The organism is Alkalihalophilus lindianensis (assembly GCF_032843265.1).
Taxonomy (GTDB): domain Bacteria; phylum Bacillota; class Bacilli; order Bacillales; family Bacillaceae_D; genus Alkalihalophilus; species Alkalihalophilus lindianensis.
Window position 1 is genome coordinate 461371 of sequence record NZ_JAWJBA010000002.1, and the last position, 57671, is coordinate 519041.

At 42.0% G+C, this 57671-nt stretch carries 63 protein-coding genes (2 of these 63 only partly in view); 8 read left to right on the forward strand and 55 right to left on the reverse strand.

The features are described from left to right. The 4 genes from RYX56_RS08880 to RYX56_RS08895 all read left to right on the forward strand — a co-directional run. Window positions 1–29: the end of an ABC transporter permease gene (locus tag RYX56_RS08880; RefSeq protein WP_317121710.1), read on the forward strand. The gene continues 1126 nt to the left of window position 1, outside the view; 29 of the gene's 1155 nt are visible here — the last part of the coding sequence; its start codon lies beyond the left edge, outside the window; the stop codon is at window positions 27–29. Then, entirely contained in the window at window positions 26–757 is a 732-nt protein-coding gene (locus tag RYX56_RS08885) for an ABC transporter ATP-binding protein (RefSeq protein WP_317121711.1), read from the forward strand. The genes RYX56_RS08880 and RYX56_RS08885 overlap by 4 nt, the downstream gene beginning before the upstream one ends. A gap of 251 nt (window positions 758–1008) precedes the next feature. Next, the gene (locus tag RYX56_RS08890) at window positions 1009–1944 is read left to right on the forward strand and encodes an LCP family glycopolymer transferase (protein WP_317121712.1); all 936 of its coding nucleotides are present in this window, start codon (window positions 1009–1011) and stop codon (window positions 1942–1944) included. Window positions 1945–2113: 169 nt separating this feature from the next. Then, complete coding sequence (locus RYX56_RS08895) at window positions 2114–2269, forward strand: Spo0E family sporulation regulatory protein-aspartic acid phosphatase (RefSeq protein ID WP_317121713.1); 156 nt, start codon at window positions 2114–2116, stop codon at window positions 2267–2269. 42 nt (window positions 2270–2311) lie between these two features. Here the strand turns inward: RYX56_RS08895 and srtD are convergent, their stop codons facing one another. From srtD to spoIID, 19 genes are all read right to left on the reverse strand, one after another. Then, complete coding sequence (gene srtD / locus RYX56_RS08900) at window positions 2312–2956, reverse strand: class D sortase, LPxTATN-specific (protein ID WP_317121714.1); 645 nt, start codon at window positions 2954–2956, stop codon at window positions 2312–2314. Window positions 2957–2984: 28 nt separating this feature from the next. After that, the gene (locus tag RYX56_RS08905; RefSeq protein ID WP_317121715.1) at window positions 2985–4187 is read right to left on the reverse strand and encodes a processed acidic surface protein; all 1203 of its coding nucleotides are present in this window, start codon (window positions 4185–4187) and stop codon (window positions 2985–2987) included. Window positions 4188–4377: 190 nt separating this feature from the next. Continuing rightward, the gene (locus RYX56_RS08910; protein ID WP_317121716.1) at window positions 4378–4629 is read right to left on the reverse strand and encodes a DNA primase; all 252 of its coding nucleotides are present in this window, start codon (window positions 4627–4629) and stop codon (window positions 4378–4380) included. A gap of 348 nt (window positions 4630–4977) precedes the next feature. Beyond that, window positions 4978–5412: a 3-hydroxyacyl-ACP dehydratase FabZ gene (gene fabZ / locus RYX56_RS08915; protein ID WP_047972779.1), complete on the reverse strand. Its 435-nt coding sequence runs from the start codon at window positions 5410–5412 to the stop codon at window positions 4978–4980. Between the two features lie 191 nt (window positions 5413–5603). Further along, window positions 5604–6599 (reverse strand): nuclease-related domain-containing protein, encoded by a 996-nt coding sequence (locus RYX56_RS08920; RefSeq protein WP_317121717.1) that lies wholly within the window; start codon window positions 6597–6599, stop codon window positions 5604–5606. 555 nt (window positions 6600–7154) lie between these two features. Then, window positions 7155–7478: a DNA-directed RNA polymerase subunit beta gene (locus RYX56_RS08925; protein ID WP_317121718.1), complete on the reverse strand. Its 324-nt coding sequence runs from the start codon at window positions 7476–7478 to the stop codon at window positions 7155–7157. A 21-nt stretch (window positions 7479–7499) separates the two neighbouring features. Further along, window positions 7500–8345, reverse strand: a complete 846-nt coding sequence (locus RYX56_RS08930) for a flagellar hook-basal body protein (RefSeq protein WP_317121719.1) — start codon at window positions 8343–8345, stop codon at window positions 7500–7502. 28 nt (window positions 8346–8373) lie between these two features. Then, complete coding sequence (locus RYX56_RS08935) at window positions 8374–9198, reverse strand: flagellar hook-basal body protein (RefSeq protein ID WP_317121720.1); 825 nt, start codon at window positions 9196–9198, stop codon at window positions 8374–8376. A gap of 99 nt (window positions 9199–9297) precedes the next feature. Further along, on the reverse strand, window positions 9298–10299 hold the full coding sequence (locus RYX56_RS08940) for a rod shape-determining protein (protein ID WP_317121721.1): 1002 nt from the start codon (window positions 10297–10299) through the stop codon (window positions 9298–9300). Window positions 10300–10408: 109 nt separating this feature from the next. Then, entirely contained in the window at window positions 10409–10696 is a 288-nt protein-coding gene (spoIIID, locus tag RYX56_RS08945; RefSeq protein ID WP_317121722.1) for a sporulation transcriptional regulator SpoIIID, read from the reverse strand. Window positions 10697–11104: 408 nt separating this feature from the next. Then, entirely contained in the window at window positions 11105–11767 is a 663-nt protein-coding gene (locus RYX56_RS08950; protein WP_368503096.1) for a 3'-5' exonuclease, read from the reverse strand. Between the two features lie 32 nt (window positions 11768–11799). After that, window positions 11800–13728: a DUF294 nucleotidyltransferase-like domain-containing protein gene (locus RYX56_RS08955; protein ID WP_317121724.1), complete on the reverse strand. Its 1929-nt coding sequence runs from the start codon at window positions 13726–13728 to the stop codon at window positions 11800–11802. Continuing rightward, window positions 13709–15370: a sodium:solute symporter family protein gene (locus RYX56_RS08960; RefSeq protein WP_317121725.1), complete on the reverse strand. Its 1662-nt coding sequence runs from the start codon at window positions 15368–15370 to the stop codon at window positions 13709–13711. The genes RYX56_RS08955 and RYX56_RS08960 overlap by 20 nt, the downstream gene beginning before the upstream one ends. Window positions 15371–15417: 47 nt before the next feature. Then, window positions 15418–15720 (reverse strand): DUF4212 domain-containing protein, encoded by a 303-nt coding sequence (locus RYX56_RS08965; protein ID WP_047973421.1) that lies wholly within the window; start codon window positions 15718–15720, stop codon window positions 15418–15420. 104 nt (window positions 15721–15824) lie between these two features. Then, entirely contained in the window at window positions 15825–16109 is a 285-nt protein-coding gene (locus RYX56_RS08970; protein WP_317121726.1) for a hypothetical protein, read from the reverse strand. A 9-nt stretch (window positions 16110–16118) separates the two neighbouring features. Further along, complete coding sequence (locus RYX56_RS08975) at window positions 16119–16295, reverse strand: hypothetical protein (protein ID WP_047973161.1); 177 nt, start codon at window positions 16293–16295, stop codon at window positions 16119–16121. Between the two features lie 383 nt (window positions 16296–16678). After that, window positions 16679–17584 carry a stage II sporulation protein SpoIIQ gene (spoIIQ, locus tag RYX56_RS08980; protein ID WP_317121727.1) on the reverse strand — a complete coding sequence of 302 codons (906 nt, stop codon included), beginning with the start codon at window positions 17582–17584 and terminating at the stop codon, window positions 16679–16681. Window positions 17585–17765: 181 nt separating this feature from the next. Beyond that, the gene (locus RYX56_RS08985; protein ID WP_317121728.1) at window positions 17766–18386 is read right to left on the reverse strand and encodes a hypothetical protein; all 621 of its coding nucleotides are present in this window, start codon (window positions 18384–18386) and stop codon (window positions 17766–17768) included. Window positions 18387–18535: 149 nt separating this feature from the next. After that, on the reverse strand, window positions 18536–19558 hold the full coding sequence (gene spoIID / locus RYX56_RS08990; RefSeq protein ID WP_317121729.1) for a stage II sporulation protein D: 1023 nt from the start codon (window positions 19556–19558) through the stop codon (window positions 18536–18538). A gap of 152 nt (window positions 19559–19710) precedes the next feature. Between spoIID and RYX56_RS08995 the strand changes: the two genes are divergently transcribed. Next, on the forward strand, window positions 19711–20175 hold the full coding sequence (locus tag RYX56_RS08995; protein WP_317121730.1) for a hypothetical protein: 465 nt from the start codon (window positions 19711–19713) through the stop codon (window positions 20173–20175). Window positions 20176–20612: 437 nt separating this feature from the next. Here the strand turns inward: RYX56_RS08995 and murA (RYX56_RS09000) are convergent, their stop codons facing one another. The 26 genes from murA (RYX56_RS09000) to prfA all read right to left on the reverse strand — a co-directional run bounded on the left by murA (RYX56_RS09000) (window position 20613) and on the right by prfA (window position 44370). Continuing rightward, window positions 20613–21929: a UDP-N-acetylglucosamine 1-carboxyvinyltransferase gene (gene murA / locus RYX56_RS09000; protein WP_317121731.1), complete on the reverse strand. Its 1317-nt coding sequence runs from the start codon at window positions 21927–21929 to the stop codon at window positions 20613–20615. A gap of 44 nt (window positions 21930–21973) precedes the next feature. Next, on the reverse strand, window positions 21974–22744 hold the full coding sequence (locus tag RYX56_RS09005) for a YwmB family TATA-box binding protein (protein ID WP_317121732.1): 771 nt from the start codon (window positions 22742–22744) through the stop codon (window positions 21974–21976). A 99-nt stretch (window positions 22745–22843) separates the two neighbouring features. Then, window positions 22844–23077 (reverse strand): DUF1146 family protein, encoded by a 234-nt coding sequence (locus RYX56_RS09010; protein ID WP_317121733.1) that lies wholly within the window; start codon window positions 23075–23077, stop codon window positions 22844–22846. A 403-nt stretch (window positions 23078–23480) separates the two neighbouring features. Next, window positions 23481–23882 (reverse strand): F0F1 ATP synthase subunit epsilon, encoded by a 402-nt coding sequence (locus tag RYX56_RS09015; RefSeq protein ID WP_317121734.1) that lies wholly within the window; start codon window positions 23880–23882, stop codon window positions 23481–23483. 101 nt (window positions 23883–23983) lie between these two features. Then, window positions 23984–25396 carry a F0F1 ATP synthase subunit beta gene (gene atpD, locus RYX56_RS09020; protein WP_317121735.1) on the reverse strand — a complete coding sequence of 471 codons (1413 nt, stop codon included), beginning with the start codon at window positions 25394–25396 and terminating at the stop codon, window positions 23984–23986. A 66-nt stretch (window positions 25397–25462) separates the two neighbouring features. Next, complete coding sequence (locus tag RYX56_RS09025) at window positions 25463–26332, reverse strand: F0F1 ATP synthase subunit gamma (RefSeq protein WP_317121736.1); 870 nt, start codon at window positions 26330–26332, stop codon at window positions 25463–25465. A 130-nt stretch (window positions 26333–26462) separates the two neighbouring features. Further along, on the reverse strand, window positions 26463–27971 hold the full coding sequence (gene atpA, locus RYX56_RS09030; protein ID WP_317121737.1) for a F0F1 ATP synthase subunit alpha: 1509 nt from the start codon (window positions 27969–27971) through the stop codon (window positions 26463–26465). A 21-nt stretch (window positions 27972–27992) separates the two neighbouring features. Then, entirely contained in the window at window positions 27993–28541 is a 549-nt protein-coding gene (locus tag RYX56_RS09035) for a F0F1 ATP synthase subunit delta (protein ID WP_317121738.1), read from the reverse strand. Then, complete coding sequence (gene atpF / locus RYX56_RS09040; RefSeq protein WP_047973267.1) at window positions 28538–29032, reverse strand: F0F1 ATP synthase subunit B; 495 nt, start codon at window positions 29030–29032, stop codon at window positions 28538–28540. Before atpF ends, RYX56_RS09035 begins: the two co-directional genes overlap by 4 nt. A gap of 175 nt (window positions 29033–29207) precedes the next feature. Further along, entirely contained in the window at window positions 29208–29420 is a 213-nt protein-coding gene (gene atpE, locus RYX56_RS09045) for a F0F1 ATP synthase subunit C (protein ID WP_022629366.1), read from the reverse strand. Window positions 29421–29520: 100 nt separating this feature from the next. After that, complete coding sequence (atpB, locus tag RYX56_RS09050) at window positions 29521–30237, reverse strand: F0F1 ATP synthase subunit A (protein WP_047973268.1); 717 nt, start codon at window positions 30235–30237, stop codon at window positions 29521–29523. Window positions 30238–30244: 7 nt separating this feature from the next. Continuing rightward, the gene (locus RYX56_RS09055; RefSeq protein WP_317121739.1) at window positions 30245–30646 is read right to left on the reverse strand and encodes an ATP synthase subunit I; all 402 of its coding nucleotides are present in this window, start codon (window positions 30644–30646) and stop codon (window positions 30245–30247) included. Then, window positions 30639–30863, reverse strand: coding sequence for an AtpZ/AtpI family protein (locus tag RYX56_RS09060; protein WP_317121740.1), 225 nt, complete (start codon window positions 30861–30863; stop codon window positions 30639–30641). Before RYX56_RS09060 ends, RYX56_RS09055 begins: the two co-directional genes overlap by 8 nt. A 345-nt stretch (window positions 30864–31208) precedes the next feature. Further along, a complete protein-coding gene (locus tag RYX56_RS09065) occupies window positions 31209–33473 on the reverse strand; it encodes a S8 family serine peptidase (RefSeq protein WP_317121940.1) in 2265 nt (754 codons plus the stop codon). Between the two features lie 130 nt (window positions 33474–33603). Beyond that, window positions 33604–34233 carry a uracil phosphoribosyltransferase gene (gene upp, locus RYX56_RS09070; protein WP_317121741.1) on the reverse strand — a complete coding sequence of 210 codons (630 nt, stop codon included), beginning with the start codon at window positions 34231–34233 and terminating at the stop codon, window positions 33604–33606. Between the two features lie 423 nt (window positions 34234–34656). Beyond that, a complete protein-coding gene (gene glyA, locus RYX56_RS09075; protein WP_317121742.1) occupies window positions 34657–35898 on the reverse strand; it encodes a serine hydroxymethyltransferase in 1242 nt (413 codons plus the stop codon). Between the two features lie 118 nt (window positions 35899–36016). Continuing rightward, window positions 36017–36583: a TIGR01440 family protein gene (locus RYX56_RS09080; RefSeq protein WP_317121743.1), complete on the reverse strand. Its 567-nt coding sequence runs from the start codon at window positions 36581–36583 to the stop codon at window positions 36017–36019. A 16-nt stretch (window positions 36584–36599) separates the two neighbouring features. Then, window positions 36600–37037, reverse strand: a complete 438-nt coding sequence (gene rpiB, locus RYX56_RS09085; protein WP_317121744.1) for a ribose 5-phosphate isomerase B — start codon at window positions 37035–37037, stop codon at window positions 36600–36602. 109 nt (window positions 37038–37146) lie between these two features. Further along, the gene (locus RYX56_RS09090) at window positions 37147–38442 is read right to left on the reverse strand and encodes a methyl-accepting chemotaxis protein (RefSeq protein ID WP_317121745.1); all 1296 of its coding nucleotides are present in this window, start codon (window positions 38440–38442) and stop codon (window positions 37147–37149) included. A 16-nt stretch (window positions 38443–38458) separates the two neighbouring features. After that, complete coding sequence (locus RYX56_RS09095; protein WP_317121746.1) at window positions 38459–38911, reverse strand: low molecular weight protein arginine phosphatase; 453 nt, start codon at window positions 38909–38911, stop codon at window positions 38459–38461. Between the two features lie 153 nt (window positions 38912–39064). Further along, entirely contained in the window at window positions 39065–39607 is a 543-nt protein-coding gene (locus RYX56_RS09100) for a manganese efflux pump MntP (RefSeq protein ID WP_317121747.1), read from the reverse strand. Window positions 39608–39906: 299 nt separating this feature from the next. Continuing rightward, window positions 39907–40947 (reverse strand): L-threonylcarbamoyladenylate synthase, encoded by a 1041-nt coding sequence (locus RYX56_RS09105; protein WP_317121748.1) that lies wholly within the window; start codon window positions 40945–40947, stop codon window positions 39907–39909. 234 nt (window positions 40948–41181) lie between these two features. Next, complete coding sequence (locus RYX56_RS09110; RefSeq protein WP_317121749.1) at window positions 41182–41625, reverse strand: GNAT family N-acetyltransferase; 444 nt, start codon at window positions 41623–41625, stop codon at window positions 41182–41184. Between the two features lie 97 nt (window positions 41626–41722). Continuing rightward, window positions 41723–42343, reverse strand: coding sequence for a stage II sporulation protein R (spoIIR, locus tag RYX56_RS09115; protein WP_317121750.1), 621 nt, complete (start codon window positions 42341–42343; stop codon window positions 41723–41725). Window positions 42344–42425: 82 nt separating this feature from the next. After that, the gene (gene prmC / locus RYX56_RS09120; protein WP_317121751.1) at window positions 42426–43313 is read right to left on the reverse strand and encodes a peptide chain release factor N(5)-glutamine methyltransferase; all 888 of its coding nucleotides are present in this window, start codon (window positions 43311–43313) and stop codon (window positions 42426–42428) included. Next, on the reverse strand, window positions 43300–44370 hold the full coding sequence (gene prfA, locus RYX56_RS09125) for a peptide chain release factor 1 (RefSeq protein ID WP_317121752.1): 1071 nt from the start codon (window positions 44368–44370) through the stop codon (window positions 43300–43302). Before prfA ends, prmC begins: the two co-directional genes overlap by 14 nt. A gap of 163 nt (window positions 44371–44533) precedes the next feature. On the opposite strand from prfA, the gene RYX56_RS09130 reads away from it, so the two are divergent. Both RYX56_RS09130 and RYX56_RS09135 read left to right on the forward strand, forming a co-directional pair. Continuing rightward, window positions 44534–45850, forward strand: a complete 1317-nt coding sequence (locus RYX56_RS09130) for an FAD-dependent oxidoreductase (RefSeq protein ID WP_317121753.1) — start codon at window positions 44534–44536, stop codon at window positions 45848–45850. A gap of 113 nt (window positions 45851–45963) precedes the next feature. Further along, on the forward strand, window positions 45964–47715 hold the full coding sequence (locus RYX56_RS09135) for a methyl-accepting chemotaxis protein (RefSeq protein WP_317121754.1): 1752 nt from the start codon (window positions 45964–45966) through the stop codon (window positions 47713–47715). A gap of 39 nt (window positions 47716–47754) precedes the next feature. On the opposite strand, the gene RYX56_RS09140 is transcribed toward RYX56_RS09135, so the two are convergent. The 9 genes from RYX56_RS09140 to RYX56_RS09180 form a co-directional block, all read right to left on the reverse strand. Next, window positions 47755–48219 (reverse strand): hypothetical protein, encoded by a 465-nt coding sequence (locus tag RYX56_RS09140; RefSeq protein WP_317121755.1) that lies wholly within the window; start codon window positions 48217–48219, stop codon window positions 47755–47757. Between the two features lie 68 nt (window positions 48220–48287). Further along, on the reverse strand, window positions 48288–48908 hold the full coding sequence (locus tag RYX56_RS09145; RefSeq protein ID WP_317121756.1) for a thymidine kinase: 621 nt from the start codon (window positions 48906–48908) through the stop codon (window positions 48288–48290). Window positions 48909–49186: 278 nt separating this feature from the next. Then, a complete protein-coding gene (locus tag RYX56_RS09150; protein ID WP_047972603.1) occupies window positions 49187–49432 on the reverse strand; it encodes a type B 50S ribosomal protein L31 in 246 nt (81 codons plus the stop codon). Window positions 49433–49610: 178 nt separating this feature from the next. Beyond that, a complete protein-coding gene (gene rho, locus RYX56_RS09155; RefSeq protein WP_047972604.1) occupies window positions 49611–50885 on the reverse strand; it encodes a transcription termination factor Rho in 1275 nt (424 codons plus the stop codon). A gap of 228 nt (window positions 50886–51113) precedes the next feature. Next, a complete protein-coding gene (glpX, locus tag RYX56_RS09160; protein ID WP_047972605.1) occupies window positions 51114–52079 on the reverse strand; it encodes a class II fructose-bisphosphatase in 966 nt (321 codons plus the stop codon). Between the two features lie 23 nt (window positions 52080–52102). Beyond that, complete coding sequence (gene murA / locus RYX56_RS09165) at window positions 52103–53392, reverse strand: UDP-N-acetylglucosamine 1-carboxyvinyltransferase (protein ID WP_317121757.1); 1290 nt, start codon at window positions 53390–53392, stop codon at window positions 52103–52105. A gap of 157 nt (window positions 53393–53549) precedes the next feature. Further along, window positions 53550–54188, reverse strand: a complete 639-nt coding sequence (fsa, locus tag RYX56_RS09170) for a fructose-6-phosphate aldolase (protein WP_047972607.1) — start codon at window positions 54186–54188, stop codon at window positions 53550–53552. 207 nt (window positions 54189–54395) lie between these two features. Beyond that, window positions 54396–55259 carry a class II fructose-bisphosphate aldolase gene (locus tag RYX56_RS09175; RefSeq protein ID WP_317121758.1) on the reverse strand — a complete coding sequence of 288 codons (864 nt, stop codon included), beginning with the start codon at window positions 55257–55259 and terminating at the stop codon, window positions 54396–54398. A gap of 261 nt (window positions 55260–55520) precedes the next feature. Continuing rightward, window positions 55521–55883: a response regulator gene (locus RYX56_RS09180; RefSeq protein WP_317121759.1), complete on the reverse strand. Its 363-nt coding sequence runs from the start codon at window positions 55881–55883 to the stop codon at window positions 55521–55523. A 274-nt stretch (window positions 55884–56157) separates the two neighbouring features. On the opposite strand from RYX56_RS09180, the gene RYX56_RS09185 reads away from it, so the two are divergent. Further along, complete coding sequence (locus RYX56_RS09185; RefSeq protein ID WP_317121760.1) at window positions 56158–56676, forward strand: DUF2529 domain-containing protein; 519 nt, start codon at window positions 56158–56160, stop codon at window positions 56674–56676. 63 nt (window positions 56677–56739) lie between these two features. Here RYX56_RS09185 and pyrG read toward each other — a convergent pair whose 3' ends face one another. After that, a protein-coding gene (gene pyrG, locus RYX56_RS09190; RefSeq protein ID WP_317121761.1) for a CTP synthase crosses the window boundary here: on the reverse strand, window positions 56740–57671 show its 3' portion. Its footprint extends 667 nt past the window's final position; the window shows 932 of its 1599 coding nt (coding positions 668–1599); its start codon lies beyond the right edge, outside the window; the stop codon is at window positions 56740–56742.

Genomic DNA, 57671 nt, shown 5'->3' on the forward strand with positions numbered 1-57671 from the left:
CTATTAAACGATTGGAGGGCTTGAAATGATTGAGGTGCATGAAGTATCTAAAATGTATGGCAAAAAGAAATCTCTTGATCGCCTTTCTTTATCCGTCAAAAAAGGCCAAGTATATGGTCTCCTTGGCGCAAATGGTTCTGGAAAATCAACCCTCCTTAAAGTATTAGCGACGGTAACTGACGCCTCGGGTGGCAACGTGACAATCGCTGGTTATGACATCAAAAAGCAAGCAAAACCCATCCGTGAACTCATCGGCTTTGTGCCTCAAGAGTTATCGATTTGGGAGGAGGTAACGGTATTTGAAAATGTTCGTTATTGGAGTGCTTTTTCCAGTAAAAAGCTCACGAAATCAGCTCTAATTACTCATTTAGAAAAGATCGGACTTGGTGATCGAGCAAATGACAAAGTAAAGACGTTATCTGGCGGAATGAAGCGAAAGTTGAACATCGTTATCGCCCTCCTTCATGACCCAGACATCCTTCTAATGGACGAACCGACTGTTGGCATTGACTTTCAATCGAAATTTGAGATCAATCAATTGATTAAACAGTTAGCGAACGAAGGAAAAACCATTATGTATACAACGCATGATGTCGTCGAGGTCCTTTTTTTATGTGATGAAATCGGTGTATTAAAAGATGGTCAGCTGTATTACTCTGGCACACTCGGGGAGGCACGAGGGAAGGCCGGTGCTGTAGCTAGTGATTGGTCGGATGAAGAAGTGTTGTATCGTTTAGTGAATGGTCAGTTATTTTAGACCGTTGAGGCTGCTGTCCAACGGTCTTTTTGGGATGGATTTAAGCACCTTCTATGTCTTTTTGTGATTTCCTTCTTTTATTCTTGCAAACCTAGAAATCATTCTAGCAACTCCCCAATTTATTTAAGCAAATGCAGCAAAATACTGGAAATCACCTCCGTCGTCTCTACATGCCGTCCATTTCCCGTTTCCATCTCATTCTTTTTTCCTATATAATGAGTGGCAACAACTTATAGAAAGCAGGATGCGTGATGAAACGAGTATTCATAGCGATTGCAGTGGTCGTTCTTCTCTCGATTACGGGATTTGGAATTTATTTGTGGGCCTCTGTTAATGAAACAGCTCAAAATATTTATGAGCCTATTGAGCGCGAGGAAGAGAAGTCGGAAAAACGTGAAGAAAAAGTCGATGTCGAGCAAAGTGAGCCAATGTCCTTTTTACTCGCGGGAGTCGACTCGACTGGAGATGAAATCGAAGGACGCTCGGATACGATGATCGTCCTAACCGTGAATCCTGAGAAAGAATCAATCAAAATGCTGAGCATTCCTCGTGATACCCGTACAGAAATAATCGGACGTGGGACAACGGAGAAGATCAATCATGCCTACGCGTGGGGCGGGGTAAAAATGGCGATTGATACAGTGGAACATTTTCTTGATATTCCAATCGACCATTATGTTAGCATTAATATGGAGGGCTTTATTGGAATTGTTGATGCGATTGGTGGTGTCACAGTCGATAATGACTTTGCTTTTAGCCAGAGTGGATACACCTTTCCTGAAGGAGAGCAGGTTCTAAGCGGAGAAGAAGCATTAGCTTACTCTCGTATGAGAAAGGAAGATTCCAGAGGAGACTTTGGGCGAAATGATCGTCAGCGTGAGGTGGTCGAAGCGGTTATTTTAGAGGCAGCTGACATTTCCTCTATCTCAAGAGCTGGTGAGATTCTTGATACAGTTGGAAGTTCTGTGCGCACGGACTTGACACTAACAGAGATGTGGAAAATCCAATCGAACTACCGAAGTGCACGACATAATGTCGAGCAAATGGCTGTGACAGGTGAAAACGAACGAATTGACGGGATTTATTACGTCATTGTTTCTGAGGAAGATCGCCAACAAGTCACGAACAAATTGAGAGAACATCTCGAATTACCTCTCACATCAGAAGCTCAACAAGGTGATGACTAAACAGTCATCACCTTTTGTCTTGTCTAAAAAAACAAAACAAATTTAAAATATGAAGTAAAAACAGTGGTAACCGTTTGGAAAATCCAGTAGAATAGGAAATAACTACTAATAAGTACACTTATATTCTTTTAGAAAACAGCCAAAAAATCAACCATAACGGGTGAAAACTATGAATAAAGAGAACTTGCTTTTAGTGATCGAGTCTAAGCGTGAAGAACTACATCACTCAGCCCTTCGATTCGGGATGAACTCAAAAGAAGTTTTAAAGTGCAGCGAGGAGTTAGATAAGCTTATCATTACGTATCAGACCTTAAAAACGAGCTAAAAAAGACCCTATTTCCACCTGGAAGATAGGGTCTTTTACATATTAGTTTGCATATTCAGCAGAGACAAGGTCTGCCATAATAATGTAGCGATCTGGCGCTGCTCCGATAAAGTCAAATGGATAGCACGTAGAAATCGTTAAGGTTGCTTTTGGCTTTGGCACGATCACTGTGCGGTCTTCTTTATCAACGATGCGCATTCTTCTTACTTTATAAGTGAATTCTCCCGCACTCGTGCGAACGACAAGAAGTTCACCTTTTTCTACCTCACCCAATTTTCGAAATACCGTATCGCGGTGCCCAGAGAGAACTGAATTATCGTTTTCACCGGGTAGAACACTTCCTTCAAAGTGCCCCACTCCTTTTTCTAATTCATCCTCATGAGTCCCGTGATAGATTGGCAACTCTGCCTCTAAACTCGGAATCAAAAGCTCACCAATATGTTCACCTTTTGTCGGTCTTATCGGATAGAGATCATCAGGAGCAACAGATTCTTTTGTTTCGACCTCTGGTGTCTCAGCTTCTGGCTCCTCGTCTCGCTCAATAGGCTCGGCCAATACGGTTTGCTGGGTTTCCGAGGTCTTAAAGAGTAGGTAACCCTTTATAAACTTGTACCCATTTGTGGTTGTAAACCATAGCCCGGAGACAATTAAAACCACAGAAAGCATTAAAATAATTAAACGTTTCATTAGAACTTGCCTCCAGTGCATGGTTTCTTTATTTCATAACAGCTTTTCTTCTACGGAACAAAATGACACCTGCAAGTAATGCACCTAAGCCAAATAACATATTGTTCGCGTAATCAGTTGCTGTATCTGGAAGTCTGCCACCTTTAACCGTTTTAACTGGAGCAGTAGCTACTTTCTCCACTTCTTTTTTTGGTTGAGCTTGAGGCTTCGCGATTGCCTTCTCAACTTCCTTCAGGTCTCCACCTGTGTTCTTAATAAGATCTGATCCAAACATGTCTGCCGTCAACAAAATATCAGCTAAAAATTCCCCTTGTTTATTATAAAGTTCAATAAGAAGGTCGTATCCATTTGTTGAGTCCATTGTCATTAATGTCCCAAACGAAATCGATTTCTTTTCATCACCCTTCACAAGATAATACTTCACATCTAGTTGGAAAAGATCTAACATTTCATCAAAGATTGATAGAAGCTCAGCAATCTCCTCAGCAGATAATTCTGATGCCGATTCAAAATCAGGAATGGCCATTAAACGGTCATTAAGAGCTTCTAGACGATCAAGAAAATTAGGATTTTCAAGGTCTAGAGACATAAAGTGATCAATCAATCTCTTTAGCTCGTCACTCGTTAGACCAATCTCCGAGAAAAGACCTTCTAGATCATCGTACAAATCAAAATCATCATATTCGTATAGATACCAATAAATAGTCCAGTCTAGATCTTCAATGTATTCAAAATCCTCGATTGACTCCCCGTATTCATTAAGGAAGCTCTCTAGTTCTTCTTTATTAGCAAATCCGTATTCGTTTAATAACTCTTGAAGATTTTCCTCTGTGATAGGAGTACCCCAGTCGTCATTTAAGTAAAAATCTACGTAGGACTCTAATTCTTCTTCAAAGATAATCCATTCACTAGCTAGAATATCTTCTCCTTCTTCTATATCACCATGATCTATAAATAATTGGTTCAATTCATCGCGTGTTAAATCATATTGCTGTAACACCTTCGTGACTGAATTTTCAGATAGTGGCGTACCTAACCATTCAACATCATCAAAATCTTCTAGGGACCAATCTTTACTCTCTAAGTAGTCGATATAGTCTTGCTTGTCCCATCCAATTCCTCGTAAAAACTTGTTAAAGCTAGCGTCATTTGCATCTAGTGCAAAAGTTGAAACAGGTAAAACCGTTAATAATAGTGCAACAGCCACCAACATTGATAATAGACGCTTCATTCTTTCATCCTCCACTAATTCCATATTTAATTTTCTAGATTAGTATACTCCTAGATTTTGTATTTGCCTATTAAATTTTTTCGTCAAAACGCAATTATTTTTCGACAAAATCATTTCTGGAGGGAGAGAAAAAATTGCACAGAAAAAAACCCCGCCTAAGCGAGGTTTCTGCATAGAATCAGACTAGAAATTAGTTAGTAGCTTCTTCGTCTTCTTCTTCAAGATCCAATTCTTCATCAGCTGGCTCTTCGTCTAGAGCTGGCTCTTCATCCATATCATCTTCCATAGCAGGATCTTCTGCTGGCTCATCCATTGCAGGCTCTTCAGTTGCTGGATCTTCTACTGCTGGATCCTCTTGTTGCTCATCTGCTGGCTCGCCACATGCTGCTAATACACTTAAAGATAATACAGCTGCTGCTGTTGTCATCATAAATTTTTTCATTGATAATACCCCCTGATTATTTATATGACTAACTTATTGGTTTTTGAGTGCGTGACTCACAATGCCCTGCTGTTAGTCTGTGTGTATCTTACCAAGCTTATGCACCACCGTCTATAGATTGCAGGTTTTTTTGGTAAGATCTAGGCATCTTCACAAGGTGTCACACAGTTTATCATAAACGAGGATTATGTCGAATCAACGTTAAACACTTATGCATCAGTGGTTTGAGGCTTTATTTTTATTTTTGCCGGCTTGCAGTGGATGTGAATCGTTGCAAGCCGACTTGAGGCCGAATGAAGATTGTGTAGCGCGTTATGTAAGTGGACGGACGGCCTTTACCAAAATGGGTTATGAATTCTTGATGGCAAACATAATGTCAGTTTCGACTGCAACTTCGCCGTCTACTGTTGCAATAGCATGCCCTTTGCCGATCGGTCCTTTAAGGCGAGTTATTTCAACTTCGAGCTTAAGCTGGTCACCTGGTACGACTTGACGTTTGAAACGACAGTTATCAATTCCAGCGAAGAAGGCAAGCTTGCCACGGTTTTCTTCTTTTTTAAGCATTGCAACGGCTCCAACTTGAGCGAGGGCTTCAATAATTAGTACGCCTGGCATAACAGGATAGTCAGGGAAGTGTCCGTTAAAGTACTCTTCGTTGGCCGTGACATTTTTAATTCCGACTGCGCGCTCTCCTTCTGTGATCTCCTCAATACGGTCAATTAGTAGAAACGGGTAGCGGTGCGGGATGATTTCTTTAATTTGTTCAATCGTTAGTTTGCTCATGGTTAATCTTCCTTTCTGTGGTGCGATTTGGTTGTGTTTATTATAGCATATGGGCGGTGGTGAGATTAAATATGAGCGTTTTTTTGATGTTATGAGCGTGTATGAGGTGTTTAGGTGCGAGTTATTTTATTTATGTGCGATGTCGGCGTATTTATGTGCGGGATTTCATTTTTAGGTGCGAATCTGAATATTTATGAGCGTACGGAGGTTTTATGAGCGATTATAAGGTTGCTCAAATCATAAGTGGACCCTTTATTAGTGCCGGTTTGTGTAGCACGAACACTTTGAAGGAGTCTTTTCGTCGTAAATCGTGAGGTGAGATGGAGGAAGGTTCTAAGCTTACAGTTAGATGTGGTTGGATCAATGAGTAAAGCATAGTCACGGATGGCGCTTTTATGAGCATTATGGGAAATGGCATTGCAGACTGGGCATTCCCAGCGACCATGGAGACGGTTCATAGGATGAGCTTGACAATAAGGGCAATAGACACCTGTAATAAGATCTTCTTTCTTCAAATGATACAAAGGGAGAATCGGTTGATCATAAGGTTGATTGTTCTTGAGGAGTAAACCAGCTAATTGTTCGCATAACTGATTTGATAAAGCAAGTTGAGAATAGTGCTGTTGTAAATGAAGAAGTTTATTAGGGACATTGGCAGCGTGGGTGATTTTTTTAATCGCTTCTTGATGCTGTTCATTTGCTTGGATTTTCGTTTTAGGATTGGCGATCACAATAAGAGTTGTAATGGGGATGGAAGGGAAATTTTGACGAGTGAGCCATTCACTCAGAAAACTTTCTTGGCGTTTTACCTGTATGAGCGGATCTGGAAATACGTCCTCTTTCTCATCAACTTTTCTCAGAAGTTGTTGAAATTGATGATCAAACGTAAGCGACCCAACTAAATTTTTCACTTCGAGGATGAGAAGGAACTGCGGAGTGAGGATGAGGGTGTCCATTTGAAAGTAACGATTATCGAGTTCAAGGCGGATATCATGCAAAATGTGGAGATTTTTTCGAGTAAATGGAGCAAGGAAATAATCAAGCTGTTGCTCTCCTCGATAACCTGCTGCATGTTTTGCATATTCATCTTCAATAAGGGCGTGTTTAGGATGATGTGGGGACAAGCGTTTCATTAACGCTTCAAGCCTGTGCAGAGTGAGGGGGGTGTTGCGGGGCTTTAAAACCATAATAAGACCTCCTAATATTGTTTAATACTTGCGGGGGTGTTGCGAGAAAACACTCGATTGCCTTTCAATATTCTTATTATTCGATCTGATTCGGATGAATCCTTCTTTTTCAGATAAAATAATTACAAATTTTGTTGAGATGGAAGAGAGGTTTTATTTATGTGCGGAATAATGAGTTTATGTGCTATACGCACTCTGATATGTGCGCGATTTCTCGTTTAAGAGCGACTCTTCCGCTCTTATGTGCGCAATACTCTTTTTATGAGCGAGCGGGCTTTTATATGTGCGGAACACTCTTTTATGTGCGAAACTCAAGTCTCACAACCCGTGCACCGGCTTATGTGCGGAATGATGAGTTTATGTGCTATACGCACTCTGATATGTACGCGATTTCTCGTTTATGTGCGACTCTCCCACTCTTATGAGCGCAATACTCTTTATATGAGCAAGCGGGCTTTTATATGTACGGAAGACTCTTATATGTGCGAAACCCACACTACACACACGTACCCATCCCCCCACTTCCCCAACAAAAAAACCACCTTTACGGGTGGTTTATTGGTTTCCTTGCATGAGATCAATGATATGGTACCAGGTTTCCGGTTTTAGGGCATCAGATGGATCGCCGTCTCCGATGACACCGTAGCCGATGATGATTCCAAGAAGGAGACAGCCGCCGACAAGAACGGTTACGATAATAAGACGGAGCCAGATTGGAATGAGACGAATTCGTTCTTTTTTCGGACCTTTTTTGCGTAGGCCAAAGCGTCTCTTTTTCGGCACCTCCTCCTCTTCCACTACAACAGGGGTTACCTGTTCGATTTCAGTAGGAGTGGTTTCTTGTTCAGTTGTCGTCGATTGTCTTTCTTGTTCAGTCATCGTCTTCTCCTCATTTGCACATTAGCGTCGGATTCCGTTGATGAGTCCGTTCATTTCGTCAGCCATCGAGATGGCCCGTGCATTGAATTGATAATGTCGTTGCATGTTTAACAACTCGTTCATTTCGTGTCCGATATTCACATTCGAAGCCTCAAGCGCATTTTGCATTAGCTTTCCCTCACCACCTGGAACTTGCTGGGTGACGTCTGCCTCAACTAACCCTAATGCAGCTAGGTCAGGAATTCGAAAGCTTGTATCACCGTGTGCTTCAAGTAGATGTGGCTTTAAGACGTGAATGAGCTGTACTTGGCCAATATCTTCGGTCGTTTCATTATCATTTAATGTTACTTGAATTTGTCCGGTGGGTGAAAGGTTAATATCGGTGAAGTTCATTGGGAGGGAGAAACGATTGCCTGCTCCGTCTAATAAAAACTCACCGTTTCCATTTACAATTGTCAGTCGATTCGGGTTGTTAGGATCTTCATTTAAATAAAAGGCCCCGTCCCGAGTCAGTTGGGTAACTGCTTGTCCACCTTCAACCGACTCCACTTCAAAAAAATGATGCGGCTCGGTGATCGCAAAGTCTAATTGACGATCCGTATTTTGAATCGAACCTTGCTCTAGTCTAAGCGCGGTTTGAGCAATCTTTGCTCCCGCACCAACACGTATGCCGTTTGGTGTGAGTCGCCCTGTTTCATAGCGTGTATCCGTTTGATTATTAACCTGCTGGAATAAAAGATCCGAGAAGGTGGATTCACGACGTTTGAAACCGTTCGTGTTACTGTTTGCAATATTATGTGATACTGTATCCATTTTACGTTGTAATTGACCCATTGTCACAGAGGACGAAATCATCGCTAGATTCATTGTACCTGCCTCACTTTCTGCTTATCCATTAGCCGATCCTTCCAACTTCATTGACTGCTTTTTCTAAGCTTTGGTCGTAGGCTTGAAGAATGCGTTGGTTGGCTTCAAATGAGCGGTAAGCATTCATCATCTCCGTCATTGTTTGCGATGCATCAACATTTGAACGTTCAACAAACCCTTGTTGGAGCTGAAAGCTAATGTCAGCATTTCCGATGGCAGTAGGAAGTTCCCCTTCTTCTGTAAAGCGCAGCAAGCCATTACCTTCTTTGACAAGTAGCATCGGGTCCTCTGCATAAGCGATATTTATTTGACCCACTGCATCTCCATTAGATGAAGTTAAGAGGCCATTTTCATCAATTGTAAAGTTCTCATCACCGACTTCGAGGGGTTGTCCATTCGTACCAAGTAGATAATGGCCTTCTGTCGTCGTTAGAAAACCAGCGCCATCAATGGTAAAATTCCCGTTCCGACTGTAACGAACTTCGCCTTCATTTCCAGCTTGAATTGTATAAAATAAAGCACCTGGGCGTCCTAATTCCCCCTCAGGCATCACACCTTGAAGCAGAGCAATATCCGTGGAATTGCCTGTTTCATTAATGTCTCCTTGGCGGAAGTTTGGCATACGCTCTTGTAAGTAGACACCCGTTGTCAGTTCTCCGATCGTTGGGGCAGATGCGCCTTGATGAGTCTCTGTGTCCATTGCACTAATGAGCATATTAGGAAACGCACGTAGTGATGCTTGGTCGGCTTTGTATCCTGGTGTGTTCGCATTGGCTAGGTTATTGGTCAGCATTTCTTGGCGCTGTTGCTGGGCAATCATCCCTGCTGCTGCGCCGTACAATCCTCTAAGCATCGTGTTTTTCCTCCATTTTAAAAACCATTATGATAAGCACGAAAACATGCGGCATCGATTAATCCAATGCCACATGTATCTGTTGAATTAAAGATGTAATTAAATTTTTACTCTCCTAGACATCTTGTCAAGGTTCTCAAGCATGATGCCTGTTCCTTTTGCCACACAATGCATCGGGTCTTCTGCTACAAGTACTGGCAGTTTCAATTCTTCTGCTAGAAGTTGATCTACACCATGCAGAAGCGCTCCTCCACCTGTTAAAATCACTCCACGGTCAATGATGTCCGCTGATAATTCTGGTGGCGTTTGCTCAAGTACTTGCTTAGCAGCTTGTACAATATAGGAAACCGATTCAAGCAATGCTTCTTCTATTTCCTTTGAGTGTACCGTAATTGTCTTTGGAAGTCCACTTACCATATCGCGCCCGCGGATGTCCATTTCTTCCTGACGCGCGCCTGGAAATACTGTTGCGACTTGCATCTTAATGTTCTCAGCTGTGCGTTCTCCGATAAGAAGTTTATACCTCTTTTTGATGTAAGTTAAGATGTCAGAATCGAACCTGTCACCTGCTACTTTGATGGAAGAGGCGGTGACGATATCACCCATTGAAAGAACAGCAACATCTGTTGTTCCACCGCCTATGTCGACTACCATGTTACCGCTCGGTTGGAAGATGTCCATTCCAGCTCCAATTGCAGCAACTTTCGGTTCCTCTTCCAAATACACATTCTTACCGCCACTCTTTTCTGCTGCCTCACGAATCGCCTTTTGTTCTACAGAGGTGATATTAGTTGGGCAACAAATTAGTATACGTGGCTTTGAGAACATGCTTTTGACATTAATCTTGCCAAGAAAATGCTTTAGCATCGATTCAGTCATTTCAAAGTTTGCGATGACGCCGTCCTTCATAGGGCGCATGGCAACAATATTTCCTGGTGTACGTCCAACCATGCGAAACGCTTCTTCTCCGACAGCTAGAACTCTTTTTGATTGTGTGTCCACGGCTACAACGGATGGTTCGTCTAAAACAATGCCGCTACCTTTTACATAGACTAGGACGTTTGCCGTACCTAGATCAATTCCAATATCTCTACCAAACATGATTCTTTTTCCTCCCTGTTAACCGAACATGATCGTATCTACTGATTACGATATACCTAATTGTAAATTTTATCACAGATTGTTCAGACAGGGATGTTTTTAATGAAAATTATTGACGACTTTTTACAATTTGTTGAGCAGGCTCATCTTGTGTCTTCTTGTATTTCACTTTCGTCGCTTCGCCGCCACGAAGATGACGAATAGATTTGTGATATTCAAGAATTTCTTTCACTTCATTTGCGAGCTCTGGGTTGATTTCTGGCAAGCGTTCGGTTAGGTCTTTATGAACGGTACTTTTGGATACGCCAAACTCCTTTGCAATCGTTCGCACCGTTTTCCTTGTCTCGACGATATACTTGCCAATCTTGATTGTTCGCTCTTTGATGTAATCGTGCACACGTCTCGCCTCCCTAATTCTGTGTTGGTGATTGGTACAGTTTATTAGGGAGATTCAGCAGATATACCACATTTTAAAGAGGACGAGGGCTATTTTCAGACTTTTTTTACATATTCGAATGATTTTGGTCCATTTTTGAGCTGGAGGGACTGGATAAAGGAAGTCATATGTGCGAAGGTTAATGGCTTATGTGCGAACCGGACTAGGTTATGTGCGGAATCCATGTTTTATGAGCGAGTATCGTGAGTTTTGTGCGCTATTTTCAATATATGTGCGAGCGGCCTCTTTTACTTGTTTATATGTGCGAACTGAACGGAACTGAGCTGAACGCGAACCGTTCAAAACCCCTCAACCCACCCCAACTCAAAAAAACGCGACCTCATCTGGCCGCGTTCTCTGATCCCACATTTAAAATACAACGCCTCGTGTGGTCGAGGTGCCGATTTCCAATAAGTCGGCAAGTGTTGTCTTGCCTCTGTCCTCTAAGTGGCGCATCAGCTCACAGAAGAGGTGTGCGGTGGTCATCGCATCACCGAGAGCTTGATGACGCTCATAGACCAATGTGCCAAATTGCAGGGCATAAACCTCTAAGTCGCGCATGTCACGTGACGGATTGAGGTAGCCGATCAGGTCGAGTGTATCGACGACAAGAGGAGACTCAAATGTGTATTGCTTACGTTGCAATTCTTTTTTCACGACCATCATATCAAAGCTCACGTAATGCCCGACCCAAAGGTGACTATTGATATCTTCATTAAATTGAAAGAACCGTTCGAGTGCATCAAGACCGACTGGAGCATCCTTCACCTTTTCTTCAGTAATACCGGTTAAGTCCGTTATTTTTTGCGGGATTTCACGCTCTGGGTTGACGAAGGTTTGAAAGGTTTGCTCTTGCACCTCTAAATTCACTACCGGAACCGCAGCAATTTCAATCATACGATCAGAGCCATTAATCGCAAACCCGGTTGTCTCGGTATCAAATATCGTGAAGGTTAAATCACGAATATTTGTGTTCAATGGCACCTCTGATTGTAATTTATAATCAAGCTTTTGTTTTTTCCAAAACATCATCATACACACCTCCTCAAGTCGTCACATGATGGTTAATACATACCAAAGGCACCGAGTGTCTGGTTTTGTAAGCTGCGAATTGTTTTTAAGGCAATCATTAATTCCTCTTTATCCTTCGTTCTGAGATGAGCAAAATGAACTTTACTTGTTCGTTCTGTGTCTGACTTAAAGCTTTGCCATGCTTGATCGACCCGAATGGAGAGAACCACTTCATAAGCAAAACGAATTTCATCGGCTGTTTGCTCACTAAACACATCTCTTTCCACCAAGCGATCGAGACGCTCTAGTGGTGTCCCTTCAAATATTCCGTGATGGGCTGATAAAAGCTGCAGACAATGATGCATTGGGAATAGTGCATGCATCTTGATATCAATCGATTCCCGTTTCATTCGGAACAACGCACGAATCGGGTGATCAAGTGTTGGCACAGGTGATTCTTTTTCCTGCTCAGCCATGCGGTAGAGAAAGATTTTTGACTTCGTTAAAATCTCACGCACGACATCGACAAACTGGTCATGAAGCTCAGCATCGCCGTAGAGCATGCGGTAAGATAAGAAGTTATGGCCAAGCAAGATGTTGTCATTTGTCGACCGTAAGCTCCAGCCACGGAGACGCTCTTGCCACTTCTTAAGCGAACCACGCCATTGAGATTCGCTTGCCATCATTAACCCTTTACAACGTTTGTAGCCGGCTTGCTCAAGATGGCGAACAATTTCTGCACCAAGCTCATCAAAATAGGCGTCGATTTCTTCGCGTTTTTCATCCTGACTATCAGCATAAACAAGAAAATGATCTTGGTCCGTTAACATAAACTGTTCTGCTCGCCCACCACTGCCCATCATGTACCAATTGAAGGCTACAGGCGGTGCTCCTAGTCCACGGTCCTCTAAAGCCCGAACGGCGAGCTGTACCGCATGTCGAACGAGGCGGTCGTATAGCTTCGTTATCACATTTAAAAGATGAGTCGTTGGGATTCTATCTTGAATTAAATTACTAAGCACGTCATAGATGGCGGGCTTCATGGCATCGATCGTTTCACAATTGGACTCTTCAATCGTATGAAGAATCTCCATCGCGCCCCGGTTTTTCTTCCGAAGGAGATCCGATAACGTCACCATACCGACGACGCGGCCACGGCGCATCACAGGTAAGTGCTTGATCCCATTCATCAGAAAGCTCGACATCGCCTCATAGTAAAAGGCATCATCGACTATGATGAACGGGTTGGCCGTCATCACTTCTTTTGCGACAATTCCAGGTCCGCCTCCATTTGCGACAACACGCGCAACGAGATCTTTTTCGGTGATAATGCCAATTAATTGGTCTCCGTCATTCACAACAACAACGGAACTGGTACCGCGTTTGACCATCGTATCCGCCACGTCCTGCACATCATCATCTTGATCAACGATAACAACAGGTTCGGTCATCACATCATGAATGCGGCGGATAAATGGCTCACTCTCCCCGAAACGGCTTGCTTGCTTCACTTGTTCAGCGAGAGATTGATAGATATCACGTAGTCTAATAGATGCTTGCCTGAGCATGAAATCACGAACGGTATCATCATGCCAGCGTGCTTCAATGACTGGATAGGGAATGTGCAGACATGTTGCTTCTTCTACTGCTCGTACTTCTACTGCATATTGATCTGGATTTTCACTTTTTTCGCCTAAAAAATCAGCTAAGCTTGAAAATCCAATCATATCCCCTTTTTGAAGAACTTCTAGTACCTCTTGGGCATTGGCTTCCCCTCCGCTGACAAAAACTTCTGCCACCCCTTTCAGGATGAGCAGAAGTCCTTCGCGCGGCGTCTTTGAATAGAGCACTTTCTGAGATTTCGTGTAGTGTTTGAGTTCGCAGGTTTCTAAGAGTTCCCGCAATTCGTCGGCTGTTATGCCGACAAAAAGCGGGTGAGTGTGGATCTCTTGTATGATTTGGCTATCTACCTGATGATTCATCCATCCATACCTCTCCGTCTTTGTAAGTCATTTGTTCAGGATAACGTAGGTCGACCACTTCATCTTGTAGTTTTTGTGATGGTGCAGCTGTCATTTTAGAAACGAGATACGTAACGATAAAGTTAATAGGTACACCGATGAGACCTGCTCCTGTATCTTGAATGCCAAAGATCGTGATGCCACTACGTGCTAATAAAATGTATGTCAGTGTAACGGACAACCCGACAAGCATACCAGCAATCGCACCTTTTGCATTGGCACGTTTCCACCAAACCCCTAGTAGGAGAACAGGGAAGAATGTACCACCGGCAAGTGCAAACGCCCACGCAACGATTTGGGTAATAACCCCTGGCGGATTAAGAGCAACCACACCGGCCACAAGTGTTGCAAGAACGATTGCCCAACGTCCAGCTGCAAGACGTTTTTTATCACTTGCATTTGGATTGACAAGACGATAGTAAATATCATGAGCAAACGATGAAGAAATTGTGATCAATAAACCACCGGCAGTCGATAAGGCAGCTGCCATCGCACCGGCTGCAACAAGACCAATAACGAATACGCCTAGGTTGGCAATCTCAGGTGTGGCCATAACGACGATGTCATTTGAGATGACAATTTCTTGCCATTGAAGAATACCGTCTCCATTTTGGTCAGCGACTTGAAGGAGACCTGTATTAACCCATGTTGTTGTCCAAGCAGGTAATTCATCAATTGGTTGACCTGCTACACGTGTCATTAAGATAAAACGAGAAAATGCTGCGTATGCTGGTGCAGATAAGTAAAGTAAGGCGATAAAGACAAGCGCCCACGCACCACTCCAACGTGCTGCTTTCATCGTTGTTACTGTATAAAAACGAACAATTACGTGTGGAAGAGCAGCTGTTCCGACCATTAATGTAAACATAAGCGCGATGAACTGTGACTTTTCACTTTCGGCAAATGGAGCAAAATACTCCGAGATCCCAAGTTCCCGGTCAAGCTCACCTAATTGGGTGACGATATTTCCATATGTAAGCCATGGTAATGGATTACTCGTAATCTGAAGTGACATGAACACAATCGGAATAATGTAGGCAATGATTAAGATAATGTATTGAGCCACCTGTGTCCACGTGATCCCTTTCATCCCACCGAGTGTTGCATAGATCGCGATAACAACTACCCCAATCATCGTTCCGTACATCGCCGGGATGTTTAAGATACGGCCAATAACAACACCAGAACCTGCTAATTGACCGATGATGTATGTGAAACTAATGATAATCGTTGCAATCGCGGCGATTAAACGAGCCGTGTTACTATCGAAGCGGTCACCAATGAACTCTGGAACTGTATAGCGACCGTACTTCCGAAGCTGCGGTGCTAGTAAGAAAGTTAAGAATAAATAACCACCAGTCCAACCCATGATATAGGCAAGACCGTCATAACCTAGAATCATAACCGTACCAGCCATCCCGATAAAGGATGCAGCACTCATCCAGTCTCCACCGATCGCCATACCATTCCAGAACGGTGGAACGCCGCGGCTTGCTACGTAGAAATCAGATGTTGCTTTTGCTCGGTTATAGACCGAAATCCCAATGTATAGTCCGAACGTTGCCATAATCATTAATACTGAAACTAATGTCTGTTGGTCCACAATGATGCCCCCTTATTGTTCAATTGTCTAGTTCATTTGTCTATTTTTTAGTGATCGAGCGCTTTCCCTGCACTTGCTCTGACATTCTCTTCTTCATTAATGCCGAACTTCTTATCAATTTGGTCACTTATAATAGCATTTCCAAATAATAATAGAACAAAGGTAACAACAGCCCCCTGCGCTCCCATGTAGTAATGAGCGGGCATTCCCATAATAGTAAAAGTGCTAAAGAACTCTGCAAAAGCTACTACACCAAACGACACAAGGCCTCCAATGATCAAACAGACAATAACAAGAGTCGTTCTTGCACGAAAATAGGCATCGGCTACTTTTTTATCAATTTTTTTCAAGTCTCACGCCTCCTTATAAAATGGCTTGCGATTTTTCGTCCACTATACGGCTACTTGCCCCTCATAGATTGGCATCGCCTCCCTTTTAAACTAAAATCGTTTCATTAAGTATGATGTGTACGTTTTTGTGGGGTCATGGTGTGGTGACAATTTGTGCAGCGTCTAAGAGGTGTTTTCTTTTTAGCAATTCGAAAATTCATCCACGCGACGAGTGGGATAAAAGTTAGAAATACCGGATGAACAACGAAAGTTAAGACGATTGCCATTAAAAAGGGTAGGGCACTAAGTAAGAAAAAATATTGCCCCATCTGAATGTGGGTGAGTGTATCTTGATGACATTTTTCGCAATGATCTTCTGTAGAGTGTGTTTGTTTTTTTCGCTTCGCCATAACACCCTCCTACCTTAGATCAAAAATGAACCGAACCGTCTCGAAAAAGCCCAGTGGAACCATTGCAATTTGAATAACAAAATAAACAATAATAGCAGCAAACGGCACAGATAGCATTAGTGGCTTTTTCATTCTAAAAGCGAAAAAGATCGATAAGGCTGTAATAAGTAGAAACACGTATAACATAAGAAACCTCCTTTAGTTCACTATATTCCTGAAGCTTTTTCTCAGACCGGATAGTCAGTCTTTTTTAGTACTAATACAGTTAAAACCAGTATTATGTAAGCGTTATCATAAATTCCTTCTAAGAATTGGAACATCCTCATCTTTTTATAGCGGTGTTCCATAACAGTCTTTTTACAAGGTTTATTATTTCAAATATTCTGAAATATGTCAAGCTAGTGAATAAATCTATTTCGAAAAAAATTCATAGACAAAATGCGACTCGCAAGGGACTAGTGAGGCTTGTTGGAGGGATCACTTGATTATTTGGGTGAAACTGCCGCACAATCGGGCGAACACACTAAAAAGCGACCCACGCATCTATGCGTGAGTCGCTTACTTACTAATTAACCTATAGTGTTTTCTTCTTCATCTGAATCTTCAGCACCGTCTTCGTCTTCAGCTGGTGTTTCAGCTTCATCCTCATCACCTAGTGCATCTGGCTTCTCTTCGGCAGGCTTGTCTTCACCATCACCTTCAGCAGGCTCTGTACCTTCTGCTGGTGCTTCCTCCTCAGCCTCAGCCGCTTCTTGTTGCTTTTTCACAGCATCACCGATTGAATCAATTGGTTGTTCAAATACATCCGATGGGTTTACAGCAATTCCGTCTTGACGAATCGCAAAGTGAACGTGAACGCCGGCATCTTGATTGTACAGATTACGTGCTGCTTGACCAATGACGTCGCCTTGTTTCACGACTTCACCTTCTGCAAGGTCTACCTTATCTAAACTGTGGTAATGCGTAACAATCCCATTGTCATGGTCAACCTCTACAACATATCCAAGAAGTGCATCTTTTTCTGATTTTACAACAGTTCCACTTAGAGCAGCGACCACATCAAAGCTTGCATTTTCAACGTGACCAAAATCAATTCCTTTATTCTGGCGGTATTCATTATTGTAGTATACTAAAGCTTGTTCTTTTTCTTCAGCCGATCCTGCTTCGTCAAAGTAATGAACAACAACTTCAATTCCTTCTTCTTCCACAACAGGCTTTTTCACCACTTCATTCGCGGCGGTTACTTCAACTGCTTCCTCACCATACATACCATCTTGAGACGGGTCTACAACCTCGACTCCTTCACCTGGGGCAGATGATTCATCTCCACCTTGCATGAATAATACGGCACTTAATACCCCAGCTGCTGCGACTAGATAAACTGCGGGAACAACCCAGCGCTTCTTTAAGAAGCTTTGTAGATCAAATGAATTTTCCTCATTTTTAGAAGAGCGTTTATTTTCTTCTTCTCTCATTTCTCATCACCTCAGCAACCAGTTTGAGCCGATTGATGGAAATATATACATATAACTAAAAATTTTTTTAGATTAGTTTTCGACAAAGGTGATTTTGTTATGCATAGATAACGAAAAAAGATATGTGTCAATCACCTAATGAGAAAAGAGAGCTACATATGAATAACTCTCTTTCTGTAGATTACTCACAGCAACCTCTATCATGATCGAAGCTTCTACGCCTAGTCCTAGTATCACAATCTCTTATCAACACATCTAAGCCTGCAAATGAAACGCTTAATGTCTCACCATCAGCAATAAAACGAGCTGTAAAGGTAGCTGTCCCATCGCTGCTAACCTCGATTCTAAATGGCAGGGTAAGAATAGTGGTAATAGGGACCAAGGGACTTATTAATCCTACTGTATTGTCAATGACAATATTGGCTAGCCCCTCTATAATCGCCATACCAGTTTCTTCACTGCATTTCACTTTAAAGGTACCAGGGATCGAAGCGGCAATAACCGTTGAAAAACCTGTTGGGGGGGGACCACCAAATGTATTTTGAAAAACGGCAAAAACATTGCTATTAGCAGGATTACATTTTGGGCAAATATCTATGTCAATCGTTTGAATATCGACATCAGCCGGTACTACATCTGCTCCTGGAAAGGTTGCAGCAGTAACTGTTGTGGTATCGGTAGAGCGAATTCGAATCGAACAATCACATGCCTTTTGTTTTGGCTTTTTATATGAACGGTCAATCGATATACTTTCACAAGCACTTTCGGATTCTCGACCGAACATTGACGAAAATGTTGACATTTTATACCCTCCTTCATTTATTTTTTTATTCCTCCATATAAGCATATTCCTCAAGTCTATCGACTGTATCAGCTTCTCCCCCTAATACTTTACCTATTTTTCAACGACAAAAAACCCACCGGCTCTGGTGGGTTTACTACGCTCGCCTTTTATTCCGCTTTTGCCGTTAATTTCGCTTCATAGGTGTCTACCGATTGGATGCTCACCCCTTGATAATAGTGATGAACAATCTCCTCGTAGCTCTTCCCCTCTTTAGCCATACCATCTGCTCCGTACTGACTCATCCCAACGCCATGTCCCCATCCTCTTGTCTGAATCACGACCTGATCGCCTTGACGCTTCCAATCAAAGTCTGATGAATCGAGCTCCAGCTTGTCGCGAACCTCACGTCCACTCAACTCTTTACCTCCCACACTTACACTAGCCACACGTCCACCATCTGTACGAGCAACAATCGACCCTACCGTCCCATCACTCGGTAAGCTGACCCCAAGCTTCTGCTCTACTTCCCCAACAGAGAGTACTTTTTCAGCTGTGAAGCGTGGAGAAGTTTGATCCCACGGACTCTCTACACTACGTAAATACGGAATTGGATTCGGCCAATAATCCTCAGAGTTCTCTGTAAACCCATTACTCGTTGAGAAAAAGGCTGCCGTAATCGGCTCCCCATCATACGTTAAGACTTGTCCCTTTGTTTCTAGAACCGCCTCTTTAATGCGAGCATACTTTAAGTCGTATTCACTCCCCCAACTATTTTTCAGCTCGTCTTTGCTTTGATACACCTGGTGCATCACAGTATCCGTTACCATCGCTTCACCAGGAAGCTCCACATCCCCAGGCTCTAGCATTTGCCTTAAAATGTAGGTTCTTGCGGTCAGTGCTTGTGCTTTTAATGCCTCCATCTCAAATGTCGCCGGCATCTCAGAAGCAACCACTCCAACTACGTATTCTTCAAGCGGTACCTCTTCAACGAGTTCTTGCTTACTTCTAAATACTTGGATCGCTACATCTGATTCTGGCTCGTAGGTGACTTGAGTCGATTCGGTTGGTTGCTGTTCGCCTGTCGTAGACATCACTGTTGGTGTCGATCGATCTCCGATTAACACCATCATCGTTGGAATGATGAGCACAACCGTGCAAAGAATTGTTGCGATAATGAGTAACCGTTTCATATTCAAGCCTCCATTATGTCTTTGATCTCTTTCTAATTCTATGAATGGCCCCTCTAAGATAGAACAAGTTCTTTACTTGCTGTGCTAAATACGTACATGCTGGAATAGGGATCAATAACAAACTTTGGATTTGTTTAATAGGAGGGTCATCTATGTTACGGAGAAGAAATCCACTGCAGCCTTTTGTCTTACCAGCTATCGTTCTTATTGCGGTCTTTTTTCTCATCGTCTTTTTCTTTATTCCGTCTGAGGCAAGAACCGTTAAGAAAGTAGTCAATGAATTTTATTCATTAGAACAAGACGCAAAGTTCTCTTCTTCTTGGGATTTGTTTCATTCATCGATGAAAGCTCATTTTTCTCGTGATCGCTACATTAGTGATCGTCCCCACACGTTTATGAATCATTTTGGTGTGGATACATTTGACTTTCATTTGAATCGCCCTAAGAAGGTGAAGAATTGGAAGATGTATGACGACACAGAGATCATGGAAGCTTATGAAGTGATTGTAACGAAGTCTTATCGTGGCACCTACGGCCATTTCGAGTTTATTCAATATGTATATGTAGCTTATGAAGAAGGTGCATGGAGAATATTATGGGACTACAAAGAGGAGTAAAGGAGTGTAAGCTTCTCTTTTCACATATGTGGACAACCTGTTAATAACTTATTTATATAGAACCTATCAGGAAAATATGACTGTTTTTTAAAAAAGAGGAATAAAGGAGGCAATATTCAGAATATAAGAATAAAAAGGATCATTTTAGGCAAAAGTGGTAAAGAAGCTTTATAACTATGTGCGAGCTGATGCTACTTATGTGCGTAATGTTGAGAATATGTGCGACTGAGTACCACTTATGTGCGCAATTCTTCATTTATGAGCGTAATCAGAGCTTTGTGTGCGATCAATGTATTTCCACAGCATATATGAGCGCAATGCCCAGAATAGACCAGCAGCGACCACTCAATCGAAGTTCAACTAAGGCTAAACTCTCCCGTAGTCATTCGCACCACTAAAAATAGCAAAACAAAAAGCCCTTCGAAAAGGGCTTTTGATTAAAGGTTTGAGTTTACACGTAATGGAGCTTCTTCAGTTGTTGTATCTTCTTCAACTTGCTCTTTCACACGTTCAACGTCTGCACCTAAAGCTTGTAGCTTGCCAGCAAGATCAATATATCCACGATCGATATGCTTAAGTTCAGTGACGCGTGTAACACCGTCTGCTACAAGACCAGCGATAACTAGAGCAGCACCTGCACGTAAGTCAGTTGAAGCTACTTCTGCTCCTTGAAGATTGTTAGGACCAGAAATGATCGCTGAACGTCCTTCAATTTTAATATTCGAGTTCATGCGACGGAATTCTTCGACATGCATGAAACGATTTTCGAATACAGTCTCAGTGATTACACTTGTTCCTTTTGCGTGCAAAAGAAGTGCCATCATTTGAGCTTGCATGTCTGTCGGGAATCCAGGATGAGGCATTGTTTTAATGTCGATCGCCTTAAGTGTTTCTGGGCCAACTACACGTAAACCATTTTCCTCTTCTGTGATCTCAACACCCATCTCACGCATTTTTGCGATTAATGGACGAAGGTGCTCTGCAATCGCGCCTTCAACTAATACATTTCCGCGAGTGATTGCCGCTGCAACCATGAATGTTCCAGCTTCAATACGGTCACCAATGACTGTATGCTCTGCACCGTTAAGTTCAGGCACACCTTCGATACGAATGACACCCGTACCAGCTCCGCGTACTTTTGCTCCCATTCCATTCAAATAATTCGCAAGACAAACGATTTCTGGCTCTTCTGCTACGTTTTCAATGATAGTCGTACCTTCTGCAAGTGCTGCAGCCATCATGATGTTCTCAGTAGCACCTACACTTGGGAAGTCAAGGTAGATCTTCGTTCCTTGTAACCTACCATCAATACGTGCCTCGATAAAGCCATTTCCAATCTCAACAGTTGCTCCCATTGCTTCAAAGCCTTTTAAGTGTTGGTCAATTGGACGTGATCCAATGGCACAACCACCAGGAAGCGCGATGCGTGCTTTACCAACTCGTGCAAGTAAAGGACCCATTACTAAGAAAGACGCTCTCATCTTGCGAACATATTCAAATGGTGCTTCTGTTTTTAAAGCCTTCTCAGCATTTACTTTAAATGTATTGTTTTCATATTCCACATCAATATTTAAGTTACGTAATACTTCTTTCATCGTGTATACATCAGCAAGTTCTGGCACATCATAAAGATGGCTTGTGCCTTTTCCAGCTAAAATCGATGCAGCAATTACGGGTAGCACAGCATTTTTAGCACCTTCAACTTTCACAGTGCCTTCTAGCTTATTGCCACCACGGACAATAATTTTTTCCAACGTATTCCCCTCCGCGTCTAGAAATTATAGTCTATTCTATATCATCAATATTCAGTCGTAATAATAGGCGTTCCTATTGTCACGGTTGTACCGGAGCCCATTGTATCTCCGCTTCTTAATGCAACTTGCAGGTTCATCTTGTTACCATTTGTGACAATGGCATCTGTCCATACATCATTGTATGCAGAAACCGAGACAAACGTTTCTTCATTCAGTGATTCAATCTCCTTAGCACCGAGAGTTGATATCATCGCTCTCGCTTGCTCCATCAGAGAAGGTTCCACGTATTCAGAATCTTCCGCTCGCACAGATGTTACTTGGGAGTAAACAGGCGAGTCTTGCAGGGAAAATAAAGTTCTTCTCTCTTCAAGTAATTCGTGTAGTTCTCTCTCACCAAGCGCTTGTGTGGATGTTCCATTCAGTTCATAAGTGTGGATGATTTCATAGGATCCATTTTGTTCGTATGCATAGATACTAAGTCTTTCAAAGCAATCGTCCTGGTTTAATGAACGAGTTGCCGAGACTGACCACTCTGCCTCAGACATGTGTACGTCACTCACATCCCAATCAGTGAACTGGTTGTTCAAATTATGTACATGTTGCAAGAAGGCGTCTTGGCCTTTTATCTGACCTTGTCCCTCTCTCATTCGCAACTGCCACTCTTGAACGATTAATTCTTCGTGATGTGCTAGTTCTAGAATAGATTCGATTTCACTTAAGTTATTGTTATGAGCGTGACTTATTGTTGCCTGCAAATAACTGTACCCTAGAATTATGAAAATGAAACCAAAAAATATAGTCCGTACCATGTTCATAAGACTCACTCCCCCAAATAAAGCTGATTACTACCATTTTTACCTTGAGGAGTAAAAGCATACATGGAAGTTGTAGTCATTACTCGACACAAACTTCCTTTACCACAAATACCGTAACATCGTTGAAGCATTGTAATAATCCAGAAAAAAGCTACTGACTAACTGGGCTATGGCAATGGTGACTAAGATCATCAATGCTTTTGCCTTTGGGCTATTCGGTTCTTTGACAAATAAATCAAACTTAAATGCTTGCAATGCCCACCATGTAATCGCCAAAAACATGACACTTACGAATAGGTGGATTAATGCTTGCTGACCCAAGCCTTCAAACACAATGTAACCCCCAGTTCCAATCCTTCTTTCGTTGTTACCGATTAGTAGAAATTTGTTGGTTGCTTTCGAAAAAAAGAAGTCAAGCATAAAGCAATCCATTTTTCATCTTAACGGATTTCCTATAAAAAATCTATAGTGATCTATCATTAATTTTATAGTTGTACGGACCTATCTTTTTTCATCTTTGTCATTCTAGTCATGACTATTTACACAGATGCTGCACACTCTTCTATCATAGTTCAATTATATGGAAAATATTCTCATAATAAAGTAGATATTTATGTTGAATTCGTGACATCTTGTGGAAGCTTGCTTTTAAAGAAAGCAAAAAAGTTAGTGGGACAATTAGGGATGGAATAAAAAAAGCGAGATGAGCATCACGCTCACCTCACTTCGTTTTTGCTTATTTACCAGAGACATCAAGACGGTTGATCGCTTTCTTAAGAGCAAGCTCAGCACGTTTGAAGTCAATAGCATCTTTCTTCGTAGAGTTAACACGACCTTCTGCACGTTCTTTTGCAGCACGTGCACGCTCTACATCAATCGCTGATGGTAATTCAGCAGCCTCAGCTAAAATCGTTACTTGGTCAGGGCGAACTTCAACGAAACCGCCACTAACTGCAACTTTTTCTTCAGAGTTGCCTTTTTTCAAGCGTACAGCTCCAACTGTTAAAGGAGCAACTAACGGAATATGTTTTGGCAAGATACCAAGTTCGCCCTCAATTGTGCGAACCACTACCATATCCACATCACCATCATACACTTTGCCATCAGGAGTAACTACATTTACACGAATCGTCGACATGTGAAAACCCTCCTCGAGTAGCATCACGGGGTTTAGTTTATGCATAAACGAGTGCACTAGCATTCGCTAGTGCCCCCGCTTTAGTTAATGCGATGCGTGAATTACGCCATTTGTTTTCCTTTTTCGATAACTTCTTCGATGCGTCCAACAAGACGGAATGCATCTTCAGGAAGGTCATCATATTTACCATCAAGTATTTCTCTGAATCCTTTGATTGTCTCTTTAACAGGCACGTAAGAACCCTTCTGACCAGTGAACTGCTCAGCAACGTGGAAGTTTTGAGATAAGAAGAACTGGATACGACGCGCACGGTGTACAACAAGCTTATCTTCCTCAGAAAGCTCGTCCATACCTAGGATTGCGATAATATCTTGAAGCTCTTTATACTTTTGAAGCGTTTGTTGAACTTGACGTGCAACACTGTAGTGCTCTTCTCCAACAATTTCAGGAGAAAGTGCACGAGATGTTGATGCAAGTGGATCTACCGCAGGGTAAATACCCATCTCAGACAATTTACGCTCTAAGTTTGTAGTGGCATCCAAGTGAGCGAACGTAGTCGCTGGAGCTGGATCCGTATAGTCATCGGCAGGTACATAGATCGCTTGGATTGATGTAACCGAACCAACTTTAGTTGATGTGATACGTTCTTGAAGCTGACCCATTTCTGTAGCAAGTGTTGGTTGGTAACCAACGGCTGAAGGCATACGTCCTAGTAGGGCTGATACCTCAGAACCTGCTTGTGTGAAACGGAAGATGTTATCAACGAACAGAAGTACATCCTGACCATCACGATCACGGAAGTGTTCTGCCATTGTCAAACCAGAAAGAGCTACACGCATACGCGCACCAGGTGGCTCATTCATTTGACCAAATACCATGGCAGTCTTCTTAATAACGCCAGAATCAGTCATCTCGTGGTAAAGGTCATTTCCTTCACGAGTACGCTCACCTACACCAGCGAATACAGAGATACCGCCGTGCTCTTGAGCGATGTTGTTAATAAGTTCTTGGATAAGAACTGTTTTACCTACACCGGCACCACCGAATAGACCGATCTTACCACCTTTGATGTAAGGTGCTAATAAGTCTACTACTTTAATTCCTGTTTCAAGGATTTCAGTAGATGTTGAAAGCTCTTCAAATTTAGGAGCTTGACGGTGGATTGGGTCACGCTTCACATCTGCAGCAACTGGCTCATCTAAGTCAATTGCTTCTCCTAATACGTTGAATACACGACCAAGTGTCGCTTCCCCAACTGGAACGGTGATTGGTGTGCCTGTATCAAATGCCTCTGTACCACGTACAAGGCCGTCTGTTGAACCCATTGCAACGGTACGAACTGAATCATCACCAAGGTGCAATGCAACTTCAAGTGTAACTGTAACATCAACCGCATTTTTGTCAGAACCTTTTTGTTCTACTTTTAATGCGTTGTTGATTTTAGGTAATTGTCCGCTCTTGAACTTTACGTCAACAACCGGACCCATTACTTGAGTAATGTGACCTGTATTCATAGTTATTCCGTCCCTCCTAATGGCTCTTAGCCAATTTTTTCAGGGTATTTGTATGGTTGATAAAATCTATTCTAGTGCTGCTGCACCGCCGACAATTTCCGTAATTTCCTGGGTAATCGCCGCTTGACGCGCACGGTTAAACTTAAGCGTAAGCTCATCAATTAGAGCAGATGCGTTATCAGTTGCCGCACTCATCGCTGTCATACGCGCACCGAATTCACTCGCCTTAGCATCAAGTAATGATCCAAAGATTAAGCTCTCCGCATATTGTGGAAGGAGCTTCTCAAGGATAGCTTGCTCATCTGGCTCGTACTCATAAGAAGCACTTGCCGTTGTAGCAGCTTTCTCATCACCGATATTTGTAAGCGGTAGGAGCTTCATTTCCGTTACATCTTGTGTGATTGGACTTACGAAGTGGTTGTACCAAACATACAACTCATCGAAAATACCATCAGCAAACATTTCAACAGATGTACGCGCAATGTTTTTAATGTCATTGAATTCCGGTTGATCCGGTAAGCCGACTACTTCCTGAATAATAGGAAGGCCACGCTTTTTAAATAAATCACGCCCGATACGTCCCATGATGATAATTCCGTACTCATCAGGAGATTTATGACGTGCTTTGATCGTGTTTAATAGAGAACGAACTAAGCTAGCGTTGTAACCACCAGCTAACCCTTTATCAGACGTAATCACAATGTATCCTGTCTTTTTAACAGGACGTTCTTCTAGCATTGGATGAGAGATCTCTGTGCCTGAAGATGCGATTGCCGCTACTACTTCACGAATCTTTTCTGTATAAGGTTGGAAAGATTGCGCGTTGTTTTGAGCACGGTTTAGCTTAGCAGCTGAAACCATTTGCATCGCTTTTGTGATTTGTTTCGTCTTTTTGGTAGACGTAATTCGTCCCTGAATATCACGTAATGAAGCCATTCGATTCACCACCTTTTCGCAAAAACTGGTTCGTGAGGTGTTTGGTTAGAACGAAAGGAGATTCACAAGTCACACTCTCTAGAAAAGGTTTATTGGAACCTACCTTCCGTCCACTTACCAACCACTAGCCTTACTTACTTGCACTAAAGCCCTTCTTGAACTCATCAATTGCTGCTTTAAATTCGCTATCTTCAGGAAGGTTTCCAGTTGTGCGAATATGATCAAGTAGATCTTTCTTGTTGTGGTCTAAGAACGTGAAGAGCTCAGACTCAAAACGTAGTACGTCTTCAACTGGGATATCATCCATGAAGCCTTTTGTAAGAGCATAGATGATCGCAACTTGCTTCTCAACTGGTAGTGGGTTATGAAGATCTTGCTTAAGAACTTCAACTGTACGTTGACCACGGTTTAATTTAGCTTGAGTTGCTTTATCAAGGTCAGATCCAAACTGAGCAAATGCTTCTAGCTCACGGTACGCTGCAAGGTCAAGACGTAGTGTACCTGAAACTTTCTTCATCGCTTTAATCTGTGCAGATCCCCCTACACGTGATACCGATAAACCGGCATTAACGGCTGGGCGAATACCTGAATAGAATAAATCAGATTGAAGGAAGATTTGTCCGTCTGTGATTGAGATAACGTTTGTTGGGATATAAGCTGATACGTCACCAGCTTGCGTTTCGATGAAAGGTAGTGCAGTGATTGAACCGCCACCTTTAGCATCACTAAGCTTCGCTGCACGCTCAAGTAAACGAGAGTGTAGGTAGAATACATCCCCTGGGAATGCCTCACGACCTGGAGGACGACGAAGTAATAGAGAAAGTTCACGGTATGCAGAAGCTTGTTTTGTAAGATCATCATAGATCACAAGAACATGCTTGCCGTTATACATGAATTCTTCACCCATTGTTACGCCTGCATATGGTGCTAAGAATAGCATTGGTGCTGGGTCAGATGCACTTGCAGATACAACGATTGTGTAATCAAGTGCTCCACGTTGACGAAGTGTTTCAACAACGCCTGCAACCGTAGAATCCTTTTGACCGATAGCGACATAGATACAAATCATATCTTCGTCTTTTTGGTTTAAAATCGTATCGATTGCGATTGCCGTTTTACCCGTTTGACGGTCACCGATGATTAACTCACGTTGACCACGACCAATAGGAATCATTGTATCGATTGATTTAATACCCGTTTGAAGTGGCTCATGTACCGATTTACGATCCATAACACCAGGTGCTGGGCTTTCAATTGGACGAGATTTAGTCGTTGCGATTGGGCCAAGACCATCAATTGGTTGACCAAGCGGGTTCACAACGCGACCTAATAATTCTTCTCCTACAGGAACTTCCATAATACGACCAGTACGTTTCACTTCGTCACCTTCACGAATGTCTGTGTATGGTCCTAGAATGATAATCCCGATGTTGTTCTCCTCAAGGTTCTGAGCCATCCCCATTACCCCGTTTGAGAATTCAAGAAGTTCACCAGCCATGACATTCTCTAAGCCATGAGCAAGCGCGATACCATCACCAACACGGATAACCGTACCTACATCTTGAACTTGAACATCAGACTGAAAGCTTTCAATCTGTTGCTTTATAAGAGAGCTAATTTCCTCTGGTTTGATGCTCATATCATTCACCCCTATCTTCTACTAACGTGTACCGGCAATAAGCTGACGCTCTAAGCGATCTAGCTGTGATTTTACACTGCCGTCATAAATGCGGTCTCCGATACGAATCTTGAGTCCGCCAATAAGGTCTTTATTTACCACATTTGTCACAAGAAGTTTTGCCTTGTTCACTTTTTTGCCGAAGATTTCTGCGATTTGCGCTTGTTCTTCACCAGTTAGTGGTTTTGCAGAGTATACGATTGCCTCAGCCATGTTTTGTGCTTCATAAGACATGCCTTTAAATGAATTAATCATATCCACAAGACTATCAATACGTTTGTTTTCTATTAATAGATGTAACGTGTGAAGGCTTGTTTCGCTTAACGACCCTTTGAAGCTTGTTTCAATGAACGCACGCTTCTTATCTGCCGTCACTTTCGGGTGCCCAAGAAATTGTAAGAATTCAGGAGTTGAGTTAACTACTTCCTTTACAAGCTCCATTTCTTGTGCAACTTCATTTAGAATGCCTTTTTCTTCTGCAAGCTGAAAAAGGGCATATGCGTAACGATTTGCTACTGCTTGGTTGCTCATAGCTCCTCGCCTACCTCTTTAAGATACTCTTGTACAAGCTTTTCTTGTTCTTTTGCATCAAGTTCTTTTTCAATCACTTTAGTTGCAATTAACACAGATAGACTCGCAACTTGCTCACGAAGGGCAGTAACTGCTTGTTCCTTCTCGCGTTGGATCTCAGCTACAGCTGATTCCTTAATACGCTCCGCATCGTCACGTGCTGCTTTTACGATATCTTGACCTTGTTGCTCACTAAGTTTTTTCGCATTTTGAATAATTTCATTAGCTTCTGTACGTGCGCGCTCAAGCTCTGCGCGTTGTTCAGCGATAAATGCTTCAGATTCTTTACGGTTCTTCTCTGCAGTATCAATTTGATCATTGATGATCTGCTCACGCTTTTCCATGATTCCCATAAGTGGCTTAAGGGCAAACTTACTAAGGAAGAATAAAAGCGTTGAGAATGCGATAAGTTGATAAATGGCTGATCCCCAGTTAATATTATCGAAACCCACGTGGATTCACTCCTTTCTTGGACGTGAAAAATAATAACTAAAAACGTATTTCGGCATCCTTATAGATGGATGATTGTGGCTAATCTGTTAGTCGTACATAAGGAATGGCGCAGGTTCAAACAGAACACTGTCGCCATTTTTATGCACAATGAAAATACTGTTCGTGCGTATCTTATTATGAGAATAGTAATAAGAAAGAGATAACGATTGCGATAATCGGCACGGCCTCAGCAAGAGGAACCCCGATAAACATTAGAGTTTGAAGTGTACCACGAAGTTCTGGTTGACGAGTTACGCCCTCAAGTGTTGCTTTTACAATAATTGCTACTGCGATTGATCCACCAACCGCTGCTAAACCTGCTGCAATTGCAGCGCCTAATAATGACATGATAAATTTCCTCCCTATTGTATACTTAATAGTTTTTATTTAATTGCCTTGTCCAACCTAAAAGCATCTAAGCTAGCCTGTCCAAAGCGTTGTTCCAAAATTAGTGACTTTCTACTTTGTGTGCCATGTAAACCATCGCTAGCATGGCAAAAATGTACGCTTGGATCGCACCGATAAACATACCAAATGCTTGCCACACAATCAGCGGCAAGAATGCCCCAAACATTCCAAGTAAACCTGATGTCCCTAAACCTACAAGTAAAATCATTAAGATTTCTTTTGCATATACGTTACCAAATAGACGCATACCAAGAGTTAACGTGTTAGCAAACTCCTCAATAATTTTAAATGGTAATAAGAATGGTACAGGACGGATATAATCTTTCATGTATTCGCCAACTCCGCGAATCTTAATCCCATAATAGTGAGTCAGCCCTACGACTAACACCGCCATTGTCAAGGTTAAGACTGGATCAGATGTTGGTGATTTCCACCAAACTTCGTGCGTATTCGGGTTGTATAGCTCAAATGGTAACCCGAGCATGTTTGCAACGAACACATAAAATAGTAAGGTGAAGGCGAGTGCAATGAATTGTCCACCGACCTTCCAGCCCATGTTCGCTTTAACGATTCCACGGACGAAATCAATTGCCCACTCTAGAAAGTTTTGCATTCCAGAAGGACGCATAGCGAGACGCCTTGTTCCGATAAAACAGATCAAGAACACAATCAGACACGCCACTGTGGTCATTAGCACCGTGGACATGTTGAAGCTCAGCCCCATAAACTCTCGTATAGGCGCTACATGATCATTCATATTGAGTTCACCTCTTTCTCACAAATTGAACTAGCATATCAAGGATAATAATGACATAGATCAGGGCAAGCCCTGCAATGACTGAAATAACATCTAACATATCTGGATAGATAAGGGCCAAATAAACCGCAGAAATCGTCAGAATAATGCGAATTCCAAAACCGAACCCTGCAAGGATAAATGGAAGAAATGATTGTTTTCTTCTTCTGTCGGCAACCATTCCAACGACTTGTGCCTTGCGATAGGTTGTCCAAAGATTAAGAAAACTAACGGAAAGACCTAAAAGTAGGCCGAGGAATTGCTTGCTGAACGGGGTGACGAGGTAACCTATGAGAAACAAGACCAGTAAAATACTAGTAATGATCGTTTGTTGTCTCATTTTTCCTTCTAGTGAAGTCATATTACTCATCGTCTCCTAAGAACGGTTCAATTGTCTTCATTACGCCATAAAAACCTACGCCCAAACCAATGAGGATAGATACTATGAGGAAAACTGGTTTAGCACCAAATTGATTCCCAAGCCATAACCCGGTAAACACACCTGCAACTACTCCTCCTACGACATAGGATGAGATGATTGAAACAAGCGCCATCGCGCGCCATGGGTTGCGTTTTCCAGTAGACATGAACACCGCTCCCCTCAAGCTTTTCCAGAGCTTTTTGAACCTTTTCACTTTTCGTATGTAAACCTTATCATCATATCCTTTGTAATCGTACAATAGCCAAAAGTATGTGTCAATGTGTTTTCCGACTAAAAAAAAAGAGATTTGTCGATATCTTCCTTTGTTCACACTTCTGTCATATTCCACATTTTTAGAGGGTTTTATACATATTTGAGTAAGAAAATGGCACAAGTATTTTATTAATGGGTAGGAAGGGTTACACGCGAATACTTGTAGAAAATGTAAGGAAGTGTCGTTTATCGTCCGACTCCCCTCCCCACTAAAAAAAGAAGAGTGCACGCACTCTTCTTACTCAGTTCCTTGACTTTTCGGAGGAAGTTCTTCTCCAATTGTAATCCACGCCTCAATGGTATCCTCTTGCCCATCATTCACTGCATAAATTAAGGCTTTATAGACACCTTCTGAGAGATCAATGTTTTCTAGTGTACCTTCTACCATCCCGCGACCTATGTCTTTTTTACTGTCTAAAAAGGTGACAAATTCAAATGTGTCAGGATCATACAAGACAATTCCAAACTCTTCCGCTCCACCAGGCAAATACAACTCATATCGATACGTACCCTTCTCATCCCCTTGTCCAAAATTGAATGCCATCAAACGCGGGTAATCTGGCTCTTCAATAAAGAACACATAAGGAACAGAGATCGTTTCTCGTCCTCCCTCGATTAAGATGTCACCGTGATGAATACCTTCTGCTAAAACAGACGGCAGCATATCGAGCTCCACTACTACTTCACGCTTCTCGCCTGGGTTAAGCGTTGTAGCAAACGGGACCTCCCACTGCAATCCGTCAGGTGCTTCAAAAGGCGGAGTGACATGATACGTCCTCGCAACACGATCGTGATTTTCAATGGTAAAGGTAATTTCTCGTTTCTCCCTCGGATCTTCACGCGTCCACTTCCCAAATGTCACAGCTCCTGGATAGACAAGTGTCTTTAATTCAAGGGCTTTATCGACCTGAAGTCTACCCGCCCCTTGTTCATGTGGCAAATACCTCTCACCCTCAGGTGATGTAAGTTTTTTAGCCGAATTCATTAAAGCCGCTTTAATTTGTTCAGGCGACCACTCAGGATGAGCTTGTTTAAGAAGAGCCGCAGCACCTGCAACATGCGGAGCTGACATACTTGTACCGTTTAACCCAAGATATCCTTTTGGCACTGTACTATCAATTGATACTCCCGGAGCAACAAGGTCAGGCTTTACTTCCCATGTTTGTGTAACCGGCCCCCGCGAGCTAAATGGTGCGATAAAGTCTTCTTCCTCTCTATAAATAGTTCTAAGAGATAAATCATCATGTGCCTCTTTCAATTTATCAATAAGCCAGTCCCCGTCTTCCTTAGTGACACTTACCACAGGTAGCTTGACACCACCTTCAACCACTCCCACAAACGCTCCTGGTAAGTTGTTGTAGATAATCATCGCTTTTGCACCGGCGGCTTTGGCATTATGCGCTTTTTCGGTAAATGGAATGAGTCCCCTTTTTACAAGCAGCACACTTCCCTCTACCTCAAGCTCAGCTAAATCCTCTTTTGTACCAAGACCTCCATCCACGATTGGAAAGTCTCGCTTAAGCGCCCAAGGCATTGTTCCTCCCATTGGAAACAACGTTAGCTCCGTATCATCGCCAAACACTGTTGCATATGGCGTTTTTATCGGAGGGGCCGATGCTCCCACTGATATCGCCTTTGTCGAGGTACCAGGAGAACCGACCGTCCACATCTTTGGTCCACTATTACCATTAGAAGTAACTGCTACTACCCCTTCTTCCACCGCATGGTCAAGCGCCACACTCGTTGGCCAGTCTGGTCCATTGACCGTATTTCCAAGCGATAAATTCAAGACATCAACTCCATCTTCTACCGCTTTTTCAATCGCCTCAATTACTTGCTCTGTCGTTCCTTGCCCACCAGGTCCAAGTGCGCGATAGGCATAAATCTCCGCATCAGGCGCTACCCCTTTCACCTGACCATTTGCTGCAATGATGCCAGCAACATGTGTGCCATGTAAGGTTGGAACGCCTTGATTACTTTGGGTCTCCATTGGATCATCATCATAATCAACGACATCATATCCACCTTTGTAATTTCCTTGCAAATCAGGGTGGCGATAATCAATCCCTGTATCAATAACAGCCACTTTGACTCCCTTACCCGTTAAGCGCTCCCCGTCCCGGTTGAACATCCCTCTAACATGGTCGCCTCCAATAAACGGAACACTCCCATCTAGATTCGTCTCATAACTGGCCAGGTGATCAACACGCTCCACCGACTCGACATTCTTTAAAAGATTAAGCTCACCTTTTTTGAGCTCTATTGAAAATCCATTATAGATTCGTTTAAATGTTTTACGCACTTTACCAGAAGGCACTTGCGCCATTACTTCTTTGACTGCCTCATCGACATCTTCTTTTACCGTAACAATGACAACAGTCGTCTCCCATTCGTCCTCGGCTGGTTGCTCCGCACTCGGCGGTCGTTCCGGAAACACTGATGACATAGCGTTTACCGACGGGACCACTGATAGCAGCAGCACCAAGCAGCATAACCAGCTCATAAAACGCAAACCGATCTCCTCCCAACTTTTTTGCGTATATGTAGTATGAGTGATTTAAGGGAAATTCATGTATGAAAGACGCGAAAAAGACCTGAGTGCACGTAGCATTCAGGTCTTAAGATTTCGTTCCTTATTTCGTTCCAAATAAACGGTCACCCGCATCGCCTAGTCCAGGTACGATGTAACCTTTTTCGTTAAGTTTTTCATCAAGCGCTGCAAGGTAAATATCAACATCCGGATGCTCTTCTTTCACCACTTCAACGCCTTCTGGTGCAGCCACTAGACACATTAACTTAATCGTCTTTGCGCCACGTTTTTTCAAGCTGTTAATCGCTTCTACAGCCGATCCACCAGTTGCAAGCATTGGATCAATTACGATAAATTCACGCTCATTTACATCCGTTGGAAGCTTTACGTAATATTCTACTGGCTTTAGTGTCTCTGGGTCACGATATAAACCAACATGTCCCACTTTCGCAGCTGGAATCATCTGAAGGATACCATCAACCATCCCAAGACCCGCACGTAAAATTGGCACAAGGCCTAGCTTTTTACCTGCAATTGTCTTTGATTGCGCTGGTCCAACCGGTGTTTCAATTTCAACATCTTTCAACGGAAGATCACGTGTAATTTCAAAGGCCATCAATGCAGCAACCTCATCAACTAGCTCACGAAATTCTTTCGTTCCCGTATTTTTGTCACGAATATACGTCAATTTGTGTTGAATTAACGGATGATCAAATACAAACACCTTACTCATCAGCTTCGACTCCTTTTTTTATGCGAACAAAAGAGATCTTGATGCAACTTGTGGTCGCTACTCCCTCTTGTCGATTATTGTCCATCTTTTACTCCTTGAAAATTCTACCCAAAAAGCGGCACCCATTCAACCCTGTTCAAGATATTTCAATGATTTTTTTGCGAATAGGCACAACTAGTCCACATTTCTCGTTGACATGAACATTTATTCTGGTAAACACATCCATTTATAACAACTTCTCATTCCAAAATGACCTATAGTAATTTTTTATATTTTGCCGCCGTAAAAAGGAAATACCTTCCACAACTTCGACTATCGTCTATGGTTAAATAATCAAAAGTGTAGTATATTTAATTGTTTACTCAAAAATTTAAACATGAAAAAGCCCATCCTAGCTTCATACTAGAATGGGCTTTCTTAATTTTATAGATTTGGATACATTGGGAATTTAGCCGTTAAAGTCGCTACACGTTCACGTACTTCTTCAAGCTTCGCTTCATCCTCAACGTTTTTCAGCGTTAATGCAATTAACGCGCCAATCTCATCCATCGCCTCTCCATCAAGACCACGAGAAGTAACAGCTGCTGTTCCAATACGGATACCACTTGTTACAAATGGGCTTTCTGGGTCAAATGGAATTGTGTTTTTATTCGTTGTAATCCCTACTTCATCAAGAGCTTTCTCTGCTACTTTTCCTGTAAGGTTAAGCGAACGTAAGTCTAAAAGGAGCAAGTGATTGTCTGTTCCCCCTGATACTAGGTTTACACCTTCACTTACTAGTTTTTCACCTAAGCGCTTCGCATTTGAGATCACAGCCTCACCGTATTTTTTGAAATCAGGTGATAATGCTTCACCAAATGCAACAGCCTTTGCAGAAATAACATGCATCAATGGGCCACCTTGAATTCCAGGGAAGATAGACTTATCAATTTTTTTACCGAACTCTTCTTTACAAAGAATCATTCCACCACGTGGTCCACGTAATGTTTTATGAGTAGTTGTTGTGACAAAGTGAGCGTGAGGAACTGGATTTGGATGTAATCCTGTAGCTACAAGACCTGCAATATGAGCCATATCAACCATTAAATACGCGCCAACTTCATCAGCAATTTCACGGAACTTCTCAAAATCAAGCTCACGCGGATAAGCACTTGCACCAGCTACGATTAATTTTGGCTTATGTTTCTTTGCTAATTCACGGACCACGTCATAATCGACACGTTGCGTGTTCTCATCTACACCATACTCAACAAAATTGTATTGCACTCCACTGAAGTTAACAGGACTTCCGTGAGTTAAGTGACCGCCATGAGAAAGGTTCATACCAAGTACTGTGTCACCCTGCTCAAGAATCGTGAAATAAACAGCCATATTCGCTTGTGCACCAGAGTGAGGTTGTACATTCACATACTCTGCACCAAAGATCTCTTTCGCACGATCACGCGCAATGTCTTCTACGATATCAACATACTCACATCCACCATAGTAACGGCGTCCAGGGTATCCCTCTGCATATTTGTTCGTTAAAACAGATCCTTGCGCTTCCATAACCGCTTCACTTACGAAGTTCTCGGATGCGATTAATTCAATTTTGTCGCGCTGACGACCCAATTCAAGCTCAATCGCCTCAAATACTTTTTGGTCTTGCTTCTTTAATGTCTCCATCCTCATTCCCCTTTCAGTTTCCTACTCATTCGGTTTTTAGGATTCAAATGTTAAATTCAATTCCATTCTAACATAAGAACGATCTAAATTCCGTACTATTCATTAAAAATAGTTCTGATTATTCATGTTCTTCCGTAACAGCATAGTTCGCTCTAATCCCACCTATTAATTTAGGTCTCGTTTTCGCCACTGTTACATGAGCATGCCCAATTTGCTTTACCTGGCTACGAATTGGCACAGCCACCTCTTTTAAATGCATGCCGATAAAGGTATCTCCAATATCAATGCCCGCATCGGCTTTAATCGACTCGACTAAAACAGGATGATCCATTTTAGCATAAGCATGCGTGGCCATCGCCCCGCCTGCTGCACGAACAGGAATCGCTGAAACTGGCTCATAGCCTCGCTCACGTGCTGCAACTCTTTCCAAAACAAGCGCCCGGTTTAAGTGCTCACAACATTGAAAAGCAAGTTGAGCCCCTGTTTCTTTTTGAAATTGCGATAGAGCTTGATAAAGTGCATCAGCAATTTCACGTGATCCATTTGATCCAATATGCTCTCCGGCAACTTCACTGGTGCTTGTCCCAATTACCAACAAATGTTCGTCGGTTAATGGCATCATCGCTTGCAGATCGTTCAGTACTTGAGTGAGCTGACTTACAATGTCTTCTTTGTGTACAGCCATCACTTGGCCACTCCTTTTATGCTTCGTATTCAGTAATTTTACTTACACGACGCTCGTGACGTCCACCTTCATATTCTGTTTCAAGCCAGATTTTCGCTATTTCCCGGGCAAGACCTGCTCCGATAACACGCTCTCCCATTGCAAGAACGTTACTGTTATTATGCTCACGCGTAGCCTTTGCACTGAATGTATCATGTACAAGAGCACAACGAATCCCTTTTACTTTATTTGCTGCAATCGACATTCCAATTCCCGTTCCACATACTAAAATTCCACGGTCAACCTCACCTTTTGCTACTTTTTCAGCAACAGGAATTGCATAATCGGGGTAATCGACAGATGTATCGCATTCGCAACCTACATCATCAAACTCAATTCCCATTTCTTCCATTTGTTGTTTAATCTCTTCTTTAATATTTACTCCACCGTGATCAGAACCAATTGCTACTTTCATTTTCCATAGCCTCCTAAATGGTTTTAAGAAAAGCTCAAGCACCTCCTCTTTATAAATAGAGAAGGCACTGGAGCTTTCTAATTTTATTCCGTATGTGTTATCTTATCCTTTAAATTGTAAACCTTTCGATCGTTGCTTTCAATTGGTTTGCATGAGTTGATAAAATTTGCGCTGTCTTTGACATGTTTTGAATCGTTTCAGACTGTTGTTCTGCCATAGCTGTGACTTCTGTTGAGCCAGCAGAGGTCTCCTCAGCAATCGCTGCAACTTCCTGGGATTGTTGAGAAGTAGCTTGAATCGATTCCATTTGTTGTTTCGTCATGTTCGAAATGTCGGTTATGACCGTAGCCACATCATGCACTGATTTCTCCATAAGAGCAATTGTTTCGTTTGTTTGACTGCCACGTTCCGCTTGCTTAAAGGCAACCTTCACCTGCTCATCAATTCGGTACACGACTCGTTGCACTTCTTCTTGCATATTGTGAATCAAACTTGAAATCCCTTGCACCGCTTGTGCACTTTGGTCAGCAAGCTTCCGCACTTCATTTGCTACAACCGCAAACCCTCTTCCGTGCTCCCCTGCACGCGCCGCTTCAATCGAGGCATTTAAAGCTAATAAATTCGTTTGAGCAGCAATGTCACCAACAAGACTAATGATCTCCCCTACTTCTCGCGCTTGGTCTTCTAAGCGTCCAACTGCCGCTCTTGACTCTTCATTGTCAGAAGCAAGTTGATGAATCCCTTTTACTAGTTCATCTATGGCACGGCGACTTTCGGTTAAAGCTTGTACCATTTGTTTTGATGACGATGTTGACTCTACCGCCCTTTCTTCCACATTGACGGCAAGTTTTGTAACTTCTTCCATAGCTTCTGCTGTATGCTGCACTGCATATGCAGAGCTTTCCGCACCGTGAGCAATTTCATCCATTGTTTTACCAATATCAACTGCTTTTGTCGCTGCAAATTCAGAGGATTGATTCATTTCATTAACAACGGCATTTGTTTTATGAAAGTTGTCATCAATGTCTCGAACCATTTGTCGCAAGCTACCTAGCATTTCATTGTAAGCAAGTCCAAGAGCCCGAAGTTCATCATCAGACTTTGAAACAGAAACATCTTGATGGATATCTCCTGCTGCTGCCAATCTTGCTGACACTTCTAACTCATTTAAAGGCTTAGTAATTAAAGGCGCCGCAACATAGCCTAACACCGCACTCCAAAATACTCCTTTTATGAGCGTGAGGATGATAATCGTTTCACGGTTGAGTCCTAATAATCCCTCGAAAAAATTCCCTAAAATAAAGATAAAAACAGCACTGAATCCGAATGTTACAACCGCTAGTCCACTAATTCCAATTACGAGCTTTTTACGAATACTAGCACGATATTTTTTTCGTTCCCCCACCTCAATGCGCCACCTCTCATGATTTCTTCAGTTGTTTCTCTAAAGCATCAAGACACTCTTCAATATCATCGGCTGTTCTGACATATTCTTCATACGATCCACCAAACGGGTCACTAATGTCCGCTCTTTGCGACGGAATACCGACATATTCTTTTAATGTATGTACTTTATCCTGATATTCACTGAATTGGCTTGATACGAGCTGCTTATGACCTGATGTCATCGTTAAAATGACGTCTGCCCATTCAAGTAAGTCATTTGTCACAGGTTGGGACTGGTGGGAATGTTGGATCCCTTTATCTTCTAACACCGACCTTGTACCTTCTGAAGCCGGGCTTCCTGGAAATGCATGTACCCCTGCAGACTTAACCTCTATTTCTGTTCCCATACGGTGACGCAAAAGCGCCTCAGCAAGTGGACTTCTACAAGTATTTCCTGTACAAACAAATAAGATATTTTTTATTCTCATATTGACTGCTCCTTCCATTTAAACTTCTCCAATTTTATACACATCATCTATATTGTCTCTATTCTCTTCCATCTTATCACAGTCATTTTAAAAACTGTATTGCTGTTCATGGCAAATATATGAATCGTTTGACCTATGCCTAATCATCTACTTTCACATAGGAATAATTAGTTTCAATCCAAACCCAATTAAAATGCACCCGCCAATTAATTCACCAAATGATCCAATGTATTGTCCGAATTTCCTCCCCATTAACAAGCCAATCCAGGATAGAATCATGCTCATCGCCCCAATTACTCCAACTGTGAGTAACGTTTTTGCACCTAACATCCCAAGACCAAGACCAGCAGAGAAACTATCTAAACTGACACTGACGGCAAATAAAAACAATCCCCACCCCATCGGCTTTACAAGTGAGGCATCGTCCGACTTATATGCAGCAATCATCATTTGAATGCCTATCACAAGTAATAACCCACCTCCAATATACGTTGCAATCATCCCAAAATAGGATGACAGTACTTTTCCTGTAACAATCCCAAGTAAAGGCATAATGACATGGAACGCCCCGATCGTGACTCCAATTCTAAAGATTTGCTTAAAGCGCAACCCCAGCATCCCCATCCCTAGCGCAACTGAAAAAGCATCCATTCCTAGCGCCCCAGCCATAATGACTAATGTAACCACCTCATGCATACACTTCACTCCCCACACATGCTACTAAAATGTATGCAAGTCCAAAGAAGAATAGACACGAGAAAAGCAGAGGGGAGGGGCTGGTCGGCACGCTCCCAACACAAAAAGCTCTTATGTGCGAAATGCTTACACATAAGAGCGATAATTTCATTTTATGAGCGAGTTCGATCCTTTTATGAGCACAATAAAAAAGATATATGCGCCATTTTGAGTTTATGTGCGAACCATCCTCAACCAGCCTTTATATGAGCGAAACCCTCGAGCTCCTCAAGCCCTCAAACTCCCTCTCCACCTAATACTCAGATCATTCTTCCGCCAGCTGCTTTTTCAAGTCGGTTCATAATCGCCACACCTACTCCTACATTTGGGAACGTTTCGGAGAAAATGACATCAATTTCTTCTTGATCAAATTGTCTTAACGTATCATAAAGTTTTGTAGCGACACTCGCCAAATCCTCTCGCTCGCCACAAGCAATTACAGCATCGGCATCGTAATGGTTAGCTCGCTCTGTCGTAGTCAATACGCCGACTCTCTTCCCCTGCCCTCTAGCTTCGTTTAAGAGAGGTTGAATGTTGGATGCGTCCTTCACTAACGTCAGACTCCCTTTAGGTGCATAGTGCGTGTATTTCATACCCGGAGAGCGCGGTGTATCTTCTTTATCTTTAAGAGAGGGGTCGACTGCGACTTCGCCAATCACTTCTTCAATCTGTTCTACAGTAACTCCACCTGGACGATAGAGCATCGGTACGTCTACTGAGCAATCCAGTACTGTTGATTCAAGCCCAACACCTGTACTTCCGCCATCGACAACAGCAGCAATTCGCCCTTGTAGGTCATGATAGACGTGTTGCGCTGTAGTGGGGCTTGGTTTACCCGATAAATTCGCACTCGGTGCCGCAACAGGTACTCCAGCAGCTTCAATTAATTCAAGAGCCGTTGGATGACTCGGCATCCGGATCGCTACTGTTTCAAGTCCGGCCGTCACATTTTTCGCGATCGATCCTTTTTTCTTAAAAATTAATGTTAGCGGCCCTGGCCAAAATGCATCCATTAATTTTTCAGCAGCGCGAGAAACCTCAGTAACAAGCTCGCCCAACTGCTCTTTTTTTGAAATGTGGACAATGAGTGGATTATCACTCGGTCTCCCTTTCGCTTTAAATATCTTTGCAATCGCTTCCTCGCTTAAGGCATTAGCTCCAAGTCCGTACACAGTTTCTGTGGGGAAGGCTACGACTTCTCCACTTTTTATCCACAAGCCAGCATTCCTTATATATTCATGTTTTTTATCATCATCATTTATGTTATCCACATTGAACACTTTCGTCTGTTTATAACTCATGATTCACCGCCCCTATCTTCTTTATTTTGCAAGGGTTGTCGTCCCTTGTCAAACCAAGCGACAATAATCGACTAAACCCTAGTAAAAATAAGGGTTTTAGTGTGTTTTACGTGAACCCTCTCTAAGCATTCGACAATTATTTTCGCGCAAATCAAAAAACAAGTTATCCACCGCTGTGGACAACCTGTGTATAAGTAGCGTATTTTACCTGTTTGAAAGTTAGTTATTCACATGTTAATCGTTTAATTCACATGCCCATACTCTCACCGATTTATCCACCGTTTGTTGATAATGCGTGGATTGTTGAATGGCTTTTGGCACTCGGTCTTTTTGAATCTCTTTAAAATCCAATTGGTAAAATAAAGGAGAGGCCGATTTTGCACACATATACACATGTTCGACATCATGGTCTTTTGCATAAGCTAGGGCCACTTGTAAAAATTCCAGTGTTAAAACTCCCGTCCAAATCGGTGAATCTAGCACAAGTGAACGTAACAGTGCTACATCATCATACTGTTCGATTCCTACTGCTCCAATAACTTGCTCGTCCTCATCTTCCACAATAAGAAATTGGCTTATTGAGTGCTCAATCCCAGTAGAATGAAGTCCTGCTCTTGCCACTAACCTTTGAATAGGTAATATATCTTTTGTTGCCGCTTTTCTAACAACAATACTCATATTAATCCACTCCTTGAACGATTCGAGTCGTACACCTGCTAGTAGCTTGTCTATTAGGTGTAGCTCTTTACTCGATATCTATGCAAGGAGAAAAGATTTATGCCTGATCGTTACCAAAAAGACTATCAATAATTGAAGAAAAAATTTCTACCACAAAGAATGTCACTTCTACTTCTTCTGTTTTCTCATCAGTTGATCCATCACTTGACGGTTCAACCGCTTCGCCATTTGCCATGTCTAAAAAGCATAGCGGAGGAAATAAAACGCACCACCAGTTTTCACCTTTTCCTTCGCCTAGCGTAATTAAAACCGCATCATACATTCCTGCTGGATACACTAAGTTTCCATAAAGCTTCGTTGGAAATTGAACTTCATCAAATGAAACGGTAAATTGTTGGCTCAACCCTTGCTTTTCTAATTCACGTGCTACAATCGCTTCGATTTCAGGAAGATTGTTTGTGATTTCATTTTTGGCATCTTCTAAATCAATTAATCCTGTAACCCACTCTGTAATCGCAGCGTTCACTTCATCACGAATTTCACGCTTTAAAATCTGGTCACTTATCGCATCACTATTTGCAAGGATACGAAGACGAATCGCTTCATCTTGACTAACTGTTTCATGATGATTCGCTACGGCTACGGCTTGTTGGGATTCGTAGCTTACTAGTAAAACGAATAAAGAGAATAATAGATAAATGATAACTTTTGGATTCATAGTTTTGCACCGCCCTTTCATCACACAGTATGATCAGGGCCGTGCGCGATTAAACATAAAAGTGTTCGACAAATTTAGTCTATTATTCTGCCATCATCGTTCCGTAGGCAAATACCATTCGATCTTTCCCACTGATATCAAGTTTCACTTCAGTCGTTGCCTGAGGGAGGGCTTCTTGCAATAATTGACGCACGGTTTCCCCTTGCCCTGCTCCAACCTCTAAAGCGACAAGTCCAGTTTTCTTGATGACACCTGGTAGTTCCTTTATTAATCGACGGTATAACTCGTACCCATCCTGACCTCCAAATAGGGCAAGATGAGGCTCATGGTCGCGCACATGCACAGCTAACTCATCATGCTCACCTAAAGGAATATAAGGCGGGTTTGAAACAACGATGTCATACTTTTTATTCTCTTTTAATGGTGTTTGAAGGAGATCACTCTCAAAAAAATCAATCTTCGCATCAAGCTCCACAGCATTTAACCGAGCTACATTCAGAGCTTCTAGGGAAATATCGACTGCCTCTACTTTTTGAGAGGCGTCCTCTTTTGAAAGCGTGATGGCAATCGCACCACTTCCACAACCAACATCGAGTACCTCTATTGATTGATCATAGAATAACTCCTTTTTAAAATGAAGGACATGTTGTACGAGCTCTTCGGTTTCTGGGCGCGGAATCAGGACATGTTGATTAACATGAAAACGACGTCCGTAAAATTCCTGATACCCCATTAAGTGCTGGACGGGAACCCCTTCGGCATGAGTAAGAATATCTTTTCTAAACGCATCCCAAATATCCTGTTTAATGGGATCGTTAAACATCATAAAAAGCTTAGTCCGGTTCACATCAAGGTGGTGAAGCAACAGCCATTCAGCTGCCGTAGCCTCTCCCCCAAGGTCCACTAAAAAAGAAGAAGCCCAACGGAGGGCTTCGTGTATCGTCTTTGGCGTCAGATTACTCTTCAGCATTTTGCATCATTTCTGCTTGTTCTTCCACAATAAGAGCATCGATGACTTCATCTAGCTTCCCTTGTAAAATTTGCTCAAGCTTTTGGATCGTTAAACCGATGCGGTGGTCTGTTACACGACTTTGCGGGAAGTTATACGTACGGATACGCTCTGAGCGGTCCCCTGTTCCAACAGCTAGCTTACGGTTTTGATCATACTCAGCTTGCACTTCGCGTTGAACCTTATCATAGACACGCGCACGTAGTACCTTCATTGCTTTTTCTTTGTTTTTAATTTGAGACTTCTCATCTTGACAAGATACGACAGTACCTGTTGGCAAGTGAGTTAAACGAACAGCTGACATCGTTGTATTTACACTTTGTCCGCCTGGTCCACTCGATGTAAACGTATCTACACGAATGTCCTTGTCGTGAATCTCTACTTCCACTTCTTCTGCTTCAGGAAGAACAGCAACGGTTGCTGTAGATGTATGAATACGGCCACCTGATTCCGTTTGTGGAACACGCTGAACACGGTGAGCACCATTTTCATATTTCATTTTCGAATAAGCTCCAGCACCATTGATACTGAAAATAATCTCTTTGTAGCCACCAAGCTCTGTTGATGTGGCTTCGATCAATTCAGTCTTCCAACCTTGAGCCTCAGCAAAACGTGAATACATTTTATAAAGGTCACCTGCAAATAATTGTGCCTCATCTCCACCAGCAGCTCCACGAATCTCAACGATAACGTTCTTATCATCGTTCGGGTCTTTCGGAAGAAGAAGGATTTTAAGAAGCGCTTCTAACTCTTCTTTGCGAGTTGAAAGCTCATCCATTTCTTCTTTTACCATTGCATACATTTCATCATCAAGCTTATCTTCAAGCATCGCTTTAGCATCTTTGTATTGCGAGACGACTTCCTTATACTCACGATAAGCTTGAACCGTTTCTTCAATGCTTGATTGTTCTTTTGAGAATTCACGTAACTTCTTATTATCACTAATTATATCCGGGTCACTTAATAATTCATTTAAACGATTGTAACGGTCTTCTACTGATTGTAAACGATCTAACACGGCTTTCACCTCATTAAAATTTCCAGTGCATAACATTCTAATTATAGTATATGCCCACTTCTGGGTCAATGCGAGGAAAGATTCTCTCTTTGTTTTACCTTAGCATATCAAGGGAATACTGATTTTATGAAAACTGATAGGTACATTTTATGAGGTGATGTCGATGAAATACGTGGTTATTGGCGGAGATGCTGCAGGCATGAGTGCAGCGATGCAAATTATTAGGCAAGATGATAACGCAAAAGTGACGACCCTAGAGATGGGAGAGTATTACTCTTACGCTCAGTGCGGCCTACCATATGCGGTGGGGGGTTTAGTAAAAGGTGGACTGGATGATCTTGTTGCACGCGAGGTAGAAACCTTCCGCGAAAAATACGGCATTGATGCAAGAGTGAACCATGAGGTAAAACATGTAGATATTGATGAAAAAGTGGTATCAGGAGATGGATTTAACATTCCTTATGATCGCCTCTTAATTGCAACAGGCGCAAGCCCAATTGTTCCAGATTGGGAAGGGGTCGATTTAGACGGAATCCATTCCATTAAAACCATTCCTGATACAGAAACTATTATGAATGACATGAAAAAGGATCCTCGTCATATCGTAGTCATTGGCGGAGGATACATCGGACTTGAGATGGCTGAGAACTTTGTAGAACAAGGGAAAAAGGTAACGTTGATCCAAAGAGGGCCACAGTTGGGCACGATCTTCGACAAAGAAATGGCGAAATTAATTCATGAAGAAGCAACAGATCACGGGGTGAACCTTCTTTTAAATGAGGAAGTGAAAGGTTTTAAAGGAGAAGATCGTGTACAGGAAGTCATCACAGATAAACAAACCATTAAAGCTGATATGGTAATTGTCGCAATTGGCGTTAAGCCCAATACCCACTTTTTAAAAGAGACCGGCATTCACCTTCACGAAAGTGGCGCAATTAAAGTAAATGCTTATATGGAGACCAATATTAAAGATGTATATGCTGCAGGAGACTGCGCTACTCAATATCACCGAATCAAAGAGCATGATGACTTTATTCCACTTGGCACACACGCTAATAAACAAGGACGTATTGCCGGCTTAAACATGGCAGGTTCCACTAGGACGTTTAAAGGGATCGTCGGTACATCGATATTAAAATTCTTTTCTTTAACCCTAGGTAGATGCGGACTTTCTCAAAAAGAAGCAGATGCCCTCCACTTTCCGACCGTAATCGTTGATGCAGAAATTCCACATCATGCAACTTACTACCCTGGTGCCGAAGTGCTAACGATTCGTTTAATGTATCAAAGACACACCGAGCAATTATTAGGTGCCCAAATTATCGGAAAAGAAGGCGTCGATAAACGGGTTGATGTTTTAGCTACCGCCCTTTACCATAAAATGACGATGGAAGACCTCGAAAATCTCGACCTTGCTTATGCCCCTCCTTACAACGGAGTTTGGGACCCCATCCAACAAGCCGCAAGACGTCGTGGGTAAAGAGCCTTTAAAGGGCTCTTTTTTTATTTCGGTTTTATTTTCTAATTATTCCAAAAATAGTGCCGATATACTATATAATAAGTACTATACAGTAGAAAGGAGATTTTGCAATTGTGATTAACAAAATAAGAAACATGAACATTCGCTCTAAGCTCGTCATCATTACTTTGCTTCTTCTTTTATTGCCAAGTTTAATCATTGGCATCACCAGTTATTTCACTTCAAAAAATAGCTTGGATGATGTCGGTGCAACTAAAATTCAAAATAGCGTCTATATGACAGCACAACTAATTGAAAGCGTTAATACCGAGGTTGAAAGTGGAGCTTTAACACTTGAAGATGCTCAGGAGCGGGTAAAGGAAGCAACTTTGGGAATTAGACAAGCAGATGGCACAAGACCGATTAACCGCAATATTGACCTTGGAGATAATGGATATATTATTATCTATGACTTAAGCGGCACTCTCGTTTCTCACCCTAGCATCGAAGGAGAAAGTCTTTGGGATGTTCAAGATGTTGATGGACAATACTTCACACAGAACGCCATTGAAATCGCACAATCTGGGGGAGGTTTTACCAAATATCAATGGGCCTTACCAAATGACCCGAGTACCGTCGCACCAAAAATTATGTATAACCAACTTGACCCTAATTGGAATTGGGTCATCTCAGGCGGTTCGTATATGAGTGATTTTAATAAAGAGGCTAATACTATTTTAATGAACATTCTAATTGTATTAAGTGTCTCCCTCATTGTAGGAGGTCTAATTATTTATACGTTTACAAAACTATTCTCTGAACGGATTATTCGGGTTGACCAGCAAGTACAACAATTAGCTGAAGGCAACCTGACGATCAGTGACATTGATCAAGGACATCATGATGAAATCGGAACTTTATCAAAGAATGTGAACATCATGTCAAAACGCTTAAGGGAAATGATCACCCATATTTCTGATACCTCAACCCAAGTAGCTGCAACTTCAGAACAATTAACGGCTAGTGCCGAGGAAACAAGTAGAGCCTCAGATCAAATTACAGAATCCATCCAAGCCGTGGCAGCTGGTAGCGATGATCAAGCAGAAACCTCCTTACAAGCAAGGGAATCTGCATCAGCTATTTTAGAAAGTATGAATTATATTGCAAAAGGTATAGAAGCGGCAAATGGCTCCGCAATAACATCTAAAAACAAGTCTGAATCAGGTCTTCAAGTCATTAGCCAAACCATTGATCAAATGAAAGTCATCGATGATAAGACCGACGATATTTCTAGTGTTGTCCATAAGCTTGGGAGTAAATCCAATGAGATCGGAAATATTGTATCATTGATTACAGCAGTATCTGAACAAACGAACCTCCTTGCTTTAAATGCTGCGATTGAAGCAGCTAGAGCAGGTGAACATGGTCGCGGATTCGCTGTCGTTGCTGATGAAGTACGAAAGCTAGCTGAACAATCCAATCAATCAGCCAGTCAAATAAATCATTTAATCAGCGAAATCCAAAAAGATATCAAGCAATCGATTACTTCCATGGAAGCTGGTAAAGCTGCCGTTCACGACGGAAGTGCCTTAGTTGATCAAGCCGGCGCTGAATTTGGAGGTATTTCAAGCTCTGTTACCGAAGTAACAAAGCAAGTTCAAGAAGTATCACACGCTGTTCAAGAGATAAAAGAAGCCACACAAACAATGGCTCAAGCCATTGAAGCCGCTTCAGAGATTGCCGCTAGCTCCTCTGATTATTCTCAAAATGTTGCAGCTTCAGCTGAAGAACAAAATGCAACCATGCAAGAAATTACAGCAGCATCAAATGTCCTATCAAGTATGGCTGAAAACCTACAACATTCTGTTAAGCAATTTAAGCTTTAGTAAGACCTCAAAAAACACCCGCAAGCGCGGGTGTTTCCATTAACCTTCTTTTAAATGAATTTCATACCTAGGAACTTCAAGCAAGAATGTTCGTTTCAACTTGTCGAGCTCCGTTTGTTTGTTCGTTTGGTCAAACTCCTTTGGAACATGAACGGTTACCCAAGCGTTATGCCCGGCAATCATCACAGAACCCGGATTAAATGGTGATTCATTTGCAACGATTCGCTTCATAAGAGCTTGGTCGTCGCCTAAGTCCTGATGATAGTTATTCGCAGAGCGATAACTACCCCCAGTGGTGTTTACTTCTGCCATTTGACTCTTCATAGCAGAGTGACGAATCGATCCATAATTAATTGGCCCCGGTCCAAGTAAACCATATGTTACTTGTTCAGGAGAAATCCGATGGTTATCATTCAGCGCTTGAACATCAGGAGTATCCGGATCGTTACACCCTGTTACTAAGAACGTCCCAACCAATAACCCAACTAACCATTTTTTCTTCATTGTGAGCACCTCCTGCAGCAGGTGACGCTGCATGATTAGGTTACCCAATAAAGACGCGTTACACGTTGTTAGATTTGACCATGTTTAACAGGTACATTCGGTAAGCGTGACGGCTTATTTGGTACTTCATGACATGTGCGGCAGCGTGGCTCATAAGCTTCAGAAGCCCCTACTAAAATAATTGGATCTGTATAAGAAGCAGGCTTTCCGTCAATTAATCGCTGTGTTCTGCTTGCTGGCGTTCCGCAGACTGGGCAAACCGCTTGAAGCTTTGTTACTTCTTCCGCCAACGCCATAAGTGGCATAATCGGCCCAAACGGCTCTCCTCTGAAGTCCTGATCAAGGCCTGCACAAATGACACGAATCCCACGATTGGCAAGCTCATCAGCAACTGCCACGATCCCCTCATCGAAGAATTGAACTTCATCTACTGCAACGACTTGCGTCTCGAGATTTACGTGCTCAAGAATATCAACGGATGTGCGTACCGGCATAGCACACACCTTTGTTCCATTATGGGAAACAACCTCTTCCTCACTGTAGCGATTATCAATTACTGGCTTAAATACTTGTACTTTAAGTTTCCCAAAGCTCACTCGACGTACTCGACGAATTAGCTCTTCTGATTTTCCTGAGAACATACTTCCACAAATTACTTCTAAACGACCTTCATGCCCCGTCACACGCATATTCATTCCCCACCTTACAACAAATAATAAAAATGCTTAGCCCAAAGTAATGACCATCTTTGTTCATAGCATTTCAACCTTTTCATTTCAAAGCTTTGCTTTTCAATCTTAGCATCTCAATTTATCTCAACATTCATTTTGACATGTATTGGATTGTACTTATTCTAGCTTAATCTTGCATAATACTGCCTATTTGAGTCAATAAATGCACCGCTATGCACGCATCGGTGCAAAAAAAACAGGCAAGTGCAGTGCGCTTGCCTGTTCGCATATCCAGTTTACTTCATGTTGTATTTCTTCTTGAAACGATCAACACGTCCACCAACATCGTTAAGCTTTTGCTTACCAGTGTAGAATGGGTGCGAATCTGAACTGATCTCAACTTTTAGAAGCGGGTATGTGTTACCATCTTCCCACTCGATTGTTTCAGCAGAACCTTTAGTAGAACCGCTTAGAAACTTAAAACCAGTACTTGTATCCATGAAAACCACTTTTTGATATTCTGGGTGAATACCTTGTCTCATTGCTTTCATCTCCTTCCGCCCTGAATCTTTTCGAAACAGAGTTATCTAATCACACATGACGAAATTATAACAAGCCAAGCTTCCTTTTGCAACTGTATTTTACATCTATTTAAAAGGGATGAAGATGTACATGCATACAAATCGCTTCATGGCCGTTTTTCGAGGAATAACTTTTACATTATTTTCTTCGGCTTGTCCCGCTCATATCTTTTTCCATTTCACTAAAGAAATCAGCATTTGTCTTCGTGTTTTTCACTCGACGAATGAATTGATCGACAAAGTCATGCGATTCATTCATTGTCTTGCGAATCGCCCATAACTTATCTAATTGATCTTTTGGCAAAAGAAGTTCTTCTTTACGCGTACCAGAACGACGAATATCGATTGCTGGGAAGATACGGCGTTCAGCCAATTTACGATCAAGATGAAGTTCCATATTACCGGTTCCCTTGAACTCTTCATAGATGACATCATCCATACGAGAACCCGTCTCTACAAGGGCTGTTGCAAGGATCGTCAGACTTCCACCTTCTTCAATATTACGCGCTGCACCGAAGAAACGCTTTGGACGGTGGAATGCCGCTGGGTCAATACCACCTGATAATGTACGTCCACTTGGTGGGATAACTAAGTTATAAGCACGCGCAAGACGTGTAATACTATCCATTAAAATAACGACATCTTTGCGATGCTCGACTAATCTCATTGCGCGTTCAAGCACAAGTTCAGCTACTTTAATATGATTTTCTGGCACTTCATCAAACGTAGAACTGACAACTTCCCCTTTTACTGAACGTTCAATATCTGTTACTTCCTCAGGACGCTCATCAATTAAGAGCACGATTAATTCAACATCAGGGTGATTTTCAGCAATGCTGTTCGCTACTTCCTTCATTAAAGAGGTCTTACCAGCTTTTGGAGGGGCTACAATGAGGCCACGTTGACCAAATCCGACTGGGGAAATCATATTAATAATTCTAGATGAAACTCTTCCTGGGGCAGTTTCGAGCTCAATTTTTTGTTCAGGGTATAAAGGTGTTAAGGCAGGGAAGTGAGGGCGTTCCTTTGATGTTTCAGGTGCATCACCGTTAACCGCTTCGACATGAAGTAGACCATGATAGCGCTCATTTTCTTTAGGAGGTCTTACTTTTCCTGATACTTTGTCTCCATTACGCAAATCAAAGCGTCGGATTTGCGAGGCAGAAATATAAATATCTTCTGAACTTGGCATGTAATTAATTGGTCTTAAAAAGCCAAATCCTTCTGTTTGAATAATTTCTAAAACGCCTTCCATAAACATAAGACCATCTTTTTCAGCCTGGCCTTTTAAAATCGCAAAAATAAGTTCGCGTTTTGTTAGTTTACTATAATAAGAGACTTTATATTGTTTGGCTAACTCATAAAGCTCTTTCAGCTTCATTTTTTCTAAATCGGCTATATTGACACTGCTCATTATTACACCACACTCTATTAATAGTTATATTACACCGGATCGATTATAGAATGATGAAGTAGTATAAGTAAAAGATCGGTCATATATTTAAACTCAGAATACTTGTATCATTGTACCCTAAAAAGCAAAAGTTATTCAAGCATCCAGTTTTTCCTACCTACTAGTTGTTAGGGAAAGTACTTAATAAATAATGAAAGCTAGACACATGTCTAGCTTTCATTATGATCATTATTTAATAACAAGACCTGGCTTCTTTTGCATGCTGTGAGTACCGTCAACAAAGCGAACTGTACCTGACTTGGCACGCATAACAATTGATTGGGTTGTCGCATTGGATCCTTTGTAATAGACACCTTTCAACAATTCACCATCCGTTACCCCAGTCGCTGCAAAAATACAGTCATCTCCTTTTACAAGGTCATCCATTAGAAGAACCTTATTCGAGTCACTGATTCCCATCTTCTTGCAACGCTCAAGTTCAGCTTCGTCTTGAGGAAGAAGGCGCCCTTGTAATTCTCCGCCCAAGCATTTCAAACCAACAGCTGCTAGTACTCCCTCTGGTGCGCCGCCTGAACCAAGCAGAAGATCTACCCCAGTGTCATCAAACGCTGTGTTAACAGCAGCTGCAACATCACCATCTGGTAAGAGCTTGATACGTGCACCCGCTTCTCTTATTTCTTGGATAATTCTTTCATGGCGAGTACGATTAAGGATCGTCACAACTAAATCCTCGATATCTTTATTCTTAGCGCGAGCAACGGCTTTTAAGTTATCAATAATCGGAGCATCAATATCGATTTGCCCCACTGATTCAGGACCTACTGCAATTTTATCCATGTACATATCCGGTGCATGTAAAAGATTGCCGTGGTCAGCAACAGCTAAAACAGCTAGTGCGTTCCACTGTCCTGAGGCAACGATATTTGTTCCTTCAAGTGGGTCTACTGCTACATCTACACGAGGACCATAGCCATTTCCTAGCTTTTCGCCAATATAGAGCATAGGCGCCTCGTCCATCTCCCCCTCACCAATAACAACCGTGCCTTTCATTGGAATGGTATCAAACACATCTCGCATCGCTTCAGTAGCAGCGCGATCTGCTTCTTCTTTATTCCCGCGTCCCATCCAACGTCCAGAAGCTAATGCTGCCGCTTCTGTGACACGCACGAGCTCCATCGATAAACTTCTCTCCATCTAATCCCTCTCCCTTATTGCATCTAACTTTTAACTTGATCCAATTCATCTTCAGTTAATTTCTCTCGCCACAATTTAGCTCCTAAACCTAGAAGCTTCTTCTCTAAGTTTTCATAACCACGATCAACATGTTCAAGTCCTGAGAGTTCTGTGACACCATCGGCAATTAATCCAGCTACCACTAATGCCGCTCCAGCACGTAAGTCACTTGCGCGTACTTTCGCACCTTGAAGAGGCGTTTTCCCGTTAATAATCGCAGAACGTCCTTCAACTTTTACATTAGCTCCCATTCTTCTTAACTCATCAATATGTTTAAAACGGGCATTATAAATAGTATCGGTTACAATGCTCGTACCACTCGCTTGTGTGAGAAGCGTCGTGAATGGTTGCTGCAAGTCCGTTGGGAAACCAGGGTATACTAGAGTCTTAATGTCTACCCCTTTTTTCTCGCCGGTATTATGGATCAATACTTGATCGTCGTTTGCCTCCACGGTTACGCCCATTTCACGCAATTTTGCGATAAGAGAATCTACGTGATAAGGAATAACATTGTCAATGATCACTTTTTGACCAATTGCTGCTGCTAGTATCATGTAAGTACCAGCTTCAATCCGATCCGGGATAATCGAGTGACGACACCCTTTAAGGGAATCCACGCCATCAATTCGAATCACGTTCGTACCTGCCCCTTTAATCTTTGCGCCCATGCTTGTTAGCAACGTTGCAACATCAATGATCTCAGGTTCCTTAGCGGCATTTTCGATAATCGTTTGACCTTTTGCCCGCACAGCAGCAAGCATAATGTTAATGGTTGCTCCTACACTGACAACATCTAAATAAATACGAGCTCCACGAAGTTCGTCTGCACGCAAATAGATCGCTCCTTGCTCATTTGTCACACGAGCCCCAAGCGCTTCAAAGCCTTTAATATGTTGGTCTATCGGACGAGGCCCTAAGTTACACCCACCCGGAAGTCCAATGACGGCTTTATTAAATTTTCCAAGCATTGCTCCCATTAAATAATAGGAAGCACGTAATTTCTTTACTTTTCCGTTTGGCAAAGGCATAGCGATCATCTCTGATGGATCAATTTTAATTTCTTGATCTGCAAGAGATAACTCAACCTCGCCTCCTATTTCCCTTAGTAGATCAGCTAATAATTGGACATCTGAAATACCAGGTAAATTATCAATAGTAACCGGAGAGTCTGCTAAAATAGCTGCCGGAATTAACGCGACTGCACTGTTTTTGGCTCCACTAATTTGTACGGTACCCTCTAGTGGATGACCGCCATCAATCATTAATTTTTCCATAACCGCATCCCTTCTAACCATGCTCATGATTAATAGATATACGTCTTATAACGTTTGTATCCATTATACCCAAAGAGAGGAAAAAGTAACGGTGAGAGTTGTCACATTTGAACGATTCTCACCGTTTCTTGTCGCCAAAACACCCTTCCCTTTTGGCTTAGCGATTATTCCAATCTGCAAGAAATTTTTCAATTCCTTGATCTGTTAATGGGTGCTTTGCTAATTGTTGAATGACTTTAAATGGGATCGTCGCAATATGCGCCCCACGTGCTGCTGATTCTGTTACATGAACCGGATGACGTACAGATGCCGCAATAATTTCTGTTGGAATCTCGTGTACATCGAAAATATCCGCAATCTGTGAAATTAATGCAAGACCATCTTGACCGATATCATCAAGTCTACCAAGGAACGGAGACACATACGTTGCACCTGCACGAGCTGCAAGTAGAGCTTGTACAGCGGAGAACACAAGTGTTACGTTTGTTTTAATATTTAACTCAGAGAACGCATGGACTGCCTTAAGCCCTTCTGTTGTCATTGGAACCTTCACTGTAATATTCGGGGCAATTGCAGCAAGTTCCTTCCCCTCTTTAATCATGCCTTCTGCATCAAGGGCAATTACTTCTGCACTAACAGATTCAGATACGATATCAGTAATTTCACGCAGGCGATCGTGAAAATCAACACCTTCTTTTGCAACAAGTGAAGGATTAGTTGTCACACCTGCTAAAATACCAAGCTCTTTTGCTTCACGAATTTCATCTATGTTTGCCGTATCAATAAAAAATTTCATGCTCATCACCTCAAGGATTTATAGAATATACGTTCTGAAAACGCTATTAGAATTACTTATCTGACTTGTAATCGCTTACTCATTATAGTAAAAAAATATTAGTTCGAAAATAATACCGTTGAATTATGCCAGTTTTTGACGAAAACACTCGTAAAATGACGTTAAAAGCAGCTCAAGTGAACTGCTTTTAACGAATTCTTACTATAATTATGCTTTGTTTGAAGAACCAAACTCACGCATTTTGCCTTGAACTGTTTCTTTGATCGCTTCACGAGCTGGACCTAAGAATTTACGTGGATCGTATTCATTAGGCTTAGCAGCAAGCGTTTCGCGAATAGCTTTTGCAGAAGAGATTTGGCTTTCTGTATTTACATTGATTTTAGCATGTCCAAATTCAATCGCTTTTTGGATATCTTTTGTTGGGATACCTGTTCCACCGTGAAGTACAAGTGGAATTCCAACTAGACCATCGATTTCTTTCATGTGATCGAAACCAAGGTTAGGCTCACCTTTGTAAGGGCCATGTACTGAACCTAGTGCTGGTGCAAAACAATCAACACCAGTTGCTTCAACTAGCTCTTTACACTCAGATGGAATCGCATAAGCTGCTTCTGCATCATCAACGATTAGATCATCTTCTTGTCCACCAATGCGGCCAAGCTCAGCTTCTACAGAAACTCCAAGAGCATGGGCAACAGCAACAACACGTTTAGTAAGCGCGATGTTTTCTTCTAGTGGGTAGTGAGAACCATCAATCATTACTGATGTAAATCCTGCATGGATCGCCTCAACGCATTTTTCAAAGCTTGAACCGTGATCTAAGTGAATCGCTACAGGAACCGTCACTTTGTACTCTTCCATAAGTGATTCAACCATTTTTACAACTGTTTTGAAACCACCCATGTAACGAGCAGCACCTTCAGAAACACCACAAATTACTGGTGAGTTTTCCTCTTGAGCAGCTTGTAGGATTGCTTGAGTGAACTCAAGGTTATTCAAGTTAAATTGGCCAACAGCGTAGCCTTCCGCCTTTGCTTTGTTAAGCATGTCTTTCATTGAAACTAAAGGCATCGTACATCCTCCTTTATGTGTGAGCATTCATAGATATCTGTCGTCCGCTAAGCGAGCAAGCATACTATCGTATCCATTTAAAAAGATTCCCGAATAGACCAGTAAATATCCAACTATCTATATGTATGAGATCTTTTAAATCGTTTCGCTCGATTAGTTTGAACGTGTCCATTATAGCATACTCTCTTAGAATTACACCCTTTTGCAGAGGAGAAACGACAAGTTTTTTAAAGTAAACGCTTCCTTTTAGTTATCTCGTGTTTATGTGGTAACTAAGTGGTCTTTGATCACTTTTCTCACGTCATCAATGTCAAATGGTTTAGCAAAGTGAGTAATCGCTCCAAGTTGCATCGCCTCATTGATTAAATTTAATTCTCCGTATGCCGTCATCATAATCACTTGAATTTCTTCATGCTTTTCTTTAATGCGACGTAAAATCTCAAGACCATCCATTCCTGGAATCTTCATATCTAATAGAACTAAATCAGGAGAGTCCTCTTCCACAACTTTTAAAGCTTGCACTCCATTAGCTGCTTGATACAATTGATAACCATCCTTTTGTAGGATTTCTGTTAATAAAACTCGAATACCATACTGATCGTCTACTACTAAAACCTTATGCATAGCCATCCTCCTTTAACTTTTAACACCTAAGACTTACAACAATTTTTACCTCACAATAAAATGACTCATTCACTTTAAATGAGTCGCTACTCTACCTTATCCATGTACTATTTCTGCAATTATGTCTTAATTCCTGCAAAAGAGCTAACATCTTACAAATTATTATCCGACAAAGTTCTCGAACCTTGTCGATTTAAGTGTTTCTTCCCTTTTTTCTTTGAAATGGTTACGCTATAATGCACGTAGACTTTCATGAGGAAAAGGAGTTACTAAGATGATCCCCATTTTCACCACTCAATTAATGGGCCGTATCAAGGCCGTACGCGAAAAAGAAGAAGAATTTGAAGATGCTGCTCGCCTGATGGCACAAGCACTTGTTGGCGATGGTACTGTTTATGTATACGGAACACGTGAACTTCGCGGTATTACTAGCGAAGTAGAATATGGAACAGACCGAGACGAATCCATTAAAGCTCTCACTCAAGAAAATTTGAACGAACTCACTACTGCTGATCGTGTGATGCTTTTTTCACCCTTCACTAATGATGATGAAGCATGTCGCTTAGCAACGAAATTACATGTACAAGGCGTGCCTTTTGCTGCGATTTCAAACTTCCATGATGAGCAAGATGCAGCCTATTCCTTAGCTGATGTCCATATTGATTTTGAAAGTGATATTGGACTCGTTCCGGATGAGGAAGGCAACCGTAGTGGTTACCCAACTTCTATTATAGGACTCTATACTTATTTTTGCTTGCTTTTAACGATAAAAGAAATCATGAGTGAGTATTAGTTAGCTTTTTTGCGCTAAAGAAAAAGGTTTGCCCTCCAAATTTAGGCAAACCTTTTTTATTTATTATTTTTTTAATGATGCGCCAATAAAGTCACGGAATAGAGGTTGTGGGCGTGTTGGGCGAGAAACGAATTCTGGATGGAACTGAGAAGCGATGAAGTATGGGTGATCATTAAGCTCGACGATCTCCACTAAGCGACCATCTGGGCTTGTCCCAGAGAACGTAAATCCTGCTTTCTCCATTTGCTCACGGTATTCGTTGTTGAACTCGTAACGATGACGATGACGCTCGTATACGACTTGCTCACCATATGCCGCTTGAGCCAATGAACCATCAATAAGCTTACAAGGGTATAGACCAAGACGTAATGTCCCGCCAAGATCTTCAATATCTTTTTGCTCAGGAAGAAGGTCAATGATCGGGTATGGAGTTGCTGGGTTTAATTCAGCTGAGTTTGCTCCTTCAAGACCAAGTACGTGACGAGCAAATTCAACGGTTGCTAGCTGCATACCTAAGCAAATCCCAAGGAAAGGAACATGTTTTTCACGTGCATATTTAATAGCTGAAATTTTCCCTTCAATTCCACGATCACCAAATCCACCAGGTACTAAAATACCATCTGCATCTTGAAGAAGGCTCTCTACGTTTTCATCTGTTACTTTTTCAGCATCAACCCATTCAATTTCAAGGTCTGCATCAAATGCATAGCCTGCATGGCGAAGTGCTTCTGCTACTGATAAATATGCATCTGGTAAGGCAACATATTTACCAACAAGAGCAATTTTCACTTTGTTTGATAAGTTTTGTACCTTCTCAACAAGAGATGTCCACTCTGTCATTTCCGCTTCTTTTGTAGAAAGCTTTAAGTGGTCACAAACAATTTGATCAAAGTTTTGCGCTTGAAGCTCAAGTGGTACTTGATAAAGTGTTTCCGCATCACGCGCTTCGATGACTGCATCTTTATGAATATCACAGAACAATGCAATCTTTTCTT

Bases quoted from the DNA above. Each gene is read 5' to 3' on its own strand.
- RYX56_RS09005 (WP_317121732.1), bottom strand. From the start codon at position 22,744: ATGAACATGGTACGGACTATATTTTTTGGTTTCATTTTCATAATTCTA.
- rpiB (WP_317121744.1), bottom strand. From the start codon at position 37,037: ATGAAAGTAGCAATTGGTTCTGATCACGGTGGAGTAAATATTAAAGAA.
- RYX56_RS09185 (WP_317121760.1), top strand. From the start codon at position 56,158: ATGATCCCCATTTTCACCACTCAATTAATGGGCCGTATCAAGGCCGTA.
- RYX56_RS08890 (WP_317121712.1), top strand. From the start codon at position 1,009: ATGAAACGAGTATTCATAGCGATTGCAGTGGTCGTTCTTCTCTCGATT.
- upp (WP_317121741.1), bottom strand. From the start codon at position 34,233: ATGAGTAAGGTGTTTGTATTTGATCATCCGTTAATTCAACACAAATTG.
- RYX56_RS08925 (WP_317121718.1), bottom strand. From the start codon at position 7,478: ATGACTGAACAAGAAAGACAATCGACGACAACTGAACAAGAAACCACT.
- RYX56_RS08930 (WP_317121719.1), bottom strand. From the start codon at position 8,345: ATGAATCTAGCGATGATTTCGTCCTCTGTGACAATGGGTCAATTACAA.
- murA (WP_317121757.1), bottom strand. From the start codon at position 53,392: ATGGAAAAATTAATGATTGATGGCGGTCATCCACTAGAGGGTACCGTA.
- RYX56_RS09150 (WP_047972603.1), bottom strand. From the start codon at position 49,432: ATGAGACAAGGTATTCACCCAGAATATCAAAAAGTGGTTTTCATGGAT.
- RYX56_RS08895 (WP_317121713.1), top strand. From the start codon at position 2,114: ATGAATAAAGAGAACTTGCTTTTAGTGATCGAGTCTAAGCGTGAAGAA.
- atpA (WP_317121737.1), bottom strand. From the start codon at position 27,971: ATGAGCATCAAACCAGAGGAAATTAGCTCTCTTATAAAGCAACAGATT.
- RYX56_RS09035 (WP_317121738.1), bottom strand. From the start codon at position 28,541: ATGAGCAACCAAGCAGTAGCAAATCGTTACGCATATGCCCTTTTTCAG.
- atpB (WP_047973268.1), bottom strand. From the start codon at position 30,237: ATGAATGATCATGTAGCGCCTATACGAGAGTTTATGGGGCTGAGCTTC.
- prmC (WP_317121751.1), bottom strand. From the start codon at position 43,313: ATGCTGAAGAGTAATCTGACGCCAAAGACGATACACGAAGCCCTCCGT.
- RYX56_RS08995 (WP_317121730.1), top strand. From the start codon at position 19,711: ATGTTACGGAGAAGAAATCCACTGCAGCCTTTTGTCTTACCAGCTATC.
- spoIID (WP_317121729.1), bottom strand. From the start codon at position 19,558: ATGAAACGGTTACTCATTATCGCAACAATTCTTTGCACGGTTGTGCTC.
- RYX56_RS09025 (WP_317121736.1), bottom strand. From the start codon at position 26,332: ATGGCTTCATTACGTGATATTCAGGGACGAATTACGTCTACCAAAAAG.
- RYX56_RS08935 (WP_317121720.1), bottom strand. From the start codon at position 9,198: ATGCTTAGAGGATTGTACGGCGCAGCAGCAGGGATGATTGCCCAGCAA.
- srtD (WP_317121714.1), bottom strand. From the start codon at position 2,956: ATGAAACGTTTAATTATTTTAATGCTTTCTGTGGTTTTAATTGTCTCC.
- RYX56_RS09060 (WP_317121740.1), bottom strand. From the start codon at position 30,863: ATGTCTACTGGAAAACGCAACCCATGGCGCGCGATGGCGCTTGTTTCA.
- RYX56_RS08975 (WP_047973161.1), bottom strand. From the start codon at position 16,295: ATGTTATACGTGTTTCTACTTATTACAGCCTTATCGATCTTTTTCGCT.
- RYX56_RS09100 (WP_317121747.1), bottom strand. From the start codon at position 39,607: ATGCATGAGGTGGTTACATTAGTCATTATGGCTGGGGCGCTAGGAATG.
- RYX56_RS08940 (WP_317121721.1), bottom strand. From the start codon at position 10,299: ATGTTTGGTAGAGATATTGGAATTGATCTAGGTACGGCAAACGTCCTA.
- rho (WP_047972604.1), bottom strand. From the start codon at position 50,885: ATGAGCAGTGTCAATATAGCCGATTTAGAAAAAATGAAGCTGAAAGAG.
- glpX (WP_047972605.1), bottom strand. From the start codon at position 52,079: ATGGAGAGAAGTTTATCGATGGAGCTCGTGCGTGTCACAGAAGCGGCA.
- RYX56_RS08910 (WP_317121716.1), bottom strand. From the start codon at position 4,629: ATGAAAAAATTTATGATGACAACAGCAGCAGCTGTATTATCTTTAAGT.
- spoIIQ (WP_317121727.1), bottom strand. From the start codon at position 17,584: ATGAGAGAAGAAGAAAATAAACGCTCTTCTAAAAATGAGGAAAATTCA.
- fabZ (WP_047972779.1), bottom strand. From the start codon at position 5,412: ATGAGCAAACTAACGATTGAACAAATTAAAGAAATCATCCCGCACCGC.
- RYX56_RS09015 (WP_317121734.1), bottom strand. From the start codon at position 23,882: ATGTCGACGATTCGTGTAAATGTAGTTACTCCTGATGGCAAAGTGTAT.
- RYX56_RS09105 (WP_317121748.1), bottom strand. From the start codon at position 40,947: ATGAGTTATAAACAGACGAAAGTGTTCAATGTGGATAACATAAATGAT.
- RYX56_RS09055 (WP_317121739.1), bottom strand. From the start codon at position 30,646: ATGAGTAATATGACTTCACTAGAAGGAAAAATGAGACAACAAACGATC.
- RYX56_RS09065 (WP_317121940.1), bottom strand. From the start codon at position 33,473: ATGAGCTGGTTATGCTGCTTGGTGCTGCTGCTATCAGTGGTCCCGTCG.
- RYX56_RS09110 (WP_317121749.1), bottom strand. From the start codon at position 41,625: ATGAGTATTGTTGTTAGAAAAGCGGCAACAAAAGATATATTACCTATT.
- RYX56_RS08885 (WP_317121711.1), top strand. From the start codon at position 26: ATGATTGAGGTGCATGAAGTATCTAAAATGTATGGCAAAAAGAAATCT.
- RYX56_RS09095 (WP_317121746.1), bottom strand. From the start codon at position 38,911: ATGAGAATAAAAAATATCTTATTTGTTTGTACAGGAAATACTTGTAGA.
- RYX56_RS09175 (WP_317121758.1), bottom strand. From the start codon at position 55,259: ATGCCTTTAGTTTCAATGAAAGACATGCTTAACAAAGCAAAGGCGGAA.
- RYX56_RS08955 (WP_317121724.1), bottom strand. From the start codon at position 13,728: ATGAATCATCAGGTAGATAGCCAAATCATACAAGAGATCCACACTCAC.
- RYX56_RS09080 (WP_317121743.1), bottom strand. From the start codon at position 36,583: ATGGCTGTACACAAAGAAGACATTGTAAGTCAGCTCACTCAAGTACTG.
- RYX56_RS09145 (WP_317121756.1), bottom strand. From the start codon at position 48,908: ATGCGTGTGACGGGGCATGAAGGTCGTTTAGAAGTAATTTGTGGAAGT.
- RYX56_RS09180 (WP_317121759.1), bottom strand. From the start codon at position 55,883: ATGCATAAGGTTTTAGTAGTAGACGATCAGTATGGTATTCGAGTTTTA.
- spoIIR (WP_317121750.1), bottom strand. From the start codon at position 42,343: ATGAATCCAAAAGTTATCATTTATCTATTATTCTCTTTATTCGTTTTA.
- atpD (WP_317121735.1), bottom strand. From the start codon at position 25,396: ATGAATACAGGTCACATTACTCAAGTAATGGGTCCGGTTGTTGACGTA.
- RYX56_RS08970 (WP_317121726.1), bottom strand. From the start codon at position 16,109: ATGGCGAAGCGAAAAAAACAAACACACTCTACAGAAGATCATTGCGAA.
- atpE (WP_022629366.1), bottom strand. From the start codon at position 29,420: ATGTCATTATTAGGCGCTGCAATTGCAGCAGGTTTAGCAGCGGTTGGT.
- RYX56_RS08950 (WP_368503096.1), bottom strand. From the start codon at position 11,767: ATGATGTTTTGGAAAAAACAAAAGCTTGATTATAAATTACAATCAGAG.
- fsa (WP_047972607.1), bottom strand. From the start codon at position 54,188: ATGAAATTTTTTATTGATACGGCAAACATAGATGAAATTCGTGAAGCA.
- RYX56_RS08905 (WP_317121715.1), bottom strand. From the start codon at position 4,187: ATGAAGCGTCTATTATCAATGTTGGTGGCTGTTGCACTATTATTAACG.
- glyA (WP_317121742.1), bottom strand. From the start codon at position 35,898: ATGGAGACATTAAAGAAGCAAGACCAAAAAGTATTTGAGGCGATTGAG.
- RYX56_RS09140 (WP_317121755.1), bottom strand. From the start codon at position 48,219: ATGAAGAAAAAATGGTTAGTTGGGTTATTGGTTGGGACGTTCTTAGTA.
- RYX56_RS08920 (WP_317121717.1), bottom strand. From the start codon at position 6,599: ATGGTTTTAAAGCCCCGCAACACCCCCCTCACTCTGCACAGGCTTGAA.
- RYX56_RS08985 (WP_317121728.1), bottom strand. From the start codon at position 18,386: ATGTCAACATTTTCGTCAATGTTCGGTCGAGAATCCGAAAGTGCTTGT.
- RYX56_RS09130 (WP_317121753.1), top strand. From the start codon at position 44,534: ATGAAATACGTGGTTATTGGCGGAGATGCTGCAGGCATGAGTGCAGCG.